This is a genomic window from Hyphobacterium marinum (genome assembly GCF_036330325.1).
Classification (GTDB): Bacteria; Pseudomonadota; Alphaproteobacteria; order Caulobacterales; family Maricaulaceae; genus Hyphobacterium; species Hyphobacterium marinum.
The window spans coordinates 1-54,891 of the sequence record NZ_JAZDRO010000004.1 but is presented as its reverse complement, the minus strand read 5'-3'; the positions used below and the strand labels follow the sequence as shown (position 1 = coordinate 54,891).

Sequence of the window (54,891 nt, the reverse complement as noted above, 5' to 3'; positions counted from 1 at the left end):
AGCGCGACAATGGAATCGGTGTTCGCCGCGATGGCCGCGGTATTGGCCGCCATCGTCCCGGTGATGATGGTGCCGGTGCGGTCGCCATAGCCACCATAACCACCGTAGCCGCCTGTACCGCCCGTCCCGCCGGTCCGGCCCGAGCCGATCCCGCCGCCAATGGCCTGGCCCGGTCCGCCGGTCGCCGGCTCACCGCCATCACCGGTGCCGCTTCCGCCTCCGCCAAGATCGGCATAGTCCTCGCCGGAAGACGCAATCGCCGGCTCGCCCATCAGCTCGGCCCGCAGCGCTGCGAACTCGGCGCGCATGGCCTCGATCTGGGCATTCTGGGCAGTAACCTGGGCCCGCAGGGCAGCCACTTCGGCGTTCTGCACGGTATTGTAGGAGTCCGACGCGTCAGGCGCGGTCATCGCGAAGCTCGACATCGCCATGGATTTGAGATTCCCGGAAAGGTCCGAGACGACGACATAGTCCGCACTGCCCACCTGGTTGGCCGGCGAGACGATGCCCGGCATCGTGTAGAAGCTCGTCGACAGCCCCAGGAGGATCTGGTTGGCAAACGTCGTCTGGGCACCATTGCCGATCGCGACCGAGTTCTCGAATCCGGCCTGGGAAAAGGCCCCAAGCGCCATCGAATTGCGGCCCGAGGCCGCACTGGCGACCCCGAACGCGCTCGACTGGTAACCGGAGGCATTGGCCTGCGCGCCGGCTGCTGTCGCGCTGGTATTGGTCGCTTGGGAGTATCCGCCCAAGGCACTGGCCAAGCTGGCACCCGCCGACGCCTGTGTTCCGATTGCTGCTGCGCCCGTGCCCGTGGCTTCCGACTGAAATCCAAAGGCGAGCGCCTGCGCTCCCGAAGCCGTAGACAGCGCCCCGATGGCCGTGCTGCCCTGCGCAGAGGCTTGGGAATTGCCGCCGATAGCCGTGGCAAAATTTGCACCTGACGCGGCATTGACCCCCACCGAAGTCGCCCTCTGGCCAGAAGCGGCCGCATAGCCTCCCAGCGCCGTGGATTCATAGCCCGTTGCGGCTGCAAACGCCCCGTTTGCCGTCGCCCGGGCATCGGTCGCCGTGGCAGCGACGCCTGTCGCGGTTGTCAAATACCCGCTTGCCGCAGCCTGAGCGCCCAGCGCGGTCGCGCTGGTACCGGACGCAGCCGAATACGACCCGACCGATGTCGACAGCACTGTAGATGCGCTCGACTGGGTACCGACGGCGATGGCGCTCTCTGCTGTTGACGATGCCAGAACCCCCAGGGCAACGGAACTGAGGCCCGATGCCGAGGAATTCGTACCCAGTGCGGTCGAGCTCCTGCCCAGGGCTGAAGAAAAGCTGCCAAGAGACAGCGAGTACGCGCCGGTGGCCTCGGCCTCCGTCCCGACGGCAATCGCGGAAGCCATTGTCGAGACCGAATCGGTGCCCAGCGCAATTGTATTCAGGGCCGTCGCCTCCGAATTCGCACCGATGGCAATGGAGCGGGAGCCAGACGCATCGGAGTCGTTGCCGATGGCCAGTGCTTCGTCCGCAGAGGCCCAGGCATCTTCACCCAGCGCCGTCGCGCCGAGAGCGGTCGCAAGCGCGCTCTCACCGACGGCGGTGGAATTCTCACCTGACGCGACGGAGTCCTGACCCAAAGCCGTGGAGTCATTTCCCGTTGCCCGGGCATTCTCGCCGAGCGCAACGGACTCGTCACCGCTTGCGGTGGCGCTGCCACCGATAGCGGTTGCCAGATCTGCCGTGGCAGCGGATTCCGACCCCACCGATGTCGACCCCAAACCGCTGGCCACGGCACCGGTGCCGTCTCCGTCAAAATCGCCGCCCAATGCGGTCGAACCGTTGGCGACGGCTGCCGCGCCAGCACCAATTGCGACCGAAGCGGCAGAATCCGCAACCGAAAACGCGCCGATAGCCACGGTACGGTCCGCACAAGCCGCTGCACCGGTGCCGAACGCCGCAGAAAAATCACCGCATGCACTGGCTGCATCACCGACGACGACGGCCGCTACACCGCCAGCATAAGAATCAGCGCCGATGGCGATAGCATTGTCGGCATCCACTTCTGCGCCGACGCCATCGTCATCCTGGTCACTGCCAATCGCGATAGAGCTGGTATTGGCAGCGGAAGCGCCTTCGCCCAATGCAATGGCATCTATACCCGCAGCACTGGCCGCAGCGCCGGTGGAATTCACCGCGAGGAAATCTGTTACCGCCTCGATATTGTCGATATCGGTGGCGTTGGCAGACGTCACCGTCAGCAGGTTCGCAATGTCGGTATCATTGGACGCAATGTTGGTCGCATTGGTGCCAATATTGGTCGTGTTGGCCGTCACACTACTCTGCAGGGTGAACAGCTGCCCCCCCGTCACCGCGTCATGTGAGCCCGATGCCAGCGTGCCATCCGCGACGTTGACGATTCGGCGCTCGTTTCCGGTCGAGCCGACCGAAACAGTGTTGGCGACATCGGCGACGGAGTTGGCACCAATGGCGACAGCTCCCGCGGCGCTCGCAATTGTGTCAGTCCCCAGTGCGACGGAGCCGCTGCCTGTCGCCTGTGCACCGTCGCTGTTGGCGTCCCCCCCATCGGCGCCGATGGCGATAGCCCCGCTGGCCGTGGCATCAGACAGATTGCCGAGCGCAAGCGCATTGGAAGCCGACGCCGCCGCGCCGAACCCGGCCGCGATGGAGTTTGCCCCCGCTGCATTGGCGGCAAAACCCACGGCAATCGCATTCAGGCCGCCTGCATCGGCTGAATCGCCCAGCGCTACAGCGAAGCTGCCGTCGACGAGGGCACCGCTGCCGAGAGCCACTCCGGAACTGGCCGAAGCCTCAGCCCCATTGCCCACGGCAATGGAATCGGTTGCGCGAGCGCGCGCATCTTCACCCATGGCAATTGCCGAGTCGCCCGATGCGGCAGCGGATTCACCCAGCGCTATCGCCGAGGCCCCGTTTGCTGTCGTGCCCGCGACCGAGCCATCGCAGACTTCGGCCATACCGATGGCGATGGACCCGTCCATGGTCGCGTCGGCGTCACAGCCAATGGCGATGGATTGCGTCCCTGTCCCGGCAGCCCCCGCCCCGAAGGCGACCGCATCGTTCCCCGATGCCAGGGATCCACGCCCGACTGCAACGGTATCGGTCGCCGTGGCACGGGCGTTCTGGCCCAGCGCCGTGGCCCCGCTGCCAGACGCATTGGCCGCTGCCCCGACCGCTGTAGCAGTCGTGGCTGTTCCCGTCGTAGATCCGACACCGCATTCCGTGGAAGCTATGCCCGAGCCTGTTGCGCAACCCGCGCCCGCTCCGGACGGGCTCGCTACGCCAGCGCCCTTTCCTGATACCTCGACGGTGCCGTTTTCACCCGGGATTTGTGGCATCTGCAGGTTCGCCGATTCGGCTCCAATAGTGGCCTGTGACGCCTCGGCGATGGACAGAATATCGGGCAGCCAATCGAAGAATCCGCCCAATGCTGCCTGCCGCCCGGACGCTTCGCCCGTTGCCAGAACCGCTACAATTGCGCCTGCTGCTGCCGACGCCAGCCAATGGGACCGAAGCATCGCGAATACCCCCTGCACCTGTTTTCGTATGCCCGCTGGCGCTCTGACTCGCAGCACGTCTACGAATCGTTCACCCGCGGTGCGAGGCGATCGCAGCTCGCTTTCCGTTAAGATTGTGCGAAGCCAGCCGCAACCGGCCAGTTCCGGCAGAATGCCGCAGCGGGCTTTCAGGCTTGCCCCGTCCGCCCTCCTGCTCTACGGGGACGCCCGCCGCAGCCGCCAAAGAGTGACACCGCCATGAATATCGACGCCATCTCCGTGGGCATTAATCCGCCCGACGATTTCAACATGATCGTCGAGGTTCCGCTCGGCGGCGATCCGGTCAAGTACGAGATGGACAAGGCCTCCGGCGCGGTCTTTGTCGACCGCTTCCTGCACACGCCGATGCGCTATCCGTGCAATTACGGCTTCATTCCGCACACCCTGTCGGACGATGGCGACCCGATTGACGTCCTCTGCCTGGGCTCGACGACGCTGATGCCGGGCTGTGTCGTGCGCGCGCGTCCGATTGGTGTCCTCCTCATGGAGGACGAGAGCGGGCTGGACGAGAAAATCCTCGCCGCGCCGCACCGCGCGCTGACGCCCTACTATGACAATGTGAAGGACTATTCCGACATCCTGCCGGCACAGCTCGCGCGGATCACCCACTTCTTCGAGCACTACAAGGATCTCGAACCGGAAAAATGGGTGAAGGTGAGGGGCTGGGAGGGTGCCGACACGGCCCGCGAGTTGATCGTCAAGGCGATCAAGGCGGCGGCGTAATTCCCAAACTTTCCGTTCGATTACCTTTGGGCGCGTGGCCGTTTCGCGCTATGGTTTCCGGGTGTCTTTCAGCCATCCGGAGCATCGCCCATGCGCACGTCCGTTCTCGCCCTCGCCCTGACCTTGCCGCTCGCCGCGCCGTCGCTGGCGCAGGACTTCGTCTCGGACGCTGAAGGGTCGGTCGGTATCCAGGAATGGACCACGCCCTGGCCGGGCACGCGTCCGCGCGACCCCTTCACCGTCGATGGCGAGCGCGTCTGGTTTGTCGGTCAGGCCGGCGACTATATCGGCTGGCTGGACGTGGATACAGGCGAGTTTGGCCGCGCCGATCTGCAGCCCGGTGACGGGCCACACAACCAGATTGTCGGGCCGGACGGCATGATCTGGTATGCCGGCAACCGGTCCGCCCATATCGGCCGCTATGATCCCGAATCCGGCCAGTTCCTTCGCGTTGACATGCCCAATGGCGTGCCGCGCGATCCGCACACGCTGATCTTTGACGCGGCGGGCGAGAATATCTGGTTCACCGCGCAGGGGGGCAACAGGATCGGCCGGCTGGAAATGGGCACCTGGGAGCTCGATATTTTCGACGTTCCGACCGAAGGCGCACGGCCCTATGGCATCACGATCACGCCGGACGGGCGGGTCTGGGTGGCTCTGCTGGGCACCAACAAGCTGGCCATGATCGATCCCGAGACGATGCAGCTGACCGAATATGTCCTGCCGCGCGAGGGCACTCGCCCGCGCCGGATTGGCCACACGAGTGATGGCCTTGTCTGGTATGTGGACTATGCGGAAGGCTATCTCGGTGCGCTGTCGCCCGAAACGGGCGGTGTCGAGGAATGGCGCGCGCCGTCGGCCGAAGAGAGTTATCCTTATGCCATGGCGGTCGACGGCATGGACCGGATCTGGTTCGTCGAGACCGGGCCGGAGGTGAACAATTTCGTCGGCTTTGATCCGGCGACCGAGACCTTCTTCTCGCAGACACCGGTTCCATCAGGCGGCAGCGTTGTGCGGCACATGCAGTATTATGCGCCGATGAACGAGATCTGGTTCGGGGCCGATACCAACACGATCGGCCGGGCCATCCTGCCGGGAGCGGAAGACTAGGCGGCGTTACCCCGGTCTCCGGCCAGCCAGTCGCGAGCCGCATCCAGCGTGGCGAAACGCTCGACTTCGACCATGCCCGCGCCGAGGTAGTCTGCGACATGGTCGAAGTGGGCCGCCTGGTTGTCGTTGACGATGATCGCGACGATCAGGCTGGAATGCACCGCGTTGAGGAGCCGGTCGAGGATGATCGTCGTGCTCTCAACGGGCACGGCGATGTCCGATCTCGACATGTCCACGATCAGCCGGTTGCTGTCATTCGCGGCGAGCTGGGAAATGATCACCCGGATCGCATCGGACATGGAATCGCGTGTGACCTCGGGGCCTGACACGGAGATGACGGCGCGCACATCGCTGTCGAAGGTAATGGTGGCTGGCATGAAACACGCGCCTGCTGGCTGCCGATAGGAATGCTGCGCGTAACGTAACTGAACCGGACATCACAAGCACGCCCGCTGCGATTGACCTGGGCAATTGCAGTCGCGATCACGCATTGACCGCCGGTCTATCGCCAGCCTTGAATGGCCTGGAAACAGATTTCAAAGGGGAAGTCCATGACCAAGCGTGCCGATCACATCTGGATGGATGGAAGTTTGCGCCGTTGGGAGGACGCCACCGTCCATGTGATGAGCCACGCTCTGCATTACGGATCTTCGGTGTTCGAAGGCATCCGTGTGTACGAGACACCCGATGGCCCTGCCGTCTTCCGTCTGGAAGATCATATCGCGCGCCTGTTCAAATCGGCCCGGCTCTACAGGATCGAATGGCCCTACACCCAGGAGGAACTCGTTGAAGCCTGCCGCGAGACGGTTCGTGCCAATGGCATCAAGTGCGGTTATATCCGCCCCCTTGCCTTCCGCGGCGCAGGACCAATCGGCGTTTGTGCCCGCGATACGCCAATTCACGTGATTATCGCCGCGTTTCCCTGGGGGGTATATCTGGGCGATGGGGCACTGGAAAACGGCGTGGATGTCTGCGTTTCGTCCTGGAACCGGCTCGCTCCGAACACGGTTCCGCCCGGAATGAAGGCGGGCGGAAATTATTTGTCTTCCATTCTGATTGGCTATGAGGCCAAGGATCGCGGTTTTCACGAGGGGATTGGCCTCGGGCGTGACGGCCTCCTCAGCGAAGGGTCGGGCGAAAACCTGTTCCTCGTCGAGGATGGCGTCATCCGCACCCCGCCCGGTGCGGCCTCGATTCTGAAGGGAATCACGCGCGATACCGCCATCAAGCTGCTCGCCGATCTCGGCCACGCGGTGATTGAACAGCCCCTGCCGCGAGAAGCGCTCTATACGTGTGACGAAGCTTTCTTCACGGGCACTGCGGTCGAGATCACGCCGATCCGGTCCATTGACGGCTTTACGGTAGGGAACGGGGAACGCCCCGTGACCCGGGCCGTGCAGAAAGCCTTCTTTGGCCTCTTCGACGGGTCGACACCGGACTCGCAGGGCTGGCTCAACCACATCGGCTGACCGGCATTCAGCGCGGCTTGGCTCGCGCCATCCGGTCGTTGAAGGATTCGTGTTCCAGCGCCTGGTCCATACGGGCCAGCACGTCCCAGACGTCACACCCCAATTCGTCGAACAGATCGGCGAATGCTGCCGTCGCTTCCTGTTCCAGGCGTTCCAGCTTGGCGAACTCACGCCTGCCCAGGGCCGTCAGCGATTCGATCTGGCGGCGGCGATCCTCGGGATCCCGGCGCGAACAGACAATGCCCGCCTTGCGCAGTTGCGCCAGTTTCTGACCAGCGAGCTGGGGAGACTGACCAAGCGCTTCAGCAATTTCCTTGCCCGTTCCGCCGTCATTCCGGGCCAGCCAGGCGACAATCGAATTGCTTCGGGCTGGCCAAGGAATCCCGTGCATTTGCGCGTATTGATCTCCTGCGGCATTCAGCCTGCTGGCTACGCGGCGCAACAGAACCGGAAGGTATGCAGGCGCCGACCGGTCAAAGATGCTGTCATTGTCGGCCATAATTTTCCGCGCTCTCCGATTGACCCCTCGCCGGGTTGTGCGCATTTTCAAGGACATGCCCGAACTTCTCAACCTCCGCGAACGGATCGGCGAAACATTCACCTCCGACTGGATGGAGATCGATCAGGCACGCGTCGACACCTTTGCCGACACGACGCTGGATCACAACTTCATTCATGTCGATGTCGAACGCTCGAAACGGGAGACGCCGTTTGGCGGCACGATTGCCCACGGTTTCCTGAGCCTGTCGCTGCTCTCGCATTTTGGCGAGCAGTGCCTGCCGCCCTTCCCGGAAGGCGCTGTGCCGATCAATTACGGTTTTGACCGGCTGCGTTTTGCCGCGCCCGTTCCTGTCGGTTCGCGCATCCGGGGCTGCTTTACCTTCGCCGATGTCGAACAGCGCAAGCGCGGGCAATACCTGATGCGGATGGATGCGGCAGTGGAAATCGAGGGCAGCGAGCGCCCTGCCCTGCGCGCCGAATGGCTGACGCTCCTGCTCTTTCCCTAGGTCTCGGCGAGCGTACCGGCGCGGCTTTCCAGCTCCGCCAGCATCCCCATGAAGCGGGCAATTTCGCTTTTGCCAAACCCGTCCAGAAGATCGCGTTCCAGCTTCAGGGCGGCGGGTGCGATGTCGTCATACATTGCGCGCCCCGGCGGCGTCAGCCGGATCATGGCCGAGCGTCCATCCGAGTGGTGACGGCTGCGGGCAACATGGCCCTTGCCGGCCAGAGACCGTACGGCGCGCGACACGGTGACCTTGTCCATGGCCGTGGCCTCGACGAGGCCTTGCGCGGTCTGCGGCTCGGCCTCGCCCAGGACGGCGACCACGCGCCATTCCCAGATCGTCAGGCCGAACCGGTCCTGGTAGGCGCGGGCGATGAGCCCGCTGACCTGGTTGGACGCCACGCTGAGCCGGTAGGGCAGGTAGTCCGGCAGGCTGAGCCGGGCCTTCGTTTCGGTCGCGTCAGGCATCCTGCGCGTCGAGCACGCCGCGGCGGATCTGGTCGAGCTCGATGGATTCGAAGAGCGCCTTGAAATTGCCTTCACCGAAGCCCTCATTGCCCTTGCGCTGGATGATCTCGAAGAAGACCGGACCAATCACGGTGACGGTGAAAATCTGCAGCAGGAGACCCTGCTTGTTCTCCAGATCGCCGTCGAGAAGTATGCGGCGCTTTTGCAGTTCCTCGACCGGTTCGCCATGGCCCGGCACGCGCGCGTCGATCAGCTCGTAATAGGTTTCCGGCGTGTCCTGGAACACCGTGCCATTGGCGCGCAGCGCATCGACCGTCTCGTAGATATTCTCGGTGGTCAGGGCGATGTGCTGGATGCCTTCGCCATTATATTCCTTGAGGAATTCGGCGATCTGGGACTTGTCGTCCTGGCTCTCGTTGAGCGGAATGCGCAGCTTGCCGCACGGACCGGTCATGGCCTTCGAGAACAGGCCGGTATGCTTGCCGGCGATGTCGAAATAGCGGATTTCGCGGAAGTTGAAGATGCGCTCGTAGAAGTCCGCCCAGACCTTCATCTGGCCCTGGTGAACATTGTGAGTCAGGTGATCGAGAATCTGCAGGCCAACCCCGCCAGTGTCGGTTTCGCCGGTCGGTTCGAAGGCGTCGTCGTAGATGGTCTCGTCACCATATTTATCGACGAAATAGAGGACGGACCCGCCAATACCCTTGATCGCGGGGATGGTGTCAGTATCGGTCCAGACCCCCTCGCCATAGGGTTCCGCGCCGCGTTCCAGCGCCATCTTGTAGGCTTTCTTCGCGTCCTTGACGCGGAAGGCCATGGCATTGGCGGACGGACCGTGGACCTTGCGGAAATCGGCGGCCTGACCGGTCTGCTCATTGTTCAGGAGGAAGTTGATATCGCCCTGCTTGAAGCGGACGATGTCCTTCGTCTTGTGCCGGGCGACGGGGGTGAAGCCGAGCCGCTTGAACAGGGCCGCCAGGGCTTCGGCGTCCGGGCCGGTATATTCCACAAACTCGAAACCGTCGGTGCCGAGCGGGTTCTCGAATTGATCGGCCATGGTGTCGTCTCCTTCACGTATCTTCGTGGTCGCTTTCGGGCCGGCGCGGTTCCCTGGCAGGGTGCGGCGCGGCAGGCGGGCGCTCCGGCCCGTTCAAGCGAGGGATGCCGGAAAATAGTATCATTTGCAACTAAATTGTCCGCTCGACGGGGTTTGCCCGCCGCGTTATGCGGGAGCCCATGACACCTGTCTTTACCCCGCCCGCCCCCGTGCTCGTGCCGATCAAGGGCTCCCAAAGCGCCTTTCCCGTGCGCCGTATTTTCTGTGTGGGACGGAATTATTCCGACCACGTCAAGGAAATGGGCGGAGACCCGGCCAAAGCGGCCCCTGTGTTCTTCATGAAGCCGGCCGAGGCGGTCGTGGCCTCCGGCACGGCCATCGCTTTCCCGCCAGAGACGTCCGACCTGCATCACGAGGTGGAGCTGGTCGTGGCCATTGGCTCCGATGGCGCTGTTTTCGGTTCTGCGGTCGGGGTCGACCTGACGCGGCGAGACCTGCAGGCCGCCGCCAAGTCGGCGGGCAGTCCGTGGGAGGCGGCAAAGGCCTTTCCCCGCTCTGCCCCGGTTGGGGTGATCACGCCAGGCCCCGCGCCGGCGGCCGGGACAATCGAGCTTTCGGTCAATGACGAGACCCGCCAGCGTGCGGATCTCTCCGACATGACGCGCGGACTGGATGACCTCCTGGTCCAGCTCGCCCGCTTTTTTGAGCCCCTGCCCGGGGACCTGGTCTTCACCGGCACACCGGCCGGCGTGGGGCCGCTCCACCCCGGCGACCGGGTCAATGCCCGCATCGCCGGTCTGGACCCCCTTACGTTTTCCATCGCACCGCAGGAGGCCTGACATGGCCCTGACACTTTACGGATACTGGCGATCAAGCGCGGCCTACCGGCTGCGCATCGCGCTCAATCTGAAAGACGTCGCCTACACGCAGAAACCGGTCAATCTGAAGGACGGGGTGCAACGCTCCGAGGCACACCGGGACATTCATCCGCAAGGCTTCGTCCCGGCGCTGGCCGATGACGACGGCGTGCTGATCCAGTCACCGGCTATCCTGGAATGGATCGAGGAAACCTGGCCCGAACCGGCGCTTCTGCCGGCAACGCCGCGCGAACGCGCGTTGGTGCGGGCCTATGGCGCAGTCATCGGCTGTGACATTCACCCGGTCCAGAATTTGCGCATCCTGAACTATATCCGCGCCGAGCACGGGCAGGACAATGACGGCGTGACGGCGTGGTGCCAGCGCTGGATCATGGACGGGTTTGCCGCGCTGGAACGCATGGCCGCACGAGACGCCCTGCCTGGATCCTATCTATGCGGTGAGGCACCCAGCCTCGCCGACATCTATCTGGTGCCGCAGGCTTACAATGCCCGCCGCTTCGGCGTCGACATGAGCGCCTATCCCCGGCTGATGGCCGCCGACGCGACCGCGCGCGAGCACCCGGCCTTTATCGCCGCTGAACCGGAGCGCCAACCCGACGCTCCGGAAGACGGACACTAGACGTCAGGCCGGTGTCGGTGGCGGCGCTTCAGAGCCCTTGCGCTTCAACATGGGCTGAAGCTTCCAGTAGGTCAGCGAACGCCATACCCACTCCATCGGTCCGAAACGGAACCAGCTGAGCCAGAGCGGCGAAATGATCAGCTGTGCGATCCAGACCGCGACGACAATCTGGAACTGGCCGACCCGTTCGACCGTGCCAAAGAGGCCCAGCCCGGGCGTTCCGACGAAGATGAACGTCATCACCAGCGTGTGGGTGAGATAGTTGGTGAAGGCCATGCGCCCAACCGCAGCGAGCGGCTTCAGCAGCAGGTTCAGGAAGCCCAGCTTGCACACGAGCATGATCAGCGCAGCGTATCCGAAGGCAATCATAAGCGACGTGAAATAGTTGATCGTCTCGCCGATCCACATCTGATCGACCGCGAAACCGGTTTCGAGGTGATGGTGAGCGGCCCACCAGGTCACGGGAAGACCGATGCCGAGCATCACGACAGCCGTTCCGAGATAGGCGGCAAACGACCAGCGCAGCGTGAGGAAGCCCCATTTGTAAAGGGCCATGCCGAGGAACATCACGCCGGCGAGGCGCGGTGCAAACCCGGTGATCTGCGCAATTTCTGCGATGGCTGTCAGGCTGGCATTGGCCGGCAGGCGCGCCATGAAGCTTTCGCGATAGACCTGCTCGGTTTCCGCAACCATTTCCGGCGTAGGCGTCATCCACTGCTGGAGCTGTTCGGGCGGCATGTACTGCATGAAATAGAAATTCAGCCACATCAGCAGGCCGGCGATGACGATGAAGATCGACCCCATGATGGTCAGGCCCATCGGCTTCATCCGGCGCGCCAGAACGACCAGCATCCCCATGATGGCGTAGGGCACGAGGATGTCGCCAAACCAGAACACCCAGGCGTGAACGAGGCCAATGACCAGCAGCCAGGCCATGCGCCGGTAGTGGACACCGAGATTGGCGGTCTTGTCCTCACCCAGCATCAGGATGATGCCCGCCCCGAACAGGGCAGAGAAAATGGTGATGAATTTCATGTGGAAGAAGACGTTTCCGATGAGCCAGACTGTCTCGTTCGCGCCGGTCAGGTCCATATGGGCGGGCGGCCAGGTATAGGCAGCAAAGACCATCGCAAAGGCCTGGACATTCATCATCAGAATGCCAAGCACGGCGAGTCCGCGCAGCGTGTCGATACTCGCAAAGCGATCTGATTTCGGCTGAGCCATGATGCCGCAATCCCCTCTTGTCCCTCTCGGGCTGCAATCCTGACGGTTTCGGGACCGAGCGCAAGACTTACCAAGATTTCATGCGCGATTTGGCAATTGCCGGTTGCGGTCCCTTGCCGCGCAGATGCATAGACACGGGGGGTCTGCACGTACTCAGACGGTGAGGGATGTCATGCTTCAGGCACTGGCCATTGCAATTGAGTGGATCGCCCTGGCGGGGCTGACCCTGCTCGGCATTGGCTACGAGCCGGCCCAGGATGCCTGCGCGGCCCTGGAAGCCGAAGCGCTGCCCATCGAATATGTCGGACCGCAAGGGACTGCGGCGGCGCTTTATCGCGATGCCAGCTGGCATGTCGCGGACCCCGCGGCCTGCGACACGGCCACACAGCCGGAATTCCTGGTTCCAGCCGAGGACGAGATCATCCTGATCCGCATCTGAATGCGGGGAGTGTATCCGGCTTCGATTTCTGCATAAGCTGGCGTATGACGAGAGGGTGATCCCGCAAAGCGGCCACCCGCGCGCACCCGTCCGCTTCGAGCGGGACCGGAACAGGCAGAAGTTGACGCATCCATGCAGCAATCAGACGACACACGCACACGAGACGACGCATCCATCGCGCTGAGCGATCCCGATGACGGGACGCCACCGGCGCATTTGCGCGATACAGCCCTTCCGCAGGTTCCACCTGCTCCGAAGCGATCGGGAATTGCCTGGGCCGGGATCGTCATGGCGCTTTTGTGGGTGGGGGGCGCGGCGGCCTATATCATCGGCTACGCTGGCATCGACTTCTCGTCCAACCCGTTTGAAAGCCTGACCCCGGCCCAGTTGGCCGGCCTGTCGGTTTTTGCCATTGCGCCCGCCCTCCTGATCCTGATGACCGGGTTCCTGGGCCGCGAACTGGCGCGCGCGGTGGACCGTACGCGCGGTATCGACACCGCCATTGCCCGCCTCTCGGTCCCGGCCGACGCCGCCGAGCGTGAAGTCCGTACCCTGGCCCAGGCGGTGACTGGCGAGGTCGACCGCATCAATGCCGCACTGGAAAGCGCACTGGCCCGCCTTGCGGCGATGGAAGAAGTGATCGCCCACCATGCGGACACGCTGGAGCGGTCCGCCGGTGACGCCCGCGACCGTGCCGAGACACTGTTGAAAGGCCTGCGCGAGGAACGCGAGAAACTGGGGGCGGTCTCGGAATCGCTCGATGACAAGGCGGCGCTGATTGCCGCTGCGATCTCCGAGCAGTCGGAAATGGTCGCGGCCGCTGCCGACCTCGCCCACCGCCAGGCCGGGGACAGCGAGAAACGCATCCTCGCCGGGGCGGACCGCCTCGCCGAAGCCGGGGCCGTCGTCCTGGAAGGCAGCGAACGCGCCGCTGCGTCGATGACCGAGCAAAGCGACCGGATGACCGAACTGACGCTGGCCATGAAGGAGCGCTCCGATGCGCTGGACGCCGCTTACCTGCGCCATCGCGACCGGTTGAAGGATGCCTCTGAAGCCCTGCGCAAGGAGCAGGAGAAGATCGCCGCTGCGCTCGACTTCCACCGTGCCGAACTCGAAGTCATGTCACGCACGGCCCGCGAAGGCGCGGAATCGCTCAATTCCGCGGCTCATGAAGGCGCTGATGCGTTCAAGGACACGGTCGAGACCGCGCTGGAACGCGCCCGCTCGATGTCCGGCCTGATCAAGTCCGAGACCGACAACGCCGCCCAGTCCCACCAGTCCGCGCTTGCCAGCCTGAAAAAGGCGGCCGAAGAAGCCCGTGCGGCGTCGGCGTCGGCGGCCGAAGCCTTCGAGGAACAGACACGACTGGTCGCCGAACAGGTCGAGACGCTCAACGAAAAAGCCTTCGGGGCCGCTCAGCGCGCCGACGAGAATTTCAAGGCCCGGCTTTCAGACGCCGAGAAGCTGACCGCCCAAGCGGCTACCGCCGCTGACGCGGCCAGCGATGCGGTCCGGACCCGTCTGGAAGGCGTTCTGGCCGCAGCCCGGCGCGAAACCGAAACGGTCGAGCGCGAGATCGAGAACCTGACCGCGAAACTGTCCACCCTGCCTGACACGGCACGGGAGCGAGCGCGCGAAACCGCCGATGCGCTCCGGCGCGGACTGGAAGGCCTCAATGCTGCGGCCCTCACCGCCGCCGAGGAAGCCCAGGAAATCGACGCCGCCTTCCAGGCCCGCATCCGCCAGAATTACGAACTCCTCAGCGATTTCATGCTGCGCATGGGGTCGGTCGCCGGTGGACGCCGCGCCCTCGACCTCGGCGTCAACGAAGTCCCGGATCCGCTGCCCCGCCGCCCGGCGACACCAAAAGCCGAAAGCGAACCTGAGCCGCGCTCGGAACAACCGGCATCCGACGACGACGGCGACCGTCCAGCAAGCGAAGAAGATACGGCCGCTCCGCGCCGCGAAGCGGTCGCCTTCCCCGAACGCGGACGGGCCACGGATCCCGGTTGGCGCTGGAAGGATTTGCTGGCCTCGATGAATCCCGGCGAGAGCGAGGACGTGCCCGAACGCCGCTCGGCCAGTGAGGCAGAGAGCGAGTCCGACGACAACAAGGAACGCGGGAAGACGCGCTAGCCTGCAGCCTCTTCCTCTGCTGCCATAGTCGCAAGTTCGGCCTGGTCAGCCTCGATCCGGGCCGAGGCCCAGGAGGCAATCTCGGCTGCCGTTTCCTGCGCTGCCGCGTCATAGGCCGCAACGATCTCACCGATCCGGTTATCCATCGCCTGCGCCTGCGCCCCTGCGGCATAAACACCGATCAGGCGGCGGCCATCCAGCCGGACCAGTCGCACCCGCATGCGGATAACCGCCGTCGGAGCGGCATCCTCGCCATTGCGATAAACTGCCTCGAACGCCCGCACTTCAGTGTTGATCTCGTATTCGGCCTCGACCCCGTCCTCGGGACGCGCGGCCGCCAGATCGACCTCGAAGGCATCAATCGATTCCACGATCAGGTCCTGCATCAGGCGCGGGACCGGCGCGATCCATTTCGCGCCTTCGATAAAGGCCAGTTCGCCGCGTTCCAGCGAGATCGCGATGTCGTCACTCGACAGGGCGCGCGGCGTGAGCGGCACGCCGACGCTGACAATGGTCTGGTCGGTGGTGAAATCACCCGATGGTTCGGGTGCCGACAGGCGGTAGACGGCAGCCGGTTCGGCCTGCGGGATCAGGTTCACACACCCGCCCAGCGTCAGGGCGGCTGCAGCCATCAGGACAGTGCGACGGATCATCGGGGTACCTCCACCGTGCGGCGCGGTTCGCCGGATATGAAGCCGGACGGGTTATCTTCCAGGTCAATCGCGATGCGTTCCATGGTCGCGATCAGGCGGCGCAAATCATTGGCCGCCAGGGTCAAATCGGTCAGGCCGTCCTCGGAAAAGCGCTCGACCTGCGGGCGGATGGTCTCAAGCAGTTCGGCGGCCTGGGTGCTCGCAACCTGCAGATCGATGGCGGCTTGCGCGGTTTCGCGCGTGGCGCGCCCGAGATCGCCCTCGATCAGCATCGAAGAGTCTTCACCGAATTGCTGGAGTGCGACCGCGGCGGCGGAAATATCGCGACCGGTCTGGTTGAGCGTGGCGATGGCCTCACTCAGCTCGTCGATCAGCCTGTCATCCTCGGCCAGGCTGTTGGTCAGCGTGTTGAGGTTTTCCAGCGTCTCGGCAAACTCCTGCAGGTTTTCCTCATTGAGGAGGGCGGATATACGAATGAGGGCCCGGTTTGCCGCTTCGAGCACGTCCTCACCGCCCTGGAACAGGCTGTCGAGCTGGGCCGGTACGGCATATATGCGCGGGGGCGGGCGTCCGGCGGGACTGTAAAGCCGCTGGGATTCCGGCGAACCGCCCGTGATCTGGATATAGGCCAGACCGGTCAGCCCCTGGGGCTCGAGCTGGGCGCTGGAATCCACGCGGACAGGCGTGGTGGCAGCGACACGCACCCGGGCAATGACGCGGTTGGGGTTCTGGGTATCGAGCTCGATCGAGGTCACTTCACCCACCGGAATACCGTTGAAGCGCACCTCGCCGGTCTCGCGAAGGCCGCGCACCGGTCCGTCAAAGACGATGTCGTAGTCCGCGTACTGGGTGTTTCCGGAATAGGCGCTGAGCCAGAGGATGAAGAATCCGCCGGCGGCGACGAGAAACATCGCAAAGAAGCCGACCAGGGCGTGATGGGCCTTTGTTTCCATTCCTAAACTCTCCTCGCCGCACCGGCGGCGCGTCCCCGCGGTCCGTGGAAATACTCGCGGATCCACGGATGGTCATGTTGCAGGAGTTCGTCCAGCGGCGCTACCGCCACGCATTTCCGGTCCGCGAGCACGGCCACCCGGTCGCAGATCGCATAAAGGCTGTCGAGATCGTGCGTCACCATGAAAACGGTCAGCCCCATTGTCCGCTTGAGATCGAGAATGAGCTCATCGAACGCCGCGGCCCCGATCGGGTCGAGCCCCGCCGTTGGCTCATCGAGAAACAGCATGTCCGGGTCGAGCGCGAGGGCGCGGGCCAGACCGGCCCGCTTTTTCATGCCGCCTGACAATTCGGCGGGAAATTTCGGACCGGCATTCTCGGCGAGGCCGGACATGGCAATCTTCATGTCGGCAATCTCGCCCATCAGCTTTTTGGGCAGGTCGAGGTGCTCGCGCATCGGGGCGAGAACATTTTCCTTCACGGTCAGTGACGAAAACAACGCGCCGGACTGGAACAGGACACCCCAGCGGCTTTGCAGGATGCGGCGCTCGTCCCCGCTCATATGTCCCAGCCGGTGGCCATCAAACCAGATTTCGCCCGCATCGGGCTTGCGCAAACCGATAATCGTGTTGAGTAAAACCGATTTACCGGTCCCTGATCCGCCGACCAGACCGAGCACTTCGCCGCGCTTGACAGTGAGATTGAGGTCATCATGGACGACATGATCGCCGAATGCGGTGCGCAGATTGCGGACCTCGATGACGTCATCACCGGCGGTCATATGTCGAGCTCCAGATACATCATGGCAAACAACGCATCGACGACAATGACGGCGAAGATCGATTGCACGACGGAGGCGGTCACATGCCGGCCGAGCGACTCGACGTCACCGCCGACTTCCATACCCTGTTTGCAGCCGACGATGGCGATGATCAGGCCGAAAATCGGGGCTTTCGACATGCCGACCCAGAAATGGCTGATGTCGATCGCATCCTGCAGCCGCGACACATAGAAGGCCGGCGAGATGTCTAGTGCGCTCCAGCACACCAGCAGGCCACCGAGGAGACCCGCCACGACAGCGGCGAAGGCTAGCAGTGGCGCCATCACCACGCAGGCGATTACCCGCGGGATGACCAGGACCTCGAACGGGTCGAGGCCCAGCACGCGCATGGCATCGATTTCCTGCTGCATCTTCATCGAGCCGATGGCGGCGGTGAACGCCGAATCCGACCGTCCGGCCAGCATGATCGCCGTGATCAGAACGCCGAATTCGCGCAGCACCGCGAGGCCGACCAGTTCAACGGTAAAGACCGATGCGCCGAAGGTTTCCAGCAGGTTCGCGCCCATGAAGGCAACGACCGCGCCGATGAAGAAGGACAGGACGGCAATAATGGGCAGTGCGTTGACGCCGGCCTGTTCCATCACGTGGAAAATCGGCGTGATACGGAAACGCCAGGGCCGGGCCAGGCTCGACAGGAAAACAAGAATGGTATGCCCCAGGAAGGCAAAGGTGGCATAAGCCTCGTTCCAGGCCCCTTCCAGCCCCATGCCAATCCGCTCCGCGGCCCGTACGAACCCGTAGCGGCTGGTATCGATTTCCGGTCCGCAATCACGCGCACTGGCGAGGGCCTCCTGGATCAGTTCGCGGCCACTGGGATGGGCACCCCGGAAGTGCCAGTCGGCGGACGGCGTTTCGCACCGGTAAACGGCACGGCCCAGCAGGTAGGCTCCGGCCGTGTCGAGCCGGCCCAGGGCCGACAGGTCAATCACGGTGCGTCCGTGTTCGCTCCCCCGTTCGAGTTCGCGAAGGCGCGAGACAACGTCGCCAATCGTCTCCACGGTCCAGTCACCGGACGGCTCGACAATGAGCTGCCCGCCTTCCTTGCGTGTCATGACCGCAGGCTTCGGATGGCCGTTCATGGGGTTCCCCTTCGCCTACTCTTTAGGCGATTCCGGGGCGGGTTGGGAACGCATAAGTCCCACAAGCAACAGCGCAAAGCCGCCGCCGAGCGCGGCCGGGACCATCATTCCGGCAAAGCCGGCCGACCCGTAGCGCTCGAAGAGAATGCCTGAAATGGCCGTGGTCGCGGCCAGGACCACCCCGCCCGACAGGGCCGAGCTGAGCGCCTGGGCGCTGGCCGAGTAGCGCTCCGGCACGTGCAGGGCAGCAAAGCGGATAAAGCCCAGATAGGTGGCGGTGTAGGTCAGTGCGTGCAGGGTCTGGAAGATGAAGAGCATCCAGAGCGGCGGTGCCAGCGAGAACAGGCCCCACCGCAACACCGAGGCTCCGGCTCCCAGAAGGATCAGCGTTTCCGGCGGCCAGGATTTCAGCCAGCTGGCCGAGCGCCAGAGGAAGACGATTTCCGCGATCACCGCCCACGCCCAGAGCAAACCGATCACGTCCGGGGATATCCCCTGATCGCTCCAGGCAAGCGTCGAAAAGCCATAGTTGAAGCCGTGCGCCCCTTGCACGAGCGCCGACGAGACCAGCGCCAGAATGACCGGAAGGGTCAGCATGGAGCGCAACCGCCAGCGCGGTGCATCAGGGTGCGATGCCGCGTTCGCGGGCGGGTCCTTTGGCAGCCAGTAAGCCGTCCCGAGCGCGAAGACCGATCCGGCGATAGCCCAGCCCAGAGCGGCCTCGCCCCCCAGGCGCGCGACCAGGAAACCGGCACCGACATTGGCGAAGACAAAGCTCGCCGAGCCCACGGCGCGCACCTTGCCGAAGGTGAAGCCTTCGCGCTGCGCCGCGCGAATGGCCAGCGCATCGAGGAGCGGGGTCTGTCCGCCGTTGATCGCCAGCGCGAGGGCCGGAACGGCGATGAGGGCCGCGGTGCCGGCGGCTGGGACCAGGGCAAGGAACACCGCCAGGCTGGCCCAGGAAATGCCGATCAGCACGTCGCGTCTTCGGCCGGCCCCGTCCATCAACCGGGCGGCCAGGGGCGAAACAATCACGCGGCCGACCATGCCGGCCCCGGCGGCAATACCGATGGCCTCGGGCGACAGGCCCCGGCCTTCCAGCCAGACTGGCAGATAGGGCAGGACCGCCCCGAAAACGAAGAAGAAGGCGGCATAGTGCGCGGCGTATTTCAGTCCGGGGAAATATGTCAGCGCGCGCAGCATGGCCGCCCGCATACGCCCTCATGGGCTTTGGCGAAAGGGCTTTCCCCTGATCGAGGCGCTAAACCGGCTTGGCCATTGCGGAATGAGCCGATAGCTTCCCCTGCCCGCTGCCCCGCCAAGGACGCTCCGCCTGCTGATGAATATCCAGACGCCCCTGCCCGACGCCGCCGCACCGGCCTCAGCAGACGCCTTGCCGTTACGCATCCTTCTGACCGGTTACCGTTCGCATCCGCATGTCGGCGGACAGGGCGTCTATCTGCGCGAACTGGCCCGGGCCTTACGCGATCTGGGCCACCAGGTGACCGTAGCGTCCGGCCCGCCCTATCCAGAGCTCGACGCCGGCATCGCGCTGGTCAAACTGCCATCGCTGGACCTGTTCGAGACCGAGAATGCCTTCAAGGCTTTCCGGCCCGGTTTCCTGACCCGTTGGGCCGACTTCTGCGAATGGGCGTCCCACAATACAGGCGGTTTTGGCGAGCCCTACGCCTTTGGCGAACGGCTGGCGCGCTATCTTGCAACCCATCACGGCGACTTCGACGTCATCCACGACAACCAGACGCTGGCGTCGGCCTTCGCGCGGATCAACCGCCGGATTCCCGTTGTGGCGACCATTCACCACCCGGTCGCAATCGACCGCGACTTCGCCCTCGCCAGCGCGGAGAAGCGCGTGGATCGCTGGCTGACACGGCGCTGGTACGGCTTTACCGGTATGCAGGCGCGTACCGCAGCCAGCCTGTCCGGCCTGCTGGCCGTTTCTGCCGCGGCCCGCGACAGTCATGCGCGCATCTATGGTCTCGACCGGAGCCGCATCAGCGTCGCCTTTAACGGAATTGATCACGATGTCTTCCGTCCTGATCCCTCAACCCAGCGCGAGGCCGGGCTGATTGCTGCGACCGCCAGCGCCGACGTCCCGATCAAGGGTGTCGACGTGCTAATGGAGGCCTTCTGTGACCTCGCGGGAAAGCGCCCGGACCTGCGCCTCGAACTGATTGGCCGCTTGCGTGAGGGCAAGGCGAAGGCGCGGCTCGATGCGTCGGGCCTCTCTGATCGCGTCATCTGCCGGTCGGGTGTCACGCGCGAGGAAATCGCCGACCTCTACCGCCGCGCGACGCTGGTGGCCTGTCCGGCCCGGTTTGAAGGCTTTGGCTTTCCGGCGGCCGAGGCCATGGCTTGCGGCGCACCGGTGGTGGCCAGCGATGGCGGGGCCCTGCCCGAAGTGGTCGGTGACGCTGGCCTTGTCGTACCGGCCGGCGATTCCGGTGCCTTCGCCTCGGCCATGGCGCGCGTGCTCGACGGCCCTGATCTGGCGCGCCGCCTGGGCGAAACCGGAACAGCCCGGGCCCGCCAGGAGTTCGACTGGCGCAGGCATGCCGAAGCTGCCGTCAAACTCTATCGCCGGGCTCTGGCGAAATGCTGACTATCCAGCCCGACCGGCTTGATCTCCAGCCCGGCGACCGCGTACTGGACCTGGGCTGCGGGCGGGGCCGGCATGTCTATGCGCTCTACTGGGGTGAGACCCCGGTCCATGTGGTCGGGGCCGATCTTTCCGAAAGCGAAGTCCACGCGACCGCCAACGGCTTTTTCGAGCTTCCGCCGCCACCGGAGTCGCCGGACCGGTCCGCCTCGCTGACCGCGGCGGACGCGGCAAAGCTGCCCTTCACAGACGGCAGTTTTGATGCGGTCATCTGCAGCGAAGTCCTCGAGCACGTCCCCGACCCGCAGGCTGCTCTGGCCGAGATTGTCCGCGTGACCCGGCCCGGCGGTCAGGTGGCCCTGTCGGTCCCGCGCTGGTGGCCTGAGAAAATCTGCTGGTCATTGTCACCGGAGTACAGTCAGACGCCGGGCGGGCATGTCCGGATCTTCCGCGAGCGCCAGTTGCGCGACGCCGCCGAGCGTACCGGACTTGCAATCGATGCCCGGCACTGGGCGCATGCCCTGCACAGCCCGTATTGGTGGCTGCAGTGCGCGCTCTGGCGGAACCGCGATTCCAGCCGGCGGGTTGCGCTCTACCGCCGCTTTCTCGAGTGGGACTTGCTGAAACGGCCGCTGCTGACGCGTGTGCTGGAAGCTCTGCTCAACCCGGTCATGGGCAAGAGCCTCGTCCTTTATTTCACCCGGCCCGCCGCATGAGCGCGCTGACCGACATCGCCGCGGGCGCGCGCCGCATTCTCGCCCTGCAACAGGGCGACGGCGCGATTCCGTGGATCGAAGCAGGCCTGTGGGATCCGTGGAATCACGGTGAAGCCGTCATGGCGCTGGCCATTGCCGGGCACGACGCCCAAGCGCGGGCTGGCCTTGATTGCCTCGCCGCGCGTCAGGAAGGCGATGGCGGCTGGACGGGCGAACTCGGTGCCGGCGTGCCGCTCGACGATACCAACCGCTTCCTCGTGGTCGACAAGCCCGCGACGGCGCGGGACACGAATTTCGCCGGCTATGCTGCGGTCACCGTGCTTCGGACGGCGCTGGCGCTTGATGCGCCGGACATCCTGAAGCGTTACGCTGGCATGGTGCGCGCGGCGATGGATTTCGTCGCAAGCTGTCAGACACGCCACGGCGATATCGTCTGGCGCGCGCCGGAGGCGGGCGAGCTGCGCGAGAACATCGACTCGCTGCGCGCTGGCAATGCCTGTCTTTACAAGAGCGTGGAATGCGCCATCGCCATCGAGGCCCATCTCGGCAAGGATCGCCCTGACTGGCAGACCCTCAGGCGCGGCATCGGCGATGCGCTGCATGACAAGGACTGGCGGTTTGATCGCGACGGGATCGACCGGCGGCGCTATGCGATGGACTGGTATTATCCCGTTCTGGCCGGGGTCCTGCCGTCGCTGGATGGACAGAGACGGCTCGAAGCCGGCTGGAGCCGGTTCGTCGTGGACGGAGCCGGTTGCCGCTGTGTCGCGGACGAGCCCTGGATCACCGCGGCCGAGACCGCCGAACTCGCGCTCGCCTGTGCCTCGGTCGGCTGGCGGACACGCGCCGAACGCCTGATCCGGCACCTCAAGCCGCTGGCGGCCAAGGAGGGTGGCTACTGGATGGGCTGGCAGTTCGCCGAAGAAGTGATCTGGCCACAGGAACGCCCCGGCTGGACTGCCGCAGCGGTTATGCTGGCTGCTGACGCCCTGCAATCGCTGACCCCGGGCTCGGACGTGATGATCCGTCCGCAGACCCCGCACCCGGTCAGGCTGACCGGCGCAGCACTTCGAGCGTATTGACCCGCGTCACCGTTTCGAACCGGCCGGACTCAACCGCCTGCTTCCAGATCTCGTAGGGCGGTCGCCCGCCATCCTTCGGATCGGGGAAAACGTCGTGGATGGCGAGGATGCCACCTGGGGCGACATGCGGCGACCAGCCGTCATAATCGGCCTGCGCGGCTTCCATGGAATGCCCGCCATCGATGAAGACCAGTCCGCAGGGCGTTGACCAGTGCCGCGCCACATCGGCGGACCGCCCGACGACCGGGATGACGCAATCATCCAGCCCGGCCAATCTCAGCGTGCGGCGGAAGGAGGGCAGCGTATCGACCCGTCCAGCCCCGGCATCGAACAGGTCGGGATCGTGATAGCCCTCGCCCGGCTGGTGCTCCTCCGATCCCGAATGATGATCGACCGAAAACAGATGGGTCCCCGCCTCCCTCGCGGCCGGGCCAAGATAAAGGGCCGACTTTCCGCAATAAGACCCGATCTCGACGATAGGACCGAGCGCGCCACTTTCACGGGCGTGGGTGGCCAGCGCCTCGCCCTCGTCCGGGGCCAGAAAGCCCTTCACGTCATCGGGATGGATCACGTGCGACGACCGCTCAGCCGATAATGCTGCCGGGCAGCGCGCGGCGGCGCTCGGAGAGTGCATCCGCGGCTTCGCCCAGGCGTGTGAATTCCTGGCGCAGGGTCAGGATCCGGGCGTTGAGGGCATTGCGGTCGTCTTCGTTCAACTCAGCGGACAATTCCCCGGCGACGGTCTCGAAGAGATCGACCGCCCGGCGCACATCGGCGATGGCGCGTTCGGTCAGGGCCAGATCGGCAGCAAGGCGTTCCCGCGACTGGACCAGACCCCGGCTGGAAATGGCCATCGAGGCCGTGGTCACCTCGGCGGCGAGATCGCGAGCCTCGCGAACATCGGCGAGAATGGCGCTCGCCGGTGCCCCATCGGCGCGGCGGCTTTCAAGATAGGCCATGGAGGGCAGCGGACGCTCTTCGTCCGAGCCGCCATTCAACAGCATCGCCGCGAGGCGCATGGCGGACTGGCCGGCATCGCCCACGGACCAGCCAGCCTCCTCATAGCGCGCATCCAGCGCGCGCACGGCTGTGCGTAGTGCCCGTTCATTCTCGGTCAGCTGGATTTCGGCGGTCGCATTGGGGCGGGCTGCAGGCGTCGCGACACAGCCACCGGCCGCGAGTGCAAACCCGACGGCAACGGCGATTGATCTCAGCATCCGTGTCTCCGGCGCGTTCAGATCACTTGCCCCCAAACCCCAATCTCCTCACGATAGCTTATGCGCGAAGTTTACGCCATACCCGATTGAAACGATTGAATGCATGAGGCGTTCCACCCGTCATGATCAGCCCGCACGACCAGCCGGCGCGCAAGCCGCTTTACCCACCCCTCTCCCCGCACTTCACGACCATGCTGGACGTGGGAGATGGACACCGTCTTTACGTCGAGGAATGCGGCAATGCCGACGGTTTGCCCGCGCTTGCGCTGCACGGCGGACCGGGCGGCGGTTCCTCACCCCTGATGCGGCGTTTCTTCGACCCGGACCGCTACAAGACCGTGCTGTTCGACCAGCGCGGGTGCGGCCGGTCAACCCCGCACAGTCAGCTTGAGGCCAATACGACGCAGCATCTCGTTGCCGATATCGAACGGATTCGCGAGGCGCGCGGTATCGACAAATGGGTGGTCTATGGCGGGTCCTGGGGGTCGACCTTGGCGCTCGCCTATGCCCGTGCCCATCCAGATCGGGTGCCGGGCCTGATCCTGCGGGGTGTCTTCCTGGGATCGCAGGCCGAGCTCGACTGGTTTTACCGCGCGGGAGCCAACGCCCTCTTCCCCGATGCCTGGGATGCGCTGACCGAAAGACTTTCAAGCCAAGAGCGCGAGGACGTGCTGGCCGCCTATCATCAACGCCTGCTCAACCCTGACCCCGCGGCGCGGCGGGACGATGCCGACGCCTGGGCCGCTTGGGAATCCTCGCTGATCGCGCTGTTGCCCGATGGTGGGCCTGTCGCGACCGGCCCGCGCAATGACGCCATTTCGCGGATCGAGACGCACTACTTCGTCAACAACTGCTTCTTCGAGCGCGACGCGGAACTGCTGCTGGATGCGGATCGGTACAATCACTTGCCCGGTGTCATCATCCAGGGACGCTATGACGTGATTACGCCGGCCCGGACCGCCTGGGCGCTGTCCAAGGCCTGGCCGAAGGCCCGGTTCGAGTTCGTCCCCGATGCCGGGCATTCAGCAGGCGAGCCTGGCGTCGCCGACGCGATTATTCGCGCCGCCGACGCCTTTGCCGATCAGTTCCGCTAGCCGCCGAACAGCAGCGCGGAAAGTCCCCAGCCGAAGCGATCATCCAGGCCGAGCACCAGAACCACGGTCAGCGCGACCGGGGCGATGAAGCGCATGGAAAAACGCCAGAAGCCAAACATGGGCTTGGATGCATGGGTCAACTCGTCAGCCATCAGCTGCTTGTTGACGATCCAGCCGATGAAGACCGCCATCAGAAGGCCGGCGAGCGGCAGGGCGATACTGCCCGAGATGAAGTCGAGGAAATCGAAATACTGCGCCGAGAAAGCCGCACCGACCCCGACAAGCCAGATCAGGCCGCCGAAGACGACCGCGATCATGCCCCGGCCAAGATCTGTGTGCTCTTCCGCCCAGGCCACAACGGCCTGCAGAAGCGAGATGGACGATGTGATCGCCGCGATCAGCGCGAGGAAGAAGAAGGCCGCGCCCACGATATGCCCCGCCGGCATCGCTTCGAACGCCGCCGGAAGCGCCTGGAAGAAGAGTGCCGGACCGGCATTCGGCTCCAGGGCCGTGAACGCGAAGACGAAGGGGAAGATCGCCATGCCGGCGATGATCGCGACGAACGTGTCTGCAAAGCTGATGATGCCGGCAGACTGGGCGATGTTTTCCTTGCGCGACAGGTATGAGCCGTAGGTGATCATGATCGCCGAGCCCAGCCCGATCGAGAAGAAGGCCTGGCCGACGGCGGCGAGCACCATGCTGGGCCGGATCTCGTTGACATCGACCGAGAACAGATAGGTCACCGCGGCACCCGGATCCCCGGCGTAAATGGCGTAACCAACCAGACCCAGCAGCATGATGAAGAAGAGCGGCATCAGGAAGGAGGCCACTTTCTCGATGCCGCCGGTCACGCCGCGGGCCACGATTGCGATGGTCAGCACCATGAAGGCGGAATGCCAAGCGATGACGGTGTAGGGATCGGCGGTAAAGGCTTCAAAACCATCGGCGATTTGCTGCGGGGTCTGCCCCACGAACTCACCGGTGGCCATCTTGGTGATATAGGCGGTCACCCAGCCAGCCACGACCGAATAGAAGCAGAGGATGAACATCCCCCCGACGAGGCCGACCCAGCCGACGATGGACCAGGCCCCGGACGAGCCGTTGTCAAGCGCGATCTTGCGGACCGAGCCGACAGCGGAGAGCTTGGCGTGGCGACCGACCGACAGCTCGGACATCAGAAGCGGAAAGCCGATCAGGATAATGCAGATCACATAGACGAGGACGAAGGCCGCGCCACCGTTCTCCCCGGCCGTGTACGGAAATCGCCAGAAATTCCCCAGGCCGACCGATGAGCCGATTGCGGCCATCAGGAAACCGAAATGTGAAGACCAGCCGGACTGGCCGGTCGAAGGTGCCACTGCCATGAATTTCTCCCCAAGGCGTCCGGGCCTGTGTGCGCCGGACTTTTCGGGGGCTGACCCTTCCCTATCGTCATGAAACGGTCAAGCGGCCTGACAGGGGTGTGATGCAGTTTTCCTAGCCGAAAAGGCCCGCCCCTTGCGGCGGTTCGGCATGGCGGTGGATGTGTGCCCCCAAAATCAGGCCGAAGCCGAACAGCACGGTCATCATCACGGTCCCACCATAGGAAATCAGCGGCAGGGGCACGCCGACGACTGGCAACATGCCGGTGACCATGCCGGTATTGATGAAGACATAGAGCGCGAAAGTGGTGGCGATGCCCATCACGGTCAGGCGCAGAAATTTCGACTTGCAGGATGTCGCAATCGCCACCGCATTGGCCAGCACCAGGGCGTAGATCAGGAGGATGACAATACCGCCGACGAAGCCGAATTCCTCGCCCAGCATCGTGAAAATGAAGTCGGTCTGTTTCTCTGGAAGATAGTTCAGATGGGACTGGGTGCCTTCCATATAGCCCCGCCCGGTAAAGCCGCCCGATCCCAGCGCGATCTTGGACTGGAGAATGTGATAACCGGCCCCCATCGGATCGGCCTCCGGGTTCAGGAAGGTCATGATCCGGGCGCGCTGATAGTCCTCCAGGCCAAAGCGCAGGAAGAGCGGGATACCGACAGCGGCAGCCCCGGCCCCGGCGGCGATGATCTTCCAGCTGAGGCCCGAGAGGAACACGATCACCGCGCCGCTGGCGACCAGGAGAACTGTGGTCCCCAGGTCCGGCTGGTGCAGGATCAGCGCGGCCGGTGCGCCAATGAGGAAGAGCGGGGTCAGCAGTCCGAACGGGCCGTTGACCTTGTCGGCCGGGAGGTCGTGGTAGAAGCGCGCCAGGGCCAAAACCACGGCCACCTTCATGATTTCCGACGGCTGCATCCGGATCGGGCCGATATCGATCCAGCGCTGCGCGCCCTGGATGGTCAGGCCGAACAGCTCGACGCCAACAAGCAGGCCCAGCGCGCCCAGATAGATCGGATAGGCCATACCCATCCAGAAGCGCGGCGGGAACAGGGCCACGACCAGCATCATCGACATGCCGAGGGCAAACCGCGTCGCGTGGCGGATGGCCCAGGGATCCCAAGACCCTTCCCCGACCGAATAAAGCATGCCGATGCCGGCACAGCCGAGCAGGACCAGCAACAGGACCAGCGCCCAGTTCAGCTCATAAAGCTTGGCGCGAAAGCCGCGCGGAACCGCATCGCGAAAGACGGCCATCAGCCTGCCTCCGTGCTGGCCGGGGCCTGGACATAGGGACCGGCACGCGAAGGATCGCGCTCGATGATGAAGCGCAGGATATCCCGCGCCGGACGGGCCGCGGCCCGTGAGCCGCCGCCACCGTGTTCGACCACGGTGGCAACCGCATAGCGCGGCCTGTCGTGCGGCGCGTAGCAGACGAACATGCCGTGGTCACGCAATCGCCAGGGCAGGTCGTCCTGGCTGCGGACCCCGGCCGCGCGTTCGGCCGCCGTAATGGAATAGACCTGTGACGAGCCGGTCTTGCCCGCCATCTCGACACCCTCAACGCCGAGCCCGCCCAGGGAATAGTGCGAGGTCCCGCCTGGCTCATGGACGACAGCGTGCAGCGCGTCGCGAATGAGGGCGAGATGGTCCTCGGCAATCCCCATTGAGGGCGGAGCCGGATTACCCCGGTCGGCATAGAGGCGCGGGGACACCTGCAGACCGCTGGCGATCCGGGCGGTCATGATCGCCATCTGCAAAGGCGAGGCGAGCATGAAGCCCTGGCCGATCGCACTGATCAGGGTCTCGCCGGTCGTCCAGGGCTGGCCAAAGCGGGCCCGCTTCCATTGTTCATTCGGGACCAGGCCGTCACGGACGCCCGGAACGCCAAGCTCGGGTGCCGGCCCCAGCCCGAAACGCAGCGCCATGTCATGGATGCGTTCGATACCAAGGCGCTGGGCCAGCTCGTAGAAATAGACGTCACACGAGGTCTTGACCGCGTCGCGCATATTGACCGGCCCGTGTCCGCCGCGCCGCCAACAATGGAAGTCGCGATCGCCCAGCCGGATACTGCCGCGGCACACCACACGTTCATTCGGCCGGATGACACCGGCTTCAAGGCCGGCCAGGGCGACCACCGCCTTGAACGTCGAGGCCGGCGGATAAGTGCCTTGCAGCGCCTTGTTGAAGAGCGGACGGCGCTCATTGTTCTGCAGTGCCTGGAAGTTGGCGGTGGAAATGCCCGTGACGAAGAGGTTCGGATCAAACCCCGGGGCAGAACACAGGGCCAGCACGTCGCCGGTGCGCACATCCATGGCGACGGCCGCGGCGCTTTCCCCGGCGAGGCGCTCATAGGCAAAATTCTGGACCGCGGCATCGACGGTCATCTGGATGTCTTCGCCCGCTGTCGGCTGGACCGACTGCTCCGGCAATTCGCGAATGACGCGGCCGTGCGCGTTGACTTCAACCTTGAGCGACCCGGCCGATCCGCGCAGATCCATGTCCCGCGCAACTTCGACGCCTGCCCGACCAATACGGAAACCGGGGTGGCGTAGCAGCGGGTCATCACCCGCGACTTCCTCGCTGGCGGGCTGGACATAGCCAATTAAATGACCAAAGGCCGGGCCGGACGGATAGCGGCGCACTTCAGCGACATCCGGAATCACGCCGGCAAGATCCGGCGCGTTGAGATTGACCGCTGCAAAGGTTTCCCAGTCGAGGTCCTCGAAAGCCGTTACCGCCCGGAATCCCGGCGCGCGGCGCGCGGCGTCGAGAATGCGGGTACGCGTTCCCGGCGTCATCGGCACGACCTCGCCCAGCCGGTCGATAGCCGCTTCGAGATCGCCCGCCTGTTCAGGTACGAGAAGGACCCGGTAGCTGTCGCGGTTGTCGGCGATGATCGCGCCGTTGCGATCGAGGATCCGGCCCCGCGACGGCGGCGTCAGCAGAAAGTTGAACTGGTTGTTCTCCGACAGCGTCCGGTATCGGGCGCTTTCGAGAACCTGAAGCGTGTAGAGCCGTGCACCCAGGGCGAGGAAGACAGCCGCACCCCCTCCGCCGAGCAACAGCGCGCGGCGGGTGAAGATCGTCTCCTGTTCCTGTTTGTCGATCCTCATGACTGTCTCAACCGAAACTCGACCGGGCCGTCCGCTTACGGATGGTCAACAAACCGATCAGCGGGAACATCAGGACCGAGGCGACCGCCTCAATCAGCATCGGGCGGACCGCTGCCGGCCCGCCGATGGCCAGACTGCCGGTACACCAGGCCACGATTGTGGCAATGGCGACAACACCGACGAAGCGGAGCCAGATCGGCCCCAGTTCGCGTGTCGCGCCTTCTTCCTTTCTCACGCGCAGGATCATCAAGGCCGTCAGGAAGGCCAGTGCCCAGATACCCATTGGTCCACCGGTCAGGAGATCCTGCATGATGCCGATGAGGAAGATGATAAAGGGCGGCATGAAACGCGGACGCAGGCAGGACCAGATATAGATCGCGATCAGCGGCAGGAGCGGCATCAGGTCCGGCCCCTGCGTGAGGTGCGCGGGTGATGCGTAGACGATCAGCGACAGGATGACCGACACGGCCGCCCAGACTGCCAGGCCATAGGGAGGTCGGCGTTCAATCGGCGCTCTCATTGGTCACCCTCCGCCGCGGCCTGGACCGGATCGGACGTCTCGCCGGAAGCCAGGGCTTCACCGGCGTCCGGGGCGCTGTCATCCGGCACAACGGGGTCCAGAACCGGATCGGCGTCAGGGGGCTGAACGCGCGAGTGGGGGAAGACCCAAACGAAATCCACGGCCGCCTGGTCTGAAAACAGCCGCACGCGCCATTGCCCGTCACGGTCCTGCGCGGCCACGCCGATGGGCAGGCCGCGCGGCAGGACGCCATCATCGCCCGACGTCACGATGCGGTCGCCTTCCTGCAGGTCCGCATCACGGCCGACATAATCGAGGCGCGGGAAATTCGTGTTGTTGCCGACCATCACCGCGCGGGCATTGGACCGGTCGGCCATGACAGGGACCCGGCTGTTGAGGTCGGTCAGCAGAAGCACGCGCGATGACCGCTGGCCGGTCTCGACCACCCGCCCGACCAGCCCGAACACGTTGAGCACGGGGTCACCGTCCTCGATGCCGCGCTGGGCTCCGGCTCCGATGATGCGCGAGCGCACGAAGGGGCCGGTCGGATCGGCCAGCGTCCAGGCCCCGACCCGTTCCTGAGTTGCCGGGACGTCGAGCTCCAGCGCCTCTTCATATATCTCGATCTGGTCGCGCAGCCGCAGCGCCAGGTCACGCCAGTAGCGCGTCTCATTCAACTGGTCACGAAGTTCTTCGTTTTCCTGCGCCAGTTCACCCTGCCGGCGCCAGTACGGCCCGATATTGCCAAGTCCCCGCAAGGGCCGGGCCGCTAGGTCGAGCGCCGGCGCGGCGACATCGACGACAGCCGACCGGACGGCCGCCAGTTGCGGCGGCCGGACTTCGGGCCGATCGAAGATGATCAGGAGAATCGAGGCCGCGAACAGCGTGACGGTCAGCGTCCGGGAAAACCGGACGCCTTCATCCTGATCCCGGCGTGCTGGGCTGCGAAGCGCCAATTCGAAGTTCTCCCGCCACGCGGTGCGAACCGACTACACCGCTTCGGACAATATGGGTCGCCAAATCTTAAGGTTTTCAATCGCCTTGCCGCATCCGAACACGACGCAGGAGAGCGGTTCGTCGGCGAGGCTGACCGGCAGTCCGGTACGCTCGCGCAGTTCCGAATCGAGATTGCGCAGCAGCGCGCCGCCACCGGTCAGAACGATACCCTTGTCGACAATGTCGGCGGCGAGTTCCGGCGGCGTGGCTTCGAGCGCCTGCTTCACCGCCTCGACGATCTGTTCGACCGGTTCGGACAGGGCGTCGGCGATCATGGCTTCGGTCACGGAAATCTCGCGTGGCACGCCATTCATCAGGTCGCGGCCCTTGATATCCAGCGCCAGCCCCTCGCCTTTCAGCGGTGGCATGGCCGAGCCGATTTCCTTCTTGATCCGTTCCGCGCTGGTTTCCCCGATCAACAAATTCGCCGACCGGCGGATATAGCTGATGATGGACTCGTCCATCTTGTCACCGCCCACGCGAACCGAGCGCGAATAGACGATGCCCGAGAGCGACATCACGGCGACTTCCGTCGTGCCGCCGCCAATATCGACGATCATCGAGCCGGTCGGCTCGTCGATCGGCAGGCCGGCACCGACCGCGGCGGCCATAGGTTCGTCGATCAGATAGACCTTGCGGGCACCGGCCAGGCGCGCGGACTCATAGATCGCGCGGCGTTCCACCGCCGTCGCCCCGGACGGCACGCAGATCACGACCTGCGGCGAGGTAAAGGTCTGGCGGTTGTGCACCTTCTTGATGAAGTAGCGGATCATCTCTTCCGCCACATCGAAATCGGCAATCACACCGTCGCGCATCGGGCGGATGGCTTCGACATTGCCCGGTGTCTTGCCGAGCATCATTTTCGCTTCCGCACCAACGGCCTGGACGTGTTTGCGTCCCTTCTCGACCTTGTAGGCCACGACAGACGGTTCGTTCAGGACCACGCCGCGTCCCTTGACATAGACCAGCGTGTTGGCCGTGCCGAGGTCGATTGCGATATCAGCGGATAGGAAACCGAACAGGCTGTTGATCATGGGAGGCCGGACGAGCTGGGCGCCAAGTGGAGCAAGCGCTACGTGATGAAACAGGATATTCCTTGTGCGATGACGCGCTCTTGATTGCAAGCGCGGCTTTGCAGCCACGCGTCAAGGCTATTCTTCTTCGGTGTCGGTGTGCGGCAGACGGCGGCGCGCCAGCAGCATCATCGCCAGCCAGACTGCGAAGGCAAAGGCCAATGTTCCCGCCAGCAGCAGGCTTTGCCCCGAGATCATGGCGATCAGTCCCTGCCCGGTCAGACCCACGACCAGAATTTTGGGTGTGATTCCCAGCCCGGTACCGGTCGCAAAGGCCCAATACGGTGTCGGAGACAGACCGAAGGCCATATTGACGACGATATAGGGACCGGAGGGCACGATGCGGACCAGCGCGCTGGCGAGCAGCCCGTTACGCCCAACGAATTCGGAGGCGCGGTTCATCCAGTTGCCGCCGAAGCGCTTGAGTACGTCTGCCCCGGCGAGTCGGGCAATCCAGAAATTGACGCTGGCCGAGCACATCGTCGCGATCCACGCGAATATGAAGCCGTTGACCGGCCCGAAAGCCAGTACGGTCGCCGCCATCAGCACGAATTGCGGTGCACCGACAAAGGACAGGAGTATGTAAATCAGGATCGTCGCAGGAAGCGCGTACCAGCGGCTCGCCGCCTGGTCGAAAATTTCGCCCAGCGCGTCCGCATCCGCCCCGAAAAAGAGTTTTCCGAAGACGAAGATCAGGCCGACGACGACCAGGAGCGCGATCGAGATCAGACTGGCGCGCAGCGCGCGCGCGTCCATGTGGGTGAAGAAGTCGATGAATTTACGAAACGACATCACGGATTTCCGGGCGGTGGGCCAGTCGGCAGGACCGCCGTGTCAGGACTTGGTCTCCGAGGCGGTATCGGGTTCGCCCGCCGCGATCCGCGCCAGCTTGGCTCGTTGCCGCGCCAACACGGAGAGTTGCTGGTCGAGCACTTCAAGGATTTCGCGGGCCTCTTCCTGGTCGATCACACCGGGTGAACGTTCGGTCTCGCTTAAGGAATCCATCAGGGCGGCAATGTTGCGGGCGTGGCGACGGCTGGCTTCGCCCGCCAGCGTCAGCCAGTTGTCGTCGTCATCGCGATCAAGCGGCATGAAAATGCCCCCGGCGAGAAAGGCGAGATCCTTGGCCGCGGCGGTGGCACCGGTTGCCTCGGTCAGCTTGGCCACGCGCGTATAGGAGATGTCATTGCTGGAGTCCGGATCGGCGAGCGCATAGACGCGCGTCCGTGACAATTCCAGCATCTCCATGACGGCCGGCACCCCTCCGGCTTCCTCGAACAGGCGGGCGACGACGGCTTTGGCCTCGCCATATGGCCGTGCCTTGACCGGTTTGAATGCCATGACGGTAATCCCTCTCGCGCGGGTTTTGCCGCGCGGCCGCAACCTACGAGGCTCGCCCCTAGCCTACAACACCGGCGCGCTCAAGTCCGCTTTTTGAGCCGGGACCTCAGCTCGCGGCCTGCGGTTTCGACCGGTTCGGCGCGGCCTGCCTCCCGCCACTGCGCCATGCGCGGGGCCCCGGCGGCATGTTCGGCGTTCCAGTCGCGGGCGAAGTCGCCGCTGCGAATATTGCTCAGCAGGCATTCGAATTCAGGTCCCACGGCCTTGGCCAGGTTGGGTTCGGTCAGGCGCGCGCCAAACTCGGCGGTGTCGGATATCGCCTCATACATGCCTTCAATGCCGCGCGCCTGGATCAGGTCGGCGAGATATTTCAACTCGTGCACGCAATCGATATAAGCCATGCGCGGGCTGACCCCGGCGGCGGTAAGGCGCTCGAAAGAAGCTTTCGCCAGCGCCACCATGCCGCCGACGAGGACCGCCTGCTCGCCGAAGAGGTCGGAGACGGCCTCTTCCTCGAACGAGGTTTCGAATATCCCGACCCGGCCCGATCCGATGCCTTCGAGATAGGCCTTTGCGATCGCTTCGGCCTCGCCGGACGGGTTCTGATGCACGGCCCAATAGCCGATCAGCCCGCCGCCCTTCTCGTATTCGGTCCGCACCGCGCCGCCCGGCCCCTTGGCGGCCGCGAGGATGACGTCGGCGTCCTCCGACGGTTCAACGAGGCCATAGCGGATCGAATAGCCATGGCAGAAGATGAGCGCCTGGCCCCGGGGCCGGTTCGGCGCAATGTCGTCAGCCCAGATCGAGGCGTGGGCTTCGTCGGCGGCGAGGATGGAGACGATGTCCGCCCTTGCCGCCGCTTTCGCTACCGTCACCGCTTCGAAGCCGTCAGCCTTCGCCGTCTCCATCGAGGGCGAGCCGGCGCGCAGACCAATGACGATGTTCCCAATCCCGCTATCGCGCAGATTGAGCGCGTGCGAGCGGCCATGATTCCCATAGCCGACGATGGCGATCCTGCGCCCGTCAAGCGCGGAGAGATCGCCAATCGGGGTCATTCGGTGTCAGCAGCGGGCGGCTGGGGCGTATCAGAATTGCCGCCGTCCAGGACGTAACGCCATTCGCCGTTTTCCAGCCGCCAGACCGTGATGTAGTCACCGGTCGCAGCCGGATCGGCGTCACGGTTTCCGTCCGGGTAGAAGCCCCAGCTGCCATAGGTCACGGCGAAATCGCCCGCCTCGCCGGCATAGCCGCCGCGCGGATCCCAGTGCAGGATCGCGCCTTCGGGCAGTTGGCGGGCCGCGGCGATCGCGTCGGGACCGACGATATCGTCACTGTTCGGTCCGATCAGGCGCGCATCACTGGTAGCGTAGTGCCGAAAGGCTTCACCCAGTCCATCGCGCGCGGCCATGGCGGCAAAGTCGCGGTCGGCCTGCATCGCGCCGGCCAGCGCGTCATCGGCGGGGTCGGAAAACGCCGCCGGAGTGCTGAGAAAGGCAAGGCTGGCGGCAAGAAAAAGCGTACGGGTCATGGCATCGGTATCCTTAGTTCAGATTCGGCCCCCGGTTGAGGGCGCGAAACTCTGCTTCGGCCTTCCTGACGTCAAGCGTACGAATTCGTGACCAATTGGAACACTGGTTGCGAAACCAGGTGTATTGCCGCTTGGCATAGCGGCGGCTGTCGCGCTTGGCATGGGCGATCGCCGTGTCCGCGTCGATCTCGCCATCGAGATGGGCCAGAAGCCAGGGCAGGCCGACAGCCTTGAGCGCCGGGAGCCGTCGATTGTGTCCCTGCAGGGCCTTGGCTTCCTCCCACGCCCCGTCTGACAGCATGGCTTCGAAGCGGGCGTCGATCCGGGCGTAGAGGGCTTCGCGGTCCGGTTCGATGACGATCCCGGTCCAGTCACCGGGGGGCAGCGCGGGGCGCGTATCGGCCTGAAACTCCGAGATCGCGCGGCCGGTACTGACACCGACTTCGACAATGCGGCGCAGACGGGCCCGGTCATCACCCTTCGCCCGCGCGGCGGCGTCAGGATCGTAGCGTTCCGCCGCAGCCCGCAGAACGTCCATACCGGCCTCTTCGAGACGGTCCGCCTCGGCCCGGGCTTCGGACGTGGTTTCGGGAATGTCGGCGATCCCGTCGGTCAGCGCGCTGAAATAGAGCCCGGTCCCCCCGACAATGACCGGAATACGGCCCCGGCCGCGAATGTCGGTGATCAGCCGGACGGTTTCGCGCGACCACCAGCCGGTCGAGCCAGCGTCCTCCACGGGGAGAACACCAAAGAGGTGATGGGGGATATCACCGCGCTCGTCGACAGACGGCTGGGCCGAGAGGATCGGAATTTCCCGGTATATCTGCATGGAGTCGGCGTTGATGATTTCACCGCCAAGCTCACGTGCCGCGGTCAGCGCGAGCGCGGTCTTGCCGGACGCGGTCGGTCCGCCAACGAGGAGAACCGGACGCGCGTGCCCGCTCACGGCTCCAGCGTCTGCAGGACGAATTGCCCGCCGCGATTGAGCGTGAAGAGGACCGGCTCGCCATTGGCCTCGCCGACGAGGCGGCGGACATCGGCGATGGTTTCCACGCGGGTGAAAGCCACTTCCTCGATAACATCGCCTGCGCGCACCTTGCCCGCCGCGTCGCTGGTCGGATCGACTGCCGTCACCAGCACACCCGCGGCATCGGCGTGAACGCGCCAGCGGCGGCGCGAGGCATCATCCAGCACAGCTAGTGTCAGTCCGGCGACTTCGCCGCCATTGACCGGGGTCTGGGTTGCGGTCCGGGGGGTGGATGCCGGTGCGCCTTCTTCTTCCAATCGCTCGACGGTCGCCGTCACGGTGCGGGACTGGCCCCGGCGATTGAGGACGATCTCGACCCGGCGGCCAATCTCGGTTTCAGCCACGAAGCGCGGCAGGGAGCGCGAGTCCGGGACGAGACGGCCATCGAAGCGCAGGACGACATCGCCTTGCTGGATACCAGCCGCAGCCGCCGGACCATCCGGATCGACGGCGGAAATCACCGCGCCGCGCGGGCTACCCAGCCCCAGTGCCTCGGCGACGCCGGCGTTAACCGGGCGGACGTTCACGCCAAGCCAGCCGCGCCGGGTTTCGCCGAATTCGAGCAGCTGGCTGACGACGGGTTCTGCAATGGCGGACGGAATGGAAAAGCTGATGCCGACGCTGGCACCCGTCGGCGAATAGATGAGCGTGTTCACGCCCACGACCTCGCCATCGAGATTGAAGAGCGGGCCACCGGAATTGCCGGTGTTAATCGCGACATCGGTCTGGATGTAGTCGTCATATTGACCACCGGCATCACGTCCGCGCGCCGAAATGACGCCCGCCGTCAGCGAACCGCCCAGGCCGAACGGGTTGCCGATAGCAATGACCCAGTCACCCACCCGCGCCGCGTCGGAATCGCCAAAGCTGACATGGGGAAAGGGATCGTCGGACTGGATACGCAGAACGGCGAGATCGGTCGCGGGGTCACGCCCGACAATTTCGGCCGGGAAGGTCCGGCCATCGGGAAAGGTGACCTCGACCTCGTCGGCCTCGTCGATGACGTGGTTATTGGTGACGACGACACCATCGGGGTCGATAACGAAGCCCGAGCCCAGCGAGTTGGCAATGCGCGGCGCGTCGTCGCCAAAGAGCTGGTTGAACCGTTCCAGCGGCGAGCCTTCGGGGAAGGCCGGCAGGCCCGCTTCGCCACCAACACGCTGCGCGGCGGAAATGTTCACGACCGCGGGCGAGAGCCGCTCATTGAGGTCGGCAAAGCCTTCGGACGGAAAGCGCTGCGCGTGGGCCGCTCCGCTGACCAGAAGGATCGCGAAGAAGGCGAGAAAGACGCGCATGGGCATACTCCGATAAAACAAGGGGCCGGGCATGTCTGCCCGGCCCCGTTTACTCTTGCCGCTTCAGGCTTTCAACGGCAACCCGCGCTGACGCAATCGTCATCGGATTGCCATCAACAACAAAGCGGTTACTCGCCGCCGTCCTGATTGCGGAAATAGCGGAAGAATTCGCTATCCGGCGGAATGACGATCGGGGTGCCTTCGCGCACCGCCAGGCGATAGGCATCCAGCGAGCGGTAAAAGGAGAAGAACTCCGCATCCCGGTTATAGGCTTCCGCATAGATGGCGTTCCGGCGGGCATCGCCCTCACCGCGCAGCCGCTCGCCTTCGGCGCGGGCTTCGGCACGGATGATGGTCGCGTCACGGTCGGCTGCGGCACGGATTTCCCGGGCCACCTGTTCACCTTCAGCGCGGATCCGGGCCGCTTCCTGCTCACGCTCGGAGCGCATCCGCTGGAAGACCCGTTCGGCAATCTGCTGGGGCAGGTCGGCGCGCAGGATCCGTACGTCGATGACGTCGATGCCGAGGTCCTGGGTCGCGACCTGGGCGTCCACAGCGGCCTGCACCCGGTCCATTAAGGCGGAACGCTGGCCGGAGATCACGTCCTGGGAGGCGATCGAGCCGATCACACCGCGCAGGCTGTCATCCATGATCGAGCCGAGACGGGCGCGCGCGCCATTCTCGTTGCGAACCGTCTGATAGAAGCGTAGCGGATTGACGATGCGGTAACGCAGGAAGGCGTCAACGACGAGGCGCTCCTGGTTGGCGGCCTGGATTTCTTCCGGGTCCATGTCGAATTCGAGATTCCGGCGGTCAAACATGACCACGGAGTCCACGAACGGGACCTTGAAGTGCAGGCCAGCCTCGTCGCCGTTCTCGTTGACGGCTCCAACCGGTTCACCAAAGCGCAGGACCAGGGCCTGTTCACGTTCGTTCACGGTAAAGACCGACATCGACAGGCCGATCACGGCTGCGATCAGAAGGACGAACCCGAAGATCGTGACAATACGGCTCATTGGTCACCTCCCGCCGCAGCGCGGTTCCGGCCAAGTTGATCCAGAGGCAGATAGGGCACAGCCCCTCCCTGTTCGTCGAGAATGATGAGTTCGGAGCGTCCGAGGACCTGCTCCATGGTTTCCAGGAACATCCGGCGGCGCGTGACCTCCGGAGCCTGGGTGTACTCGTTGTAGATCGCCACGAAGCGGTCGGCCTGACCCTGGGCTTCGGCAATCACCGAGTCCCGATAGGCCTGGGCCTGCTGGGTGATGCTGGCCGCCTCACCGCGCGCCGCCGGGATCACGCTGTTGGCGTGGGCGGTGGCGTTGAGCCGGGCGCGCTCGGCATCCTGCGCCGCCGCGTCGACATCGCGGAAGGCGTCAATGACGCTTTGCGGGGCCTGGGCACGCTGCAGGTTGACCTGCAGGATCTGGATACCGGCGTCATACTCGTCGAGTGTCGCCTGCATGACGTCACGGGTGCGTTGCGACACCTCGCTCCGCGCCGTGGTGATGATCGGGACAAGGTCCGACGTACCGACGACTTCGCGCATGGCGCTTTCGGCCACCGCGCGAACGGTCGCTTCGGGATCGCGAACGTTGAACAGGTAGTCGCGTACGCCGTCAGCGTAGGCCAGATTGACCCGCCACTGCACCTCGAAGGCAATGTCGACGATGTTCTCGTCGCGCGTCAGCATCTGGCTTTCCGCCAGATTGTTCGCACCGATGGAAATCGTATTGGTCGTGGTGACTTCCGGCAGTTCGACCGTCTCGATCGGCCAGGGCAGTTTCACGTGCAGGCCCGGCGCGGTGGTGCGTTCGTATTCGCCAAAGCGCAGCACGACACCGGCCTGTTCAGGGCCAACCGAATAGATCGCGCGGCCCGGCCAGAACAGCACGCCGGCACCGATGATCAGGAAGACGACCAGCACGGTCAGGAAATTCCCGCCCTTGCCGCCGCCGGCGCCCGATCCGCCACGCTTGCCGCCGCCACCGCCGAACATGCGGCCGAGGCTCTGGTTCAGGCGGGCAATCAGCTCGTCGAGGTCAGGGGGCTCCTGTCCCCCGCCGCCGGGGCGGTTCGAACCGCCGCGATTGCCCCACGGATTGTTTCCGCGGTCACCATTGTTATTCCCGCCGGAGCCCCAAGGGCCTCCGCCGCCGTTATTCTCGTTCCACGGCATAGGGTGTGCTGTCCTCCAAGGATATTCGCGTCTCAGGTGTCTATTTGGACGCCTTGGGCCGCAGGTTCAAGCGGAACCCGCCGCGTCCGCGTCCCGCTAGGCGGTGCGTTCAAGGACGCGCAGGACGAAATCATGGTCGTCCGCTTCGCCAGCCGCGCGCGCCTCGCGATGCTTTTCCGTCCATGCGGCTTCGTCGATGTCCGGGAAAACCGCCTCGCCGTCCGGCGCGGCATCGACCTCGGTCAGGTAGAGCCGGTCAGCCAGGGGAAGCGCCTCGGCATAGATCTGCGCTCCGCCGATGACCGAGACCTCGTCGATGCCGGTTTCCTTCGCCCGTTGGCGGGCGGTCTGGATGGCGTCTTCCAGCGAATGACAGACCAAAGCGCCGTCGGCGACGAAACCCTGCTGGCGTGTCACCACGATATTGGCCCGGCCCGGCAGGGGCTTGTTCGGCAGGCTGTCCCAGGTCTTGCGGCCCATGATGACAGGCTTGCCGAAGGTGATCTGCTTGAACCAGGCGAGGTCGGACTTCAGCCGCCAGGGCAGATCACCCTCCCGGCCAATGACGCCATTCTTCCCGCGCGCGGCGACGAGAGCGATGTGGATGTCCTTGACCCGGCCCGTTGCACTCACACCGCCACCGGGGCCTTGATGGCCGGGTGCGGGTCATAGCCCTCGACCGTGATGTCCTCGTACTCGAAGGCGAAGAGGTCGGCCCGGTCCGGATTGAGCGACAGGCGTGGCAGAGCGCGCGGCTCGCGAGAGAGCTGTTCGCGCACCTGGTCCATGTGGTTGGTGTAGATGTGCGCATCGCCGAAAGTGTGGATGAATTCACCCGGCTCGAGCCCGGCAACTTGTGCGACCATGCAGGTCAGGAGCGCATAGGAGGCGATATTGAACGGCACGCCGAGGAACATGTCGGCAGACCGCTGGTAAAGCTGGCAGGAGAGCCGGCCGTTCGCGACATTGAACTGGTAGAGCGTGTGGCAGGGCGGCAGCGCCATGTTCGGCACGTCGGGCGGATTCCAGCCCGACACGATCAGGCGGCGTGAGGCCGGATTGGTGCGGATCTGTTCCAGGACATCGGAGAGCTGGTCGACCTCGGTGCCGTCCGGGCCTTCCCAGCGCCGCCACTGCTTGCCGTAGACGGGGCCGAGATCGCCTTTTTCGTCAGCCCATTCATCCCAGATCGTCACGCCACGGTCCTGCAGCCAGCGCACATTCGTCTCGCCGCGTAAAAACCAGAGCAGCTCGATGGCGATCGAGCGGAAATGTACTTTCTTGGTGGTCAGAAGCGGAAAGCCTTCGGAGAGGTCACAGCGCAACTGCCGCCCGAAGACCGACAGCGTGCCCACGCCCGTGCGGTCTTCCTGAGGGGTGCCGTTCTTGAGGATATCCTCAAGCAGGTCGAGATAGGCCGTCTCGACCGCCGAGGCCCGTCCGCCCGCTCTCGGGAAATCCTCGATCCGTACTGCCTCGCCCATGGCAATTCGCTCCGCATACCGATTCGCTGGAGCCAGCCTAACGCGCCTGGGCCCGGAACGCGTTAACGGGTCTCAGGCGGGGGGCGAGTTTTCCACGGCCAATTCACCCTTACATCGTGCCGACACAAAAATTTGACTCGCCTCGCGGGGCCGTTCGGCTATGGTGACCAGATCGGAACATAGAGGGAACATTTACATGCTTGGATATGTGACGGTCGGCACCAACGACCTCAAAAGCGCCGCGGAATTCTACGACAAGATCTGCGCCGAATTTGGCGTCGGCCGGATGATGGATTTCGACACTTTCATCGCCTGGGGCAAGCCCGGCGGCGGGTGCGGCATCGCCGCGACCAAACCGTTCGACGGCCAGGCCGCCACGGTCGGCAATGGCGTCATGGCGGCGTTTCAGGCGGACTCGAAGGAACAGGTCGACAAGGTCTATGCGCTCGCCATCAGCCTCGGCGCAAAAGACGAAGGCGCGGCCGGTCCGCGCGGCGACAGCGGCTTTTATGCCGGCTATTTCCGCGACCCGGATGGCAACAAGCTGAACGTCTTCACGATGGGCTAGTTGTCCTTCTTGAGGCCCCGGGTCGCTATCGCGCCCGGGGTTTCAGGTTTCGTGTGGCGCGAACCAACAAAGCACCGAAATCCCGGCCGAGCTAGCGAGAGCCGGGACCTTGGCCAGTTTCACACGGCCCCGGCGCGTCGCAAATGCTCCGGCCGGGGTTTCAAGAATACTCCCCTCGCCTCTCCCGGTCCGGCGCGCTAGCGTGGCGGTTCCGGGAGGGACAGCGTGGCGAACACCGAAACGACGGAGCCATCACAGACTTGCGCCAATTGCGGCGCGATCCTGACCGGCGCGTATTGCGCCGAGTGCGGGCAGTCGCGCGAGGATATCAATCGGCCCTTCTGGACGCTGGCGACCGATACGCTCGACGGGCTGTTCTCGTGGGACGGCCGGCTATTGACGACGCTGCGCCAGCTTTACACGCGGCCGGGCCGCGTGGCGCGCGATTATGCCGACGGCAAGCGGCAGAGCTTTACCCCGCCGATCCGGCTCTACCTCATTGTCAGCCTCGTCTTTTTCGCGGCAATGACGCTGTCGGGCGTGCGGATCATCGCGGTCAACACGTCGATGAGCGAAGCCGGGCCGGGCATCAGCCTGACCATGTTCCAGCCGCCGGGCACCAGCGAACCTCTCAATCTGACGGACGAGGAGCGGGAGGACTTCTATGCCCTCGCCCGCGGCCTGGGTAATCCGGAGAGCGTGATCCGCATCGCATTGCGGGCCGCAGAAGATCCACGCGGCACCGAGGAAAAGACCGCCGCAGCGGCCAATCAGGCGCTGATCCTGATGGTCTTCGTCTTCATCCTGATGAACATGGCGCTGCACCCGCGCACAGCCGTCATCCGCCATGTCATCCACGCACTCTATTATCACGCGGCCTTCCTGCCGGTGGCAGGCTTCCTCCTGATCATCGCGGTCTGGCTCGATTTGCCGACCGGTCTAGCCCTCGGACTGATCGCGGCTGCGTCTCTGGCGTCACTGTCGGCCTACACGCTGTTCGACCGCGGGTTTTACGGATCGAGCTGGATCGGAGCTGTGTTGCGTTCTCTGGTCATCCTGGTGGTCTATTCGGCAACCACCATCCTGGTCGTCACCGCCCTGATCCTCGTGGCAACGTTGTAACCCCCTCGCCTCGCCCGGAAGAACCGGGGCAAGCCGGGCCTTCTGATCCAGTCAGAGGGCCCTGCGCATTCCTGTTCGGACAAAACACACTCTTGAATTCCCGGAGCCGCGCGAGCGGCATCCGGGACCTCGTTGAGCCGTCATGAGGCCCCGGCTCTTCGCTGTCGCTCCGGCCGGGGTTTCAGGGATGAGTCTCTCGCCTCGCCCGGCGCGCCGCGCTAGCGTGGTGACCGGGGAGGGACCGCATGACGACCAAGGCGGGACACGTAAAGCCTGACACCTGCGCCAATTGCGGCGCGGCGCTCGACGGGGCCTATTGCGCCGAATGCGGCCAGTCGCGCGAAGACATCCGGCGCCCGGCCTGGTCGCTGGTCACCGATACGCTCGATGGCCTGTTTTCCTGGGACGGGCGGATCCTGACCACTTTCCGCCAGCTCTATACGCGGCCCGGCCGCGTGGCGCGCGACTATGTCGATGGCAAGCGACAAAGCTTCACCCCGCCGGTGCGGCTCTACATCATCGCCAGCCTGATTTTCTTCGCCGCCATTGCGTTTTCCGGCGTGCGCATCGTGGCGGTCGAGACCACCACGTCGGCCGACGGGGCACCGTCCATCTTCGTGACGATCTTCCAGCGTCCGCGTGACGGGCAGGCCCAAACTCTTTCACCCGAAGATCAGGCCATCGTCATCGATCGCGCCCGCGAGCAGGGGGTCTCGGATTTCTGGAACGACACCGCCCTGGACGCGATGAACCATCCCGAAATGCTGGAAGAACGTGCGTCGGCGGCCTCGAGCCAGGCGCTCATCCTGATGGTGTTCGTCTTTGCGCTGATGAGCCTCATACTCCATCCGCGCCGAAAACTGATCGAGCATACGATCCATGCGCTATACTTCCACGCGGCCTTCCTGTTGCCGCTGGCCGCACTGGTCGTGTTCGCCGTCTTTATTCCGCTGCCGGCCTGGGCAGGGATCACCGTCCTGGTCACGGCAATCCTGACGTCCAATGCTGCCGTCACCCTGTATGACCGGGGCTTCTACGCCTCGAGCTGGTTCGGCGCGATCCTGCGGTCCGTCCTCATCTGCATGGGCTATGTGACCTCGGCGGTCTTCGTGGCGATCGGACTGATCTTCGTCTCCACGCTTTAAGGGCACCGCGCCGCACCGCTCACTTTAAATCAACCTCTCGAAGGCCTATATTAGGGCTGCCGGCTTGCCGGCTATGACGATAAAGGCGCGTGTAATAACCGGACTGGACCCGGGTGCGATTCCCGGCGGCTCCACCAATTTCCTCCCGCGTGATGCAAAAGCGCCGGAGCATTAAGGGGCCGAATTAGGATCGACAGACGGCTAAAGACGTCAGCTTTCGTCCGCATGGGTACCGTTAAATGCCCATTATTGTAGTTGCGAATGACAACTATGCTGAAGAGGTCGCTCTCGCTGCGTAATGCGGCGCGATGACTTCGCTCTAAGTCCTCGGCTCTAGCAAGCCGCAGGCGGGGTTCGGGGGCACCTGGCAACAGAAGCCCCCACTTCTCCCCTTATTGTCTTGGCGTGATGTAAAGCGGCAGGCCGCCTTCGGGACGGAAGGTGATGGTCATCACCGGATTGACCGCATGGCCGTGGACCGGCGCAAAGCGATAGTCGCGCAGCAACGTCGCCAGGATCACAATCGCTTCGGTCATGGCAAAGCCCGACCCGATGCAGGCACGCGGTCCGCCCCCGAACGGGCGGTAGACCCAAGGATCCGTCGGGCGGCGTTCGGGTGAGAACCGGTCCGGGTCGAACGCGTCGGGATTGTCCCAGTACCGCGAATGGCGCTGCAGCGCATAAAAAGCCACGAGCGCTATATCGCCGCGCTTTACTTGCCGCTCGGCAATCTGCGTATTGCGGATCGCCCGGCGTCCGATCATCGGCGCGGGCGGGTAGAGGCGCATCGTCTCCTCCAGCACCTGCCGCAGAAAGACCAGTTTCGCGATGGACTCCTTCGTAACCGGCCCGCCGGACAGCACGCTGTCGATCTCCGCTGCGGCCCGGTCCTGCGTCTCCGGGTCGATAGCCAGCAGGTAGAGCGCCCAGGTCAGCGCGATGGCGGTGGTTTCGTGCCCGGCCGCGACAAGGCTGATCAGGTTGTCGCGGACGTCATTGTCAGAAAACCCACCTCCGGTGTCAGGGTCGCGTGCATCCAGGAGCAGTTGCAGCAGGTCTTCATGGCGGTCGCCGGACAGGCGGCGGGCCGCGATTTCCCCGGTCAGGGCCTTGCGCAAGACCTGACGGGCGCGCTGCGCCTTACGGCCCATCAGCCGCGGCGTGGCTTCGTGCAGCGGCAACAAATCGCTGTAGCGGGTTCTCCCCAGGCCTTCGAATACATCCTCGACGGCCTTGCGCATGATGGCGCGGTTGAAGGACTTCGCCTGGGTGAAGAGCGCGTTTTCGATGACGCTGAGCGCGGCTTCGTTCAGTGCGGGCGTCACGTCAGCGGGTTGGCTGGCCTGTCCCACGAAGGCGCTGACGCGGTCCGCAGCTTCCGCCATCGCCGGGACAAGGTCGAGAATGCGCGCCTTCACAAAGCCGGGCTGGAGTGCCTTGCGCTGGCGCCGCCAGCTGTCGTCATGGGCCGTCAGGATGGAATCCCCGAGGACGGGCCGCAGCATGCGGATCACCAACGGCGACTTCCGCCAGGCGTCCGCATCGTCCAGCAGGACCGCTTTCATCTCCTCGGGCCCCGAAATCGTGTGGACTGTCCGGCCGAAGAAGGGGACCGAAATCCGCGTGAATTCAAAGGCCTCCACCGGCAACAGCTCGACCGGATTGCGCCGCATCGTCCGCGCTGTCTGCAAGAGGGACATCGGGGCCGACTGGCGTACGGGTATCGGAGGGATGATCACATCAGGACCTGGGTTCAGCCGTCATCGCGATTACCCGCAAGACGGGTCCAACTGTCAAAATATATACCAAAGTGGCGGATTCCGTTGACCCCCCGTATCAAGGGTTTAGGTTTCAAGACCGTGAACTTCGGGGGGAGTTGCTATCGTGGCCAAAGACCTCATGCGCTACGACATCATGGCGCAGGAAGCGCTGCGGGGGGTAATCCGCGAGGCGCTGGGCCGCGCTGCTGCGCCGGGCGGGCTTCCCGGCTCTCACCATTTCTACATCAGTTTCAAGACCCAGGCCCCCGGCACCGACATCGATGAATCGCTCGCGGCGAAATATCCCGACGAGATGACCATCGTGCTGGAACACCAGTTTTGGGACCTGAAGGCGGACGAAGAGCATTTCGAGGTGACTCTGAAATTCAACGGCGTGCCGAAATACCTCAAAGTTCCCTACTCCGCCGTCAATCGCTTCCACGACCCTTCCGTCGGCTTCCACCTGCAGTTCGAGCTGAATCCCGACGATGGCAGCGTGCCGCGCTTCGCGCCGAAAGAGACGAAAGCCAAGCCGGCCAAGGAAAGCGCCGCGGCGGCTGGTGACGGTGCCGAAGTCGTCAGTCTCGACAGCTTCCGCAAGAAATGAACTTTCCGCGTCCGCCGTGGGACGAGGCCACGATTCGGCAGTATTTCTCCCGGCCTGAACTCGCGCCCGGCTATTCCAGACTACTCGGTTTCGAATTCGTCGATGTCGACACGACAGCGATGACATTTGAATGCACGTTCAATCCGGGTCCGGAGCTGTGCAGTCCGGCCGGAGCGATCCAGGGCGGGTTCATCACCGCGATGCTCGACGACACGATGTCGCTCGCGGCGATCTCGGCGCTGGGCTTTGACGGTGTGGTGCCAACGCTGGAGATGAAGACAAGCTTCCTCGCGCCGGTCATGGCCGGTTTCGTCCGCGCGAAGGGCCAGGTCCTGAAAAAAGGGCGCAAGACCTTCTTCACGGAAGGACGTTTGTGGGACCGGGAGGGTCAGTTGCTGGCCCACGCCACGGCGACCTGCATCCACCGGCCGCATGACAAGGTGAAAGCCGCGCGCGCCCGTCAGGCGCGAGGCGAGAACAGCCGGTCGAGCGAGTAGCGGCCGCCGCCCGTCGCGGCGAACTGCAGCCCGATGAAGACCAGCACGATGGCTGGCCACCAGCCGCGAAAATCCTGTGCCCAGTGGACCATCACGACACCAACGACGAAGTTGAAGGCGATAATCAGCCCCGCCCAGCGCGTGAGTAGGCCGATGACGAAGAGCACGCCGCAGAACAGCTGGACATAGACCGACAGCGGAGCCATCAGCTCTGGCATCGCGAAGCCGTTCGCCGTCAGGAAAGCCTCGAACTCGGCCATATGCGCGGCGCTGGTGACATTGTCCATCACGCCATAGACGAGGAAGGCCCCGGTCAGGACGCGCAGGCCCAGAAGGCCGAGATCGGAAAATTTCCCGAGAGCGGGAAGGAAGAGAAGCGATCGTGTGTCCACGCCGAACCCTAGCCCGGGGGAGGCGAACCGTCTCGGCTTTTCACGATATCCGGTTCAATTGTCCGTGACCCCAGACGGGGTGACTTTCGTAGAGGGGCCGTCAGGTGACGCCCTCGCGGACCCGGTTCACGCCGCTTCCGGCTCCGCGCGAACCAGCGGGCGGGCCTTGACCCGGACCCGGGCGCGTTCGCCCTCGACCTTTTCAACGGTCAGCTTCTCGACCTGGCTGTCATCATGGAAGACCACACCGGACAGCGCGTCGAGCACGGCCTTGGCGACATTGTCGACATCGTGGACGGGGCTGTTCCCGGTACGTTCGATGGTGATGGCAACTTCGTACGGCCCCCATTTCGGGCGCGCGCGCTTGAACTCGGTACGGAAAAACTCGCCGATCAGCACCTTGAACCGGCGCGTACGCGTCGTCAGGGCATCGACCCGAAGATGCAGACTGTCACCGGCCATGCGTGCCTGAACCTTTCCCCTGCCCGTCCATTGTTGCGCCGCAGCTTGATCCATCGCCTTGCGGTGATACACGTCGCCACAGCCGAATCGCAATGCTAATGATCGGCCCACACCACCCCGCCTTGCAAGGAGCCTCCCCTGATGAGCGAGAAACGCACCGAAACCGACAGCTTTGGCCCGCTCGATGTGCCTGCCGACAAGCTCTATGGCGCGCAGTCGGCCCGCTCGCTGATCAATTTCGCCATCGGCACCGAAACCCAGCCCGCCGCGATCATCCGTGCGCTGGGGATCATCAAGCGCTCCGCGGCGCGGGTGAACCGGGAGATGGGCAATCTCGAACCGCGCCTCGCCGACGCTATCGAACAGGCCGCGCTGGAAGTCGCCGAAGGCAAGCTCGACGATCATTTCCCGCTCTCGGTCTGGCAGACCGGCTCGGGCACGCAGTCGAACATGAATTCCAACGAGGTGATCGCCAACCGCGCGATCCAGATCCTCGGCGGCGAGGTCGGCTCGAAAGACCCGGTTCACCCGAATGATCACGTCAACCGGTCGCAATCGTCGAACGACACCTTCCCGACCGCGATGCATATCGCCGCGGCCGAGGAAATCCATCACCGCCTGCTGCCCGCGCTTCAGGTGCTGCGCAACGGGCTGAACGACAAGGCGGAAGCCTTCAGGGACATCATCAAGATCGGCCGCACGCACCTCCAGGACGCGACGCCGCTGACGCTGGGTCAGGAATTTTCCGGCTATGTCGCCCAGATCGATCTCGGAATGGCCCGCGTGAAGGCAGGGCTCGACCAGCTCTTCTACCTCGCCCAGGGCGGCACGGCGGTCGGCACCGGCATCAATGCCAAGCCCGGCTTTGACGTTGCCTTTGCCGAAGACGTGGCGGCCTATACCGGACTGCCCTTCAAGACGGCACCGAACAAGTTCGAGGCGCTGGCCGCGCATGACGCCTATGTCTCGGCCCACGGCGCGCTCAATACGCTGGCTGTGTCCTTGAACAAGATCGCGAACGACATTCGTCTGCTCGGCTCCGGCCCGCGTTGCGGATTCGGCGAGATTTCCCTGCCCGAGAACGAGCCGGGCTCATCCATCATGCCGGGCAAGGTCAACCCGACCCAGTGCGAGGCGATGACGATGGTTTGTGCGCAGGTGATGGGCAATCACGTCGCCATCACGGTCGGCGGGGCGCAGGGCCATTTCGAGCTGAACGTGTTCAAGCCGATGATGGCCTACAACATGATCCAGTCGATCCGCCTGCTCGCCGACGCCTCGGTCAGCTTTACCGAGAAGTGCGTTGCCGGGATCGTCGCCAACGAAGCGCGCATCACCGACCTGATGGAGCGCTCTCTGATGCTGGTGACCGCGCTCGCCCCCACGATCGGCTATGACAACGCCACCTTGGTCGCGAAAACCGCCCACAAGAACGGCACGACGCTGAAAGAGGAAGCGGTCAAGGCCGGTTTTGTCACGGCGGAGGAGTTCGACAGGGCCGTCGTCCCCGCCGACATGATCAAGCCGAAATAGTCCCCCTCACCCAACCCGCTCCGTCAAGGGAGGGCTGAGCGCGCTCCCTCTCCCGCCGGGGAGAGGGAAGACAGCGAAGCTGTCGGGGTGAGGGGTCTGTTCTCCTTCCCCTTGAGGGAGGGACGCGACGTTTTCGGGATCGCACAATCATTCCTCATGCTGAGGTGCTGACCGACAGGTCAGCCTCGAAGCACGCTGAGTGTGTCTTCCCATCCGTCGAGGCCCGCTTCGCGGGCACCTCAGGATGAGGTGGTTTCGTTTGAAGTTTCCGTCCCTGGACTTGATCCAGGGACCCAGTCTGGACAGGCGTGTGATTCCACGATCGTGGGATGGACTCTTGGATCAAGTCCAGGGGGCGGACACCTCGTGTGAAATAATTACCCCTCGCTCCGCTCCATCCCTTTGGCGTGGAAGAAGAACCAGAGCGTGGCGAAATAGCACGCCAGCGTCATGGCGAGGATGACGAATGGGATGGCGGCCAGCCCGCCCGGCCCGGCGATGACCGGGCCCATCCACCCTAGCCCGCTGTCAGGCAAGGCACCGCGCTGCGCCAGCACCGCCCCGAGGCGGGCGAAATCGCTGTAGGCCGAGAACAGCTCGTTGATGAAACCCAGCGAAAACAGGGAATAGATCAGCAGGAGCAGGCCGGAGAGCGTCCGATCCAGCTTGTGCGCGAAAAAATAACTGACTGCGATCATGCCCGAGACGATGGCGAGGAAGTTGGCGAAGGTCGCCTGCGCCGCGTCGAGAATGGCGAAGAAGAGACTGGCATATTCGTAATCGGTCATGGGCTTAATGCTCCCCGGATGGCCCGACGCTCAGCGCCAGAATGCGTGAGATCTCGGTCTGTGACCGGCCCGACTGTTCGCGCCAGACATCGAAGGCTGCCTGCATCTTCTTCAAGGCCGTTTTCGAGGTTGGCGGCTTGTCGATGACGCCCTCGCGGATCAGCGCCTTGACGACGTCACCCGAGGCTATCCACGCATCCCAGCCGGTAAAGCGCAGGAAATACTGCCCCGTCGAGCCGGAGAGGCGCGAGGCATGCTGCTTGAAATGCTCCAGCAGGCCTGCCTGATCACTGACCGGCCAGCCGGCGAGGAAGGCTCCAAACGAGCCATGCTCTTTCGCCGTAGCGAGGACGAATTGCGCGTTGGCCACCGTTGCCATGATCTTCGCGCCATTCCGGACGATGCGCGTATCGGATGTCAGGCGCGCCACGTCATCATCGGAATACATCGCCACGGTGTGCGGATCGAACCCGTCGAAGGCGGCTTCAAAGCCCGGCCATTTCGCCTGGATGACCTTCCAGGAAAAGCCCGACTGGAAGACGGCCTTGGTCATTTCCCCTAGCCACCAGGCGTCGGTCCGGCTTTTCAGCTCTTTCGCCGGCACCGGGCGGGAGAGTTTCTCTTCCACACCGGATGGGCCATGGTGGTCTTCGGCAAGCGCATGGATCTCGTCAAATGAGCGCACGGCTCGTCCTCCCTCGCGCGGCAGGATAGACTGGTGCGGATCAGGACCAAACGGAATTCGCCGGCTCATGCTTGAAAAGCGATCCCTCGCCATCAGCGGACACCGCACCAGCCTCGCGCTGGAGCCGGAATTCTGGGCGGTGCTCGATGCCGAGGCGGTGGCGCGCAAGCTCTCCTTTGCGGCCCTGATCGCCCGCATAGACGAGGCACGAGTCAAGGCCGACCCGGACCAGCCGCTGTCGTCGGCCTGCCGGGTGCATGCGCTGAAAACGGTTCAGGCCGAAGCGGCGAGGTCCGCATAAGCCGCCACGACCGGGTCCCAGCCCTCGTCGTAGTTGTCGCGGAGCGTTGAGCCCCGGGGATCGTTCTCCCAGTTCCGGTGGGTCAGCTGGACACGGGTGCGCCCGCTCTCCAAACGCGTGAACGTGACCTCGACCTCGGTCGCCTGCTCGTCGGGCTTGTCGATCTGCCAGGAAAAGACGAGCCGCGTGCCCGTCTCCCAGACCGTAATCCGGCCCCAGATAAATTCGCGGCCGTCGGGCAGGACTTCATAAATGTGACCGCCGACGCCGGGCTCCATCAGGACGCGTTCGGGAACAATGCCATGCGAGTCTGCGCCGACCGAATGGGTCGCCTTCGGCCACCAATCGCCAAAGCGGGTGGTGAAAAACTCGAACGCCGTCTGCGGGTCGCGGTCGACCTCGATTGTCTTCTCAACCGGTGCGATCTTGCCCATGTCCGTCGTCTCCCTCGTTTTCGAGTGCCGTCTTGTAGGCGTCCAGCGCCTCGCCCCAGAAGCTGTCGAGCCAGTCGCGCAATTCTTCCAGCGGGCCTGTCCGGATCGCATAGATGCGCCGCGTTCCTTCCGCCTTGTCCTCGACCAGCCCGGCCCCTTTCAGAATGCCGAGATGCTGGGAAATGGCCGGGCGGCTGACCGGGAAATCCTTCGCCAGCGCCGAAACCGCCAGTGGTCCGGCGCGCAGCTTTTCGAACACCGCGCGGCGGGTCGGATCGGACAGAACGGTGAGTGCTTTTTCGTAAGCCATAACTTACGTTAGTAATAACTTACGATAAAAGTCAAGCCGCCTGCTTGATTTCGGCCCCGCGCGGGCGTTCAAGACGGAGGTGTCTGATCTCCCGCCTGATTCCGGCGCGCCCGAAGCGCCTGCCTCGCAATGGGCGGCCTTCCGGCACCGGCCCTATCTGATCTACTGGTGCGCGCGGGCGGCGGCTGTCTTCGCCGCGCAAATCCAGATCGTCGCCATCGGCTGGCAGGTCTATGACCTGACCCGCAACCCGTTCGACTTGGGACTGATCGGCCTGTCGCAATTCCTTCCGGCCCTGCTCCTGGTCCTGGTAACGGGCGCGGTCGCCGACCGCTTTCCGCGCCGCGGCATCATGATCGTCTGCCTCATGATCGAGGCGGCGGTTGCCTTTTCACTGCTCGCCTTCACCGCGCTCGGGGGCAGCACGGTCATCGTCGTTTTTGCCCTGCTCGCAACCTTCGGGACGGCGCGCGCCTTTTTCGGACCGGCCGTACAATCACTCCTGCCCAATATCGTGCCACCGACCATGTTGGCCAACGCTATCGCGCTCAACTCGTCGGCCTGGCAGTTGGCGACGATACTCGGCCCCGTCGCGGGCGGGCTGCTCTACGGTGTCTCTCCGCTCGCGGCCTATGGCACAGCCACCGCACTGCTCGTGACCGCCGCCCTCTTGGCGACGCAAATCCCCAAGCCGGAACAAAAGAACGAGGTCGAGAAGCCGAGCCTGCAAACCGTGCTTGCCGGCTTCCGCTATATCTGGAGCGAGAAGATCGTCCTCGGCGCGATCTCGCTCGACCTGTTCGCAGTGCTGCTGGGCGGTGCGACCGCCCTCCTCCCGGTTTTCGCGCGCGACATCCTTGATGTCGGACCGATTGGTCTGGGCCTGCTCCGCGCCGGTCCCGGCATTGGTGCCATTGCGGTCGCGATCTGGTTGACGACGCATTCGATCAAGGACCATGCCGGTCTCTATCTCTTCATTTTCGTGGCGCTCTTCGGCGCAATGACGGTCGTTTTCGGCCTGTCGACAATCCCCTGGCTCTCCATTGTCGCCCTTATCATCCTCGGTGGCGCGGACATGGTCTCGGTCTATGTGCGCGAGACCCTGATCCAGCTCTGGACGCCGGACCGGCTGCGCGGCCGGGTCAATGCGGTCAACATGATCTTCATCGGGGCGTCCAATGAGCTGGGCGAGTTTCGCGCCGGAACCGTCGCGGTCTGGATCGGGGCCAAGGCGGCGGTCGTCGCCGGCGGTGCGGGGGCCGTGTTGGTTGCCGGCCTGTTCGCCCATCTCTTTCCGGAATTGCGCAAGGCGCGGCGTCTCGACGGGCGACCTTAAGCAAAAATGTGCGGACGCTTCCCGGACGGCATTGCCGGTCCGGGACCCAGCCTTGCCCAACAACTGGACCCCGGCCCGAGCTCACGCACGTCCGGGGAGCGTCGGCTATGAAGTAGGCCCCACCCCGACCCTCCCCCAAGGGGGAGGGAGAATGCACAATCTACCGCGTCATTCCCCGGCTTGTCCGGGGAATCTGAGGCACACGGGATGCCCCGCATGAAGCGGGGCATGACGCGCAGTAAAATCCCAAACCCTTGACGCAAAAGCCCTGTCGGCGCTCTAAGCTGTAACCCGTGACCGAGCCCATCGAACCCGCGCCGCCGACGCGCTTTCAGGCCCTCTGGACGTGGATCGCCCGGCAATGGCGCGAGGGGCGCTCACCCGCGCTCTGGATACTTGGTCTACTGATTGGGGTCGCGGCAGGATATGCGGTGCTGGGCTTCATCCTCGCGATCGAAGCGATCAGCTATCTGACTTTCGGGGCGCATCGGGAGCAACTTGCAAGCGGGGTCGCAGCCTTGCCTGCGTGGCACATCCTTCTGGTGCCGGTCGGCGGCGGCGTTGTCGTTGGCGCGCTGCTCTGGCTGGGCAAGCTGCGCGGCTGGTTGCCGGAAACCCGCAGCCATGCCGTCGCCGATGTCATCGAAGCGCGCGCCGTCCGGGCCGGACAGATCGACATTCGCACCGGACTGCTCTCGGCCGTCATTTCCGCAGTGACGCTCGGGGCGGGCGGGTCGGCCGGCCGGGAAGGTCCCGCGGTCCACCTGGGCGGTGCCCTCGCCTCCATCGTCGCGCAGGGGCTGGGCCTGCCGGCGCGGGCGGCGCGCATCATCCTCGCGTGTGGCGCGGCGGCAGCGGTGGCCGCCAGTTTCAACGCGCCCATTGCCGGAGCTGTGTTCGCGCTGGAAGTCGTGCTGGGCCATTATGCGCTCCGCTCCATCGCGCCTGTCGCGATTTCCAGCGTGATGGGCGCGCTTGTCGCTCGCCTGTCCTTCGGGGCCAGCCCCGCCTTTTCCGTCCCGCCCGTTGCCGCGGCCAGCCTGTGGGATTTCATCGGCGTTGTCCTGCTCGGCTTTGCCGCAGCGGGCGTGGCGATCCTCTTCATGCGGCTCACCCTCGCCGCCCCGGCCCGCATTGCGAAGATCGCCGAACGCGTCCGCCTGCCCCTGTGGGCGCTGCCGCCTTTTGGCGGGCTGCTTGTCGGGACCATCGCGCTCGCCTTTCCCGAAGTGCTTGGCGTCGGATACGAAACGACCGCAGACGCGCTTGCGGGCGGGTACGCGCTGCAGGCACTGATCGTACTGCTGGTCCTGAAAATCCTTGCCACGGTGATCACGCTCGGCTTCCGCTTTGGCGGCGGAGTCTTCTCCCCATCCCTCTATCTCGGCGCGGTGCTGGGCGCTGCCTTCGGCGGGGTCGCCGGCATGGCGATGGGCGCGGAAACAGGCGGGACGACCTTCTACGCCCTTGTCGGCATGGGGGCGGTCTCCGGTGCGGTGCTGGGCGCGCCAATCTCGACAACGCTGATCGTGTTCGAACTGACCGCCAGCTACGAAGCCTCGCTCGGTGTGCTGATCGCTGTTTCGCTCGCCACCCTGTTGACCCAGTCCGTGACCGGCGGGTCCTTCTTTCAGCTGCAGATCCAGCGCAAGGGCTATGATCTCTCGCGCGGTCAGGCGCGTGTGCTCCTGCAAACCATTCGTGTGCGGGCCGTTATGACGCCGCTCGACGAAGGCGAAGCCGCAACCGATGCCGGTGACGAAGCGGCGTGTCTTTACGAAGACGACTATCTCGGCCGCGCGATCGGCTTCCTGTCGGCGGAAAAAGTCGACGGTGCCGCAGTGCGCTCCCGTTCCGGCAACGGCAGGATTATCGGCTATCTGTCGAAGGCCGACGCCCACGCCGCCTATGCCCGCGCGCTCGCTGATGTGCACGAGGAAGAGCACAGGTAGGGGTCACTTCACACTCTCCCCTTTCCCTTCTCCCTCTCCCCCTTTCCAAGGGGAGAGGGTCGGGGTGAGGGGTTGGTTGAAGGTTCGCGCCAAGCCCTGCCCGCCCCCC

At 64.5% G+C, this 54,891-nt stretch carries 57 protein-coding genes and 1 other RNA gene (1 of these 58 only partly in view); 22 read left to right on the top strand and 36 right to left on the bottom strand.

The window, feature by feature from the left end; genetic code table 11:
• Positions 1-3,551 carry the 5' portion of a YadA-like family protein gene (locus V0U35_RS09935; RefSeq protein ID WP_330196557.1) on the bottom strand. Its footprint begins 310 nt before the window's first position, so the window shows 3,551 of its 3,861 coding nt (coding positions 1-3,551); it begins with the start codon at positions 3,549-3,551; its stop codon lies beyond the left edge, outside the window.
• Positions 3,552-3,788: 237 nt separating this feature from the next.
• Between V0U35_RS09935 and ppa the strand changes: the two genes are divergently transcribed.
• Together ppa and V0U35_RS09925 are read left to right on the top strand one after the other, a co-directional pair.
• Complete coding sequence (gene ppa, locus V0U35_RS09930; protein WP_330196556.1) at positions 3,789-4,313, top strand: inorganic diphosphatase; 525 nt, start codon at positions 3,789-3,791, stop codon at positions 4,311-4,313.
• 90 nt (positions 4,314-4,403) lie between these two features.
• The gene (locus V0U35_RS09925; RefSeq protein ID WP_330196555.1) at positions 4,404-5,423 is read left to right on the top strand and encodes a Vgb family protein; all 1,020 of its coding nucleotides are present in this window, start codon (positions 4,404-4,406) and stop codon (positions 5,421-5,423) included.
• Here the strand turns inward: V0U35_RS09925 and V0U35_RS09920 are convergent.
• Positions 5,420-5,800 carry a SpoIIAA family protein gene (locus V0U35_RS09920; protein WP_330196554.1) on the bottom strand — a complete coding sequence of 127 codons (381 nt, stop codon included), beginning with the start codon at positions 5,798-5,800 and terminating at the stop codon, positions 5,420-5,422. The two genes, V0U35_RS09925 and V0U35_RS09920, sit on opposite strands and share 4 nt — an antisense overlap.
• Positions 5,801-5,956: 156 nt before the next feature.
• Between V0U35_RS09920 and V0U35_RS09915 the strand changes: the two genes are divergently transcribed.
• The gene (locus V0U35_RS09915) at positions 5,957-6,892 is read left to right on the top strand and encodes a branched-chain amino acid transaminase (RefSeq protein WP_373696404.1); all 936 of its coding nucleotides are present in this window, start codon (positions 5,957-5,959) and stop codon (positions 6,890-6,892) included.
• Positions 6,893-6,899: 7 nt separating this feature from the next.
• Here V0U35_RS09915 and V0U35_RS09910 read toward each other — a convergent pair whose 3' ends face one another.
• Positions 6,900-7,283, bottom strand: a complete 384-nt coding sequence (locus V0U35_RS09910; RefSeq protein ID WP_330196552.1) for a MarR family winged helix-turn-helix transcriptional regulator — start codon at positions 7,281-7,283, stop codon at positions 6,900-6,902.
• Positions 7,284-7,446: 163 nt separating this feature from the next.
• Between V0U35_RS09910 and V0U35_RS09905 the strand changes: the two genes are divergently transcribed.
• Entirely contained in the window at positions 7,447-7,899 is a 453-nt protein-coding gene (locus tag V0U35_RS09905) for a MaoC family dehydratase (RefSeq protein WP_330196551.1), read from the top strand.
• Here V0U35_RS09905 and V0U35_RS09900 read toward each other — a convergent pair.
• Complete coding sequence (locus V0U35_RS09900; protein ID WP_330196550.1) at positions 7,896-8,363, bottom strand: MarR family winged helix-turn-helix transcriptional regulator; 468 nt, start codon at positions 8,361-8,363, stop codon at positions 7,896-7,898. The two genes, V0U35_RS09905 and V0U35_RS09900, sit on opposite strands and share 4 nt — an antisense overlap.
• Positions 8,356-9,420 (bottom strand): 4-hydroxyphenylpyruvate dioxygenase, encoded by a 1,065-nt coding sequence (gene hppD, locus V0U35_RS09895; protein WP_330196549.1) that lies wholly within the window; start codon positions 9,418-9,420, stop codon positions 8,356-8,358. Before hppD ends, V0U35_RS09900 begins: the two co-directional genes overlap by 8 nt.
• Positions 9,421-9,599: 179 nt before the next feature.
• Here hppD and V0U35_RS09890 point away from each other — a divergent pair, with 179 nt between their 5' ends.
• Positions 9,600-10,259, top strand: coding sequence for a fumarylacetoacetate hydrolase family protein (locus V0U35_RS09890; protein ID WP_330196548.1), 660 nt, complete (start codon positions 9,600-9,602; stop codon positions 10,257-10,259).
• A gap of 1 nt (position 10,260) precedes the next feature.
• Complete coding sequence (gene maiA, locus V0U35_RS09885) at positions 10,261-10,917, top strand: maleylacetoacetate isomerase (protein ID WP_330196547.1); 657 nt, start codon at positions 10,261-10,263, stop codon at positions 10,915-10,917.
• 3 nt (positions 10,918-10,920) lie between these two features.
• Here maiA and V0U35_RS09880 read toward each other — a convergent pair whose 3' ends face one another.
• Positions 10,921-12,141: a DUF418 domain-containing protein gene (locus V0U35_RS09880; RefSeq protein ID WP_330196546.1), complete on the bottom strand. Its 1,221-nt coding sequence runs from the start codon at positions 12,139-12,141 to the stop codon at positions 10,921-10,923.
• Positions 12,142-12,313: 172 nt separating this feature from the next.
• On the opposite strand from V0U35_RS09880, the gene V0U35_RS09875 reads away from it, so the two are divergent.
• Together V0U35_RS09875 and V0U35_RS09870 are read left to right on the top strand one after the other, a co-directional pair.
• A complete protein-coding gene (locus tag V0U35_RS09875) occupies positions 12,314-12,580 on the top strand; it encodes a hypothetical protein (protein ID WP_330196545.1) in 267 nt (88 codons plus the stop codon).
• 132 nt (positions 12,581-12,712) lie between these two features.
• Positions 12,713-14,716, top strand: coding sequence for a coiled-coil domain-containing protein (locus V0U35_RS09870; protein ID WP_330196544.1), 2,004 nt, complete (start codon positions 12,713-12,715; stop codon positions 14,714-14,716).
• Here V0U35_RS09870 and V0U35_RS09865 read toward each other — a convergent pair.
• The 5 genes from V0U35_RS09865 to V0U35_RS09845 are packed head-to-tail and all read right to left on the bottom strand — an operon-like array spanning position 14,713 to position 19,455.
• Entirely contained in the window at positions 14,713-15,369 is a 657-nt protein-coding gene (locus tag V0U35_RS09865; protein WP_330196543.1) for an ABC-type transport auxiliary lipoprotein family protein, read from the bottom strand. The two genes, V0U35_RS09870 and V0U35_RS09865, sit on opposite strands and share 4 nt — an antisense overlap.
• Positions 15,366-16,322 (bottom strand): MlaD family protein, encoded by a 957-nt coding sequence (locus V0U35_RS09860; RefSeq protein WP_330196542.1) that lies wholly within the window; start codon positions 16,320-16,322, stop codon positions 15,366-15,368. The genes V0U35_RS09865 and V0U35_RS09860 overlap by 4 nt, the downstream gene beginning before the upstream one ends.
• A 2-nt stretch (positions 16,323-16,324) precedes the next feature.
• The gene (locus V0U35_RS09855) at positions 16,325-17,101 is read right to left on the bottom strand and encodes an ABC transporter ATP-binding protein (protein ID WP_330196541.1); all 777 of its coding nucleotides are present in this window, start codon (positions 17,099-17,101) and stop codon (positions 16,325-16,327) included.
• Positions 17,098-18,240: an ABC transporter permease gene (locus V0U35_RS09850; RefSeq protein WP_330196540.1), complete on the bottom strand. Its 1,143-nt coding sequence runs from the start codon at positions 18,238-18,240 to the stop codon at positions 17,098-17,100. Before V0U35_RS09850 ends, V0U35_RS09855 begins: the two co-directional genes overlap by 4 nt.
• 15 nt (positions 18,241-18,255) lie before the next feature.
• Positions 18,256-19,455 carry an MFS transporter gene (locus tag V0U35_RS09845; RefSeq protein WP_330196539.1) on the bottom strand — a complete coding sequence of 400 codons (1,200 nt, stop codon included), beginning with the start codon at positions 19,453-19,455 and terminating at the stop codon, positions 18,256-18,258.
• A gap of 124 nt (positions 19,456-19,579) precedes the next feature.
• Between V0U35_RS09845 and V0U35_RS09840 the strand changes: the two genes are divergently transcribed.
• From V0U35_RS09840 to V0U35_RS09830, 3 genes are read left to right on the top strand one after another with little or no spacing between them, the layout of a single operon-like run.
• Entirely contained in the window at positions 19,580-20,860 is a 1,281-nt protein-coding gene (locus V0U35_RS09840; protein ID WP_330196538.1) for a glycosyltransferase family 4 protein, read from the top strand.
• Positions 20,854-21,573 carry a class I SAM-dependent methyltransferase gene (locus V0U35_RS09835; RefSeq protein ID WP_330196537.1) on the top strand — a complete coding sequence of 240 codons (720 nt, stop codon included), beginning with the start codon at positions 20,854-20,856 and terminating at the stop codon, positions 21,571-21,573. Before V0U35_RS09840 ends, V0U35_RS09835 begins: the two co-directional genes overlap by 7 nt.
• Entirely contained in the window at positions 21,570-22,655 is a 1,086-nt protein-coding gene (locus V0U35_RS09830; protein WP_330196536.1) for a prenyltransferase/squalene oxidase repeat-containing protein, read from the top strand. The genes V0U35_RS09835 and V0U35_RS09830 overlap by 4 nt, the downstream gene beginning before the upstream one ends.
• On the opposite strand, the gene V0U35_RS09825 is transcribed toward V0U35_RS09830, so the two are convergent.
• Together V0U35_RS09825 and V0U35_RS09820 are read right to left on the bottom strand one after the other, a co-directional pair.
• Complete coding sequence (locus V0U35_RS09825) at positions 22,621-23,289, bottom strand: class I SAM-dependent methyltransferase (RefSeq protein ID WP_373696400.1); 669 nt, start codon at positions 23,287-23,289, stop codon at positions 22,621-22,623. The two genes, V0U35_RS09830 and V0U35_RS09825, sit on opposite strands and share 35 nt — an antisense overlap.
• Positions 23,240-23,872: a hypothetical protein gene (locus tag V0U35_RS09820; protein ID WP_330196534.1), complete on the bottom strand. Its 633-nt coding sequence runs from the start codon at positions 23,870-23,872 to the stop codon at positions 23,240-23,242. The genes V0U35_RS09825 and V0U35_RS09820 overlap by 50 nt, the downstream gene beginning before the upstream one ends.
• Positions 23,873-23,994: 122 nt before the next feature.
• On the opposite strand from V0U35_RS09820, the gene pip reads away from it, so the two are divergent.
• Positions 23,995-24,966: a prolyl aminopeptidase gene (gene pip, locus V0U35_RS09815; protein ID WP_330196533.1), complete on the top strand. Its 972-nt coding sequence runs from the start codon at positions 23,995-23,997 to the stop codon at positions 24,964-24,966.
• Here the strand turns inward: pip and V0U35_RS09810 are convergent.
• The 16 genes from V0U35_RS09810 to V0U35_RS09735 all read right to left on the bottom strand — a co-directional run bounded on the left by V0U35_RS09810 (position 24,963) and on the right by V0U35_RS09735 (position 40,890).
• A complete protein-coding gene (locus V0U35_RS09810; protein WP_330196532.1) occupies positions 24,963-26,330 on the bottom strand; it encodes a sodium-dependent transporter in 1,368 nt (455 codons plus the stop codon). The genes pip and V0U35_RS09810 overlap by 4 nt on opposite strands.
• 112 nt (positions 26,331-26,442) lie before the next feature.
• On the bottom strand, positions 26,443-27,588 hold the full coding sequence (gene rodA, locus V0U35_RS09805) for a rod shape-determining protein RodA (protein ID WP_330196531.1): 1,146 nt from the start codon (positions 27,586-27,588) through the stop codon (positions 26,443-26,445).
• On the bottom strand, positions 27,588-29,447 hold the full coding sequence (gene mrdA / locus V0U35_RS09800; RefSeq protein ID WP_330196530.1) for a penicillin-binding protein 2: 1,860 nt from the start codon (positions 29,445-29,447) through the stop codon (positions 27,588-27,590). The genes rodA and mrdA overlap by 1 nt, the downstream gene beginning before the upstream one ends.
• 7 nt (positions 29,448-29,454) lie before the next feature.
• Positions 29,455-29,967: a rod shape-determining protein MreD gene (locus tag V0U35_RS09795; protein ID WP_330196529.1), complete on the bottom strand. Its 513-nt coding sequence runs from the start codon at positions 29,965-29,967 to the stop codon at positions 29,455-29,457.
• Positions 29,964-30,923 (bottom strand): rod shape-determining protein MreC, encoded by a 960-nt coding sequence (gene mreC / locus V0U35_RS09790; protein WP_330196528.1) that lies wholly within the window; start codon positions 30,921-30,923, stop codon positions 29,964-29,966. Before mreC ends, V0U35_RS09795 begins: the two co-directional genes overlap by 4 nt.
• 33 nt (positions 30,924-30,956) lie before the next feature.
• The gene (locus V0U35_RS09785; protein WP_330196527.1) at positions 30,957-31,997 is read right to left on the bottom strand and encodes a rod shape-determining protein; all 1,041 of its coding nucleotides are present in this window, start codon (positions 31,995-31,997) and stop codon (positions 30,957-30,959) included.
• A gap of 117 nt (positions 31,998-32,114) precedes the next feature.
• A complete protein-coding gene (locus V0U35_RS09780; RefSeq protein WP_330196526.1) occupies positions 32,115-32,828 on the bottom strand; it encodes a TVP38/TMEM64 family protein in 714 nt (237 codons plus the stop codon).
• A 42-nt stretch (positions 32,829-32,870) separates the two neighbouring features.
• Complete coding sequence (locus V0U35_RS09775; RefSeq protein WP_330196525.1) at positions 32,871-33,377, bottom strand: hypothetical protein; 507 nt, start codon at positions 33,375-33,377, stop codon at positions 32,871-32,873.
• A gap of 80 nt (positions 33,378-33,457) precedes the next feature.
• Complete coding sequence (gene ilvC / locus V0U35_RS09770; RefSeq protein ID WP_330196524.1) at positions 33,458-34,432, bottom strand: ketol-acid reductoisomerase; 975 nt, start codon at positions 34,430-34,432, stop codon at positions 33,458-33,460.
• The gene (locus V0U35_RS09765; RefSeq protein WP_330196523.1) at positions 34,429-34,905 is read right to left on the bottom strand and encodes a YybH family protein; all 477 of its coding nucleotides are present in this window, start codon (positions 34,903-34,905) and stop codon (positions 34,429-34,431) included. Before V0U35_RS09765 ends, ilvC begins: the two co-directional genes overlap by 4 nt.
• 13 nt (positions 34,906-34,918) lie before the next feature.
• Positions 34,919-35,851, bottom strand: coding sequence for a tRNA (adenosine(37)-N6)-dimethylallyltransferase MiaA (gene miaA / locus V0U35_RS09760; RefSeq protein ID WP_330196522.1), 933 nt, complete (start codon positions 35,849-35,851; stop codon positions 34,919-34,921).
• Positions 35,848-37,227: a Do family serine endopeptidase gene (locus V0U35_RS09755; protein ID WP_330196521.1), complete on the bottom strand. Its 1,380-nt coding sequence runs from the start codon at positions 37,225-37,227 to the stop codon at positions 35,848-35,850. Before V0U35_RS09755 ends, miaA begins: the two co-directional genes overlap by 4 nt.
• A 128-nt stretch (positions 37,228-37,355) precedes the next feature.
• Complete coding sequence (hflC, locus tag V0U35_RS09750; protein ID WP_330196520.1) at positions 37,356-38,243, bottom strand: protease modulator HflC; 888 nt, start codon at positions 38,241-38,243, stop codon at positions 37,356-37,358.
• Positions 38,240-39,406, bottom strand: a complete 1,167-nt coding sequence (gene hflK / locus V0U35_RS09745; protein ID WP_330196519.1) for an FtsH protease activity modulator HflK — start codon at positions 39,404-39,406, stop codon at positions 38,240-38,242. Before hflK ends, hflC begins: the two co-directional genes overlap by 4 nt.
• 96 nt (positions 39,407-39,502) lie before the next feature.
• Positions 39,503-40,039 carry a dihydrofolate reductase gene (locus V0U35_RS09740; RefSeq protein WP_330196518.1) on the bottom strand — a complete coding sequence of 179 codons (537 nt, stop codon included), beginning with the start codon at positions 40,037-40,039 and terminating at the stop codon, positions 39,503-39,505.
• Positions 40,036-40,890 (bottom strand): thymidylate synthase, encoded by an 855-nt coding sequence (locus V0U35_RS09735; RefSeq protein WP_330196517.1) that lies wholly within the window; start codon positions 40,888-40,890, stop codon positions 40,036-40,038. The genes V0U35_RS09740 and V0U35_RS09735 overlap by 4 nt, the downstream gene beginning before the upstream one ends.
• A 196-nt stretch (positions 40,891-41,086) precedes the next feature.
• On the opposite strand from V0U35_RS09735, the gene V0U35_RS09730 reads away from it, so the two are divergent.
• From V0U35_RS09730 to ssrA, 4 genes are all read left to right on the top strand, one after another.
• The gene (locus V0U35_RS09730) at positions 41,087-41,458 is read left to right on the top strand and encodes a VOC family protein (protein ID WP_330196516.1); all 372 of its coding nucleotides are present in this window, start codon (positions 41,087-41,089) and stop codon (positions 41,456-41,458) included.
• Between the two features lie 225 nt (positions 41,459-41,683).
• Positions 41,684-42,580 (top strand): DUF3667 domain-containing protein, encoded by an 897-nt coding sequence (locus tag V0U35_RS09725; protein WP_330196515.1) that lies wholly within the window; start codon positions 41,684-41,686, stop codon positions 42,578-42,580.
• Positions 42,581-42,825: 245 nt separating this feature from the next.
• Positions 42,826-43,725 carry a DUF3667 domain-containing protein gene (locus tag V0U35_RS09720; RefSeq protein ID WP_330196514.1) on the top strand — a complete coding sequence of 300 codons (900 nt, stop codon included), beginning with the start codon at positions 42,826-42,828 and terminating at the stop codon, positions 43,723-43,725.
• Between the two features lie 19 nt (positions 43,726-43,744).
• Positions 43,745-44,110, top strand: a transfer-messenger RNA (tmRNA) gene (gene ssrA, locus V0U35_RS09715).
• Between the two features lie 7 nt (positions 44,111-44,117).
• On the opposite strand, the gene V0U35_RS09710 is transcribed toward ssrA, so the two are convergent.
• Complete coding sequence (locus V0U35_RS09710) at positions 44,118-45,398, bottom strand: cytochrome P450 (RefSeq protein WP_330196513.1); 1,281 nt, start codon at positions 45,396-45,398, stop codon at positions 44,118-44,120.
• 226 nt (positions 45,399-45,624) lie between these two features.
• On the opposite strand from V0U35_RS09710, the gene V0U35_RS09705 reads away from it, so the two are divergent.
• Positions 45,625-46,092 (top strand): SspB family protein, encoded by a 468-nt coding sequence (locus V0U35_RS09705; RefSeq protein ID WP_373696403.1) that lies wholly within the window; start codon positions 45,625-45,627, stop codon positions 46,090-46,092.
• A complete protein-coding gene (locus V0U35_RS09700) occupies positions 46,089-46,589 on the top strand; it encodes a PaaI family thioesterase (RefSeq protein WP_330196511.1) in 501 nt (166 codons plus the stop codon). The genes V0U35_RS09705 and V0U35_RS09700 overlap by 4 nt, the downstream gene beginning before the upstream one ends.
• Here V0U35_RS09700 and V0U35_RS09695 read toward each other — a convergent pair.
• Both V0U35_RS09695 and V0U35_RS09690 read right to left on the bottom strand, forming a co-directional pair.
• Entirely contained in the window at positions 46,553-46,981 is a 429-nt protein-coding gene (locus V0U35_RS09695; RefSeq protein WP_330196510.1) for a DoxX family protein, read from the bottom strand. The two genes, V0U35_RS09700 and V0U35_RS09695, sit on opposite strands and share 37 nt — an antisense overlap.
• 126 nt (positions 46,982-47,107) lie before the next feature.
• Positions 47,108-47,443 (bottom strand): RusA family crossover junction endodeoxyribonuclease, encoded by a 336-nt coding sequence (locus tag V0U35_RS09690; RefSeq protein WP_330196508.1) that lies wholly within the window; start codon positions 47,441-47,443, stop codon positions 47,108-47,110.
• A 141-nt stretch (positions 47,444-47,584) separates the two neighbouring features.
• Between V0U35_RS09690 and fumC the strand changes: the two genes are divergently transcribed.
• Positions 47,585-48,976 carry a class II fumarate hydratase gene (gene fumC, locus V0U35_RS09685; RefSeq protein ID WP_330196507.1) on the top strand — a complete coding sequence of 464 codons (1,392 nt, stop codon included), beginning with the start codon at positions 47,585-47,587 and terminating at the stop codon, positions 48,974-48,976.
• 377 nt (positions 48,977-49,353) lie between these two features.
• Here the strand turns inward: fumC and V0U35_RS09680 are convergent, their stop codons facing one another.
• Complete coding sequence (locus V0U35_RS09680) at positions 49,354-49,764, bottom strand: hypothetical protein (RefSeq protein ID WP_330196506.1); 411 nt, start codon at positions 49,762-49,764, stop codon at positions 49,354-49,356.
• Positions 49,765-49,768: 4 nt separating this feature from the next.
• Positions 49,769-50,518, bottom strand: a complete 750-nt coding sequence (locus V0U35_RS09675; RefSeq protein ID WP_330196505.1) for a DNA-3-methyladenine glycosylase I — start codon at positions 50,516-50,518, stop codon at positions 49,769-49,771.
• On the opposite strand from V0U35_RS09675, the gene V0U35_RS09670 reads away from it, so the two are divergent.
• A complete protein-coding gene (locus V0U35_RS09670) occupies positions 50,517-50,750 on the top strand; it encodes a ribbon-helix-helix domain-containing protein (RefSeq protein WP_330196504.1) in 234 nt (77 codons plus the stop codon). The genes V0U35_RS09675 and V0U35_RS09670 overlap by 2 nt on opposite strands.
• Here V0U35_RS09670 and V0U35_RS09665 read toward each other — a convergent pair.
• Both V0U35_RS09665 and V0U35_RS09660 read right to left on the bottom strand, forming a co-directional pair.
• Positions 50,723-51,184: an SRPBCC domain-containing protein gene (locus V0U35_RS09665; RefSeq protein WP_330196503.1), complete on the bottom strand. Its 462-nt coding sequence runs from the start codon at positions 51,182-51,184 to the stop codon at positions 50,723-50,725. The genes V0U35_RS09670 and V0U35_RS09665 overlap by 28 nt on opposite strands.
• Positions 51,162-51,494 carry an ArsR/SmtB family transcription factor gene (locus tag V0U35_RS09660; RefSeq protein ID WP_330196502.1) on the bottom strand — a complete coding sequence of 111 codons (333 nt, stop codon included), beginning with the start codon at positions 51,492-51,494 and terminating at the stop codon, positions 51,162-51,164. The genes V0U35_RS09665 and V0U35_RS09660 overlap by 23 nt, the downstream gene beginning before the upstream one ends.
• 79 nt (positions 51,495-51,573) lie before the next feature.
• Here V0U35_RS09660 and V0U35_RS09655 point away from each other — a divergent pair, with 79 nt between their 5' ends.
• Both V0U35_RS09655 and V0U35_RS09650 read left to right on the top strand, forming a co-directional pair.
• Positions 51,574-52,830 (top strand): MFS transporter, encoded by a 1,257-nt coding sequence (locus V0U35_RS09655; protein WP_330196501.1) that lies wholly within the window; start codon positions 51,574-51,576, stop codon positions 52,828-52,830.
• A 293-nt stretch (positions 52,831-53,123) separates the two neighbouring features.
• On the top strand, positions 53,124-54,782 hold the full coding sequence (locus V0U35_RS09650) for a chloride channel protein (protein ID WP_330196500.1): 1,659 nt from the start codon (positions 53,124-53,126) through the stop codon (positions 54,780-54,782).
• Positions 54,783-54,891: the final 109 nt, after the last annotated feature.

What these genes read in the sequence shown, in the direction of transcription:
- V0U35_RS09870 (WP_330196544.1), top strand. Translation starts at nt 12,713, where the DNA reads ATGCAGCAATCAGACGACACACGCACACGAGACGACGCATCCATCGCG.
- V0U35_RS09755 (WP_330196521.1), bottom strand. Translation starts at nt 37,227, where the DNA reads ATGCGCGTCTTTCTCGCCTTCTTCGCGATCCTTCTGGTCAGCGGAGCG.
- V0U35_RS09860 (WP_330196542.1), bottom strand. Translation starts at nt 16,322, where the DNA reads ATGGAAACAAAGGCCCATCACGCCCTGGTCGGCTTCTTTGCGATGTTT.
- V0U35_RS09660 (WP_330196502.1), bottom strand. Translation starts at nt 51,494, where the DNA reads ATGGCTTACGAAAAAGCACTCACCGTTCTGTCCGATCCGACCCGCCGC.
- hflK (WP_330196519.1), bottom strand. Translation starts at nt 39,406, where the DNA reads ATGCCGTGGAACGAGAATAACGGCGGCGGAGGCCCTTGGGGCTCCGGC.
- V0U35_RS09905 (WP_330196551.1), top strand. Translation starts at nt 7,447, where the DNA reads ATGCCCGAACTTCTCAACCTCCGCGAACGGATCGGCGAAACATTCACC.
- V0U35_RS09705 (WP_373696403.1), top strand. Translation starts at nt 45,625, where the DNA reads ATGCGCTACGACATCATGGCGCAGGAAGCGCTGCGGGGGGTAATCCGC.
- pip (WP_330196533.1), top strand. Translation starts at nt 23,995, where the DNA reads ATGATCAGCCCGCACGACCAGCCGGCGCGCAAGCCGCTTTACCCACCC.
- V0U35_RS09710 (WP_330196513.1), bottom strand. Translation starts at nt 45,398, where the DNA reads ATGCGGCGCAATCCGGTCGAGCTGTTGCCGGTGGAGGCCTTTGAATTC.
- V0U35_RS09845 (WP_330196539.1), bottom strand. Translation starts at nt 19,455, where the DNA reads ATGCGGGCGGCCATGCTGCGCGCGCTGACATATTTCCCCGGACTGAAA.
- V0U35_RS09890 (WP_330196548.1), top strand. Translation starts at nt 9,600, where the DNA reads ATGACACCTGTCTTTACCCCGCCCGCCCCCGTGCTCGTGCCGATCAAG.
- V0U35_RS09680 (WP_330196506.1), bottom strand. Translation starts at nt 49,764, where the DNA reads ATGACCGATTACGAATATGCCAGTCTCTTCTTCGCCATTCTCGACGCG.
- V0U35_RS09690 (WP_330196508.1), bottom strand. Translation starts at nt 47,443, where the DNA reads ATGGCCGGTGACAGTCTGCATCTTCGGGTCGATGCCCTGACGACGCGT.
- V0U35_RS09810 (WP_330196532.1), bottom strand. Translation starts at nt 26,330, where the DNA reads ATGGCAGTGGCACCTTCGACCGGCCAGTCCGGCTGGTCTTCACATTTC.
- V0U35_RS09765 (WP_330196523.1), bottom strand. Translation starts at nt 34,905, where the DNA reads ATGACCCGTACGCTTTTTCTTGCCGCCAGCCTTGCCTTTCTCAGCACT.
- V0U35_RS09925 (WP_330196555.1), top strand. Translation starts at nt 4,404, where the DNA reads ATGCGCACGTCCGTTCTCGCCCTCGCCCTGACCTTGCCGCTCGCCGCG.
- fumC (WP_330196507.1), top strand. Translation starts at nt 47,585, where the DNA reads ATGAGCGAGAAACGCACCGAAACCGACAGCTTTGGCCCGCTCGATGTG.
- V0U35_RS09820 (WP_330196534.1), bottom strand. Translation starts at nt 23,872, where the DNA reads ATGCTGAGATCAATCGCCGTTGCCGTCGGGTTTGCACTCGCGGCCGGT.
- V0U35_RS09730 (WP_330196516.1), top strand. Translation starts at nt 41,087, where the DNA reads ATGCTTGGATATGTGACGGTCGGCACCAACGACCTCAAAAGCGCCGCG.
- V0U35_RS09830 (WP_330196536.1), top strand. Translation starts at nt 21,570, where the DNA reads ATGAGCGCGCTGACCGACATCGCCGCGGGCGCGCGCCGCATTCTCGCC.
- V0U35_RS09775 (WP_330196525.1), bottom strand. Translation starts at nt 33,377, where the DNA reads ATGGCATTCAAACCGGTCAAGGCACGGCCATATGGCGAGGCCAAAGCC.
- rodA (WP_330196531.1), bottom strand. Translation starts at nt 27,588, where the DNA reads ATGGCCGTCTTTCGCGATGCGGTTCCGCGCGGCTTTCGCGCCAAGCTT.
- ppa (WP_330196556.1), top strand. Translation starts at nt 3,789, where the DNA reads ATGAATATCGACGCCATCTCCGTGGGCATTAATCCGCCCGACGATTTC.
- ilvC (WP_330196524.1), bottom strand. Translation starts at nt 34,432, where the DNA reads ATGACCCCGATTGGCGATCTCTCCGCGCTTGACGGGCGCAGGATCGCC.
- V0U35_RS09700 (WP_330196511.1), top strand. Translation starts at nt 46,089, where the DNA reads ATGAACTTTCCGCGTCCGCCGTGGGACGAGGCCACGATTCGGCAGTAT.
- V0U35_RS09865 (WP_330196543.1), bottom strand. Translation starts at nt 15,369, where the DNA reads ATGATCCGTCGCACTGTCCTGATGGCTGCAGCCGCCCTGACGCTGGGC.
- V0U35_RS09825 (WP_373696400.1), bottom strand. Translation starts at nt 23,289, where the DNA reads ATGCACTCTCCGAGCGCCGCCGCGCGCTGCCCGGCAGCATTATCGGCT.
- V0U35_RS09785 (WP_330196527.1), bottom strand. Translation starts at nt 31,997, where the DNA reads ATGATCAACAGCCTGTTCGGTTTCCTATCCGCTGATATCGCAATCGAC.
- V0U35_RS09910 (WP_330196552.1), bottom strand. Translation starts at nt 7,283, where the DNA reads ATGCACGGGATTCCTTGGCCAGCCCGAAGCAATTCGATTGTCGCCTGG.
- V0U35_RS09665 (WP_330196503.1), bottom strand. Translation starts at nt 51,184, where the DNA reads ATGGGCAAGATCGCACCGGTTGAGAAGACAATCGAGGTCGACCGCGAC.
- V0U35_RS09855 (WP_330196541.1), bottom strand. Translation starts at nt 17,101, where the DNA reads ATGACCGCCGGTGATGACGTCATCGAGGTCCGCAATCTGCGCACCGCA.
- V0U35_RS09670 (WP_330196504.1), top strand. Translation starts at nt 50,517, where the DNA reads ATGCTTGAAAAGCGATCCCTCGCCATCAGCGGACACCGCACCAGCCTC.
- V0U35_RS09840 (WP_330196538.1), top strand. Translation starts at nt 19,580, where the DNA reads ATGAATATCCAGACGCCCCTGCCCGACGCCGCCGCACCGGCCTCAGCA.
- V0U35_RS09835 (WP_330196537.1), top strand. Translation starts at nt 20,854, where the DNA reads ATGCTGACTATCCAGCCCGACCGGCTTGATCTCCAGCCCGGCGACCGC.
- V0U35_RS09875 (WP_330196545.1), top strand. Translation starts at nt 12,314, where the DNA reads ATGCTTCAGGCACTGGCCATTGCAATTGAGTGGATCGCCCTGGCGGGG.
- V0U35_RS09920 (WP_330196554.1), bottom strand. Translation starts at nt 5,800, where the DNA reads ATGCCAGCCACCATTACCTTCGACAGCGATGTGCGCGCCGTCATCTCC.
- V0U35_RS09675 (WP_330196505.1), bottom strand. Translation starts at nt 50,518, where the DNA reads ATGAGCCGGCGAATTCCGTTTGGTCCTGATCCGCACCAGTCTATCCTG.
- hppD (WP_330196549.1), bottom strand. Translation starts at nt 9,420, where the DNA reads ATGGCCGATCAATTCGAGAACCCGCTCGGCACCGACGGTTTCGAGTTT.
- mrdA (WP_330196530.1), bottom strand. Translation starts at nt 29,447, where the DNA reads ATGAGGATCGACAAACAGGAACAGGAGACGATCTTCACCCGCCGCGCG.
- hflC (WP_330196520.1), bottom strand. Translation starts at nt 38,243, where the DNA reads ATGAGCCGTATTGTCACGATCTTCGGGTTCGTCCTTCTGATCGCAGCC.
- V0U35_RS09735 (WP_330196517.1), bottom strand. Translation starts at nt 40,890, where the DNA reads ATGGGCGAGGCAGTACGGATCGAGGATTTCCCGAGAGCGGGCGGACGG.
- V0U35_RS09900 (WP_330196550.1), bottom strand. Translation starts at nt 8,363, where the DNA reads ATGCCTGACGCGACCGAAACGAAGGCCCGGCTCAGCCTGCCGGACTAC.
- V0U35_RS09720 (WP_330196514.1), top strand. Translation starts at nt 42,826, where the DNA reads ATGACGACCAAGGCGGGACACGTAAAGCCTGACACCTGCGCCAATTGC.
- V0U35_RS09880 (WP_330196546.1), bottom strand. Translation starts at nt 12,141, where the DNA reads ATGGCTCAGCCGAAATCAGATCGCTTTGCGAGTATCGACACGCTGCGC.
- V0U35_RS09850 (WP_330196540.1), bottom strand. Translation starts at nt 18,240, where the DNA reads ATGAACGGCCATCCGAAGCCTGCGGTCATGACACGCAAGGAAGGCGGG.
- V0U35_RS09780 (WP_330196526.1), bottom strand. Translation starts at nt 32,828, where the DNA reads ATGTCGTTTCGTAAATTCATCGACTTCTTCACCCACATGGACGCGCGC.
- V0U35_RS09795 (WP_330196529.1), bottom strand. Translation starts at nt 29,967, where the DNA reads ATGAGAGCGCCGATTGAACGCCGACCTCCCTATGGCCTGGCAGTCTGG.
- maiA (WP_330196547.1), top strand. Translation starts at nt 10,261, where the DNA reads ATGGCCCTGACACTTTACGGATACTGGCGATCAAGCGCGGCCTACCGG.